Consider the following 57,671-nt stretch of genomic DNA (forward strand, 5'->3'; position numbering starts at 1 on the left):
GATGTCCGTGGCCAGAACTTCTTCTGCCCTCTGTTCAGGATCCAGTGCCACGGGTACTCTGGGCACCATGAAGCCCACCATTATCGATGCCGATACTGGACACGAACTATGGACCGCGGTCGAATGCGCTGCTTTTTCCGGCACCGCACGTGGCACTTTCACCAGCTACGCTGGCCGCAAAAAGGCTCCTGAGCCCGTCGCGAAGCTTCATGGGTTGACCCTGTGGGATTCCGAAGAAGTTCGCGCATGGCACGCCAATCGAAAGAGCCGCACCAAGCGCACCGACTCCGCCGAGTCATAGATACCTACCCATACCCAATCATTTGCTGGTTCCCGAGCTGCCTCTGTCGCACAGAGATGTCAGCTCGGGAACTTTTTGCGCTCTACGTGCGTTATTTCAAGTAATTACTAGCAATACTCGCAATTTCCTTTTTGGAGGCCTAGCCCATGGGGGCTTTAATTCTGATCGCGATCACCGTCGGCGGCGCAATTATCATCGCGTCGATGGCTCAAAACCGTTCAAACAGGGCCTTTGATGCTCGCCAGAACAATCAATTGGAAGACGCCGTCGCAGACGCCCGCCGATGGATTGAGCGACTGGGCTCACAGGTATTGAACCTGGCTGGCACCGATTCGGCTTCCACGCAGGCTCTTGCTGATGCATCCGAGCGCTACAACGCCGCTTCCTCGCAGATTTCTACTGCTCGGACCCCATCACAGGCACGAATGGCGCGCGAATCGGCACTGGAGGGTCTGCACTACATCAATGCAGCTCGCGAAATTATGGGCCTGCCCGCGGGGCCAGCCCTGCCACCGCTGGAGGGTCAGAAGGCCGCTGGTTCTGTGACCGAAATGCGGACTATTGAGCACGAAGGCCACTCGGTTAGCGCCTCTCCATACGCCACCCCGGAAACTCCGAACTACTACCCCGGCGGCCGTGTCGCCGGCCGTCCGGTTCCGGCCGGTTGGTACTCCGAGCCCTGGTGGAAGTCCGCGCTCCGCACCGGTGTCTGGACCGCTGGCTCGATGCTGCTGTTCTCTACCCTCTTCCACGGTATGGCCGGTGTTGCCTACGGCGCTGATGAATTCGCCAGCGGCATGGGCACCGGCGCTGACGACTTCGGCGGCACCGAGGACTTTGGTTCCGATGACTTCGGTGGAGATGACCTTGGCGGCGACTTCGGTGGCGATGCTGCAGATGCCGGTGACGCAGGCGACGGTGGAGGCCTCTTCGGCGGCGGCGATGGCGGCGATGGTGGCGACGGTGGCGGATTCTTCGACGGCGGATTCGACGGTTTCGATATTTAGAAGAAGCCCGGCTCCGCTATTTCGCTCAATCCGCAAAAGGATCGACAGTGCCGTCTGTCTGGGGCCGATACTCAATTTTTCTGGCGGCGAGTCTCCCAGCTTCCTCGCCAAGGATGCTGCTAATTAAAGCAACAGCCATATCCATACCTGCTGCGACTCCTGATGAGCTCCACCGATTACCGTCTTCGACCCATCGGGCTTCTTTCACCCACGTCACTTCGTTTCCGAACGAGGTGGCCCAATCAAAAGCCAACTTATTACTAGTTGCCCGCTTTCCTTCAAGTAGCCCAGCCGCAGCAAGCAGTGCCGAACCTGTGCAGACCGACGCCACTAACCGCGCGCGGAATCCGATGTGCTTAAGCCAGTCCAAAAACTCTGCATCCTCAACTAATGTTCTGGTCCCTGCTCCACCGGGCACCAGGAGAATATCGACTGCCTCGAGTTCAGCGGTGCAGCCCGTTGCGATAACCTCCGCCCCCTGAGCGCTGGTTATCGGACCGGCAATGCTGGCGACATATTCGACCTCAATCTCTGGGACATGGCCAAAAAGGCCAACCGGTCCAAATACGTCCAAGAGCTCGAACCCGGGGAACAGTACTACAGTTACTCGGCGATGCACTTCTGGATTTGTCATACGACAATTCCTACTCCGTCTACACACGAAAAAGGGTCTGGTCCCAGAGTTTTCTGGAACCAGACCCCTTTTTTTATTCCTATCAACAGATAGCGAACAGCAACCCTTTAAGCCTCCGGCAGCTCCGGGGCGACGCCAGTCTTTTCGTACTCTGCCAGAATGTCGATGCGGCGCTGGTGGCGCTCCTCCTCGCTCCACGGCTGGGAGACGAAAGCATCGACGATGGCCAGAGCCTCTTCTTCAGAGTGCATACGACCGCCGAGGCCGATCAGCTGAGCGTTGTTGTGCTCGCGAGCGAGCTTCGCGGTCTCCACCGACCAAGCCAGCGCACAGCGAGCGCCCTTGACCTTGTTAGCGGCAATCTGCTCGCCGTTGCCAGAGCCGCCGAGCACGATGCCCAGGCTGCCCGGGTCAGCGACGGTACGGGAAGCCGCCTCGATGCAGAATGCTGGATAGTCATCTGCAGGGTCGTAGGTGTGAGCGCCGCAGTCAACGACGTCGTGGCCAGCCTTCTCCAGGTGGGCCTTAATCAGGTTCTTCATCTCAAAACCGGCGTGGTCTGCACCAAGGTAAATACGCATGGCAGCAAGTTTAGCGGCTCCCGCGCATTCAACGGCGCCTGCACCCGTTTTAGGTATTGCTTGACGACGTTTCCCGCGCAGCCGAATAGGGTGAAAAGTGACTGTATTTGCGTTTCAGCACGTCTTCGAAACCGGAAATTGGGTGCTTTTTACCGTGTCTCCTGCGCCGCAAGCTCACTTCCAAGTCGATCCGGAAGCTCATGGCTCCCGTGGGAATCATCACGCACCGGTGGTGCGAACGGTTCGACATGACATCAACAAGAAGCCATTTATTGTCATTTGGGAGGTCACGCGAGCTTGTGGCCTTGTCTGCAAGCACTGTCGCGCTGATGCTCAACATGAGCCACATCCGCTTCAGCTATCGACTGCCGAAGGCAAGGTCTTGCTGGAGACCTTGGCGTCGTATAGCAAGCCCAAGCCGCTCGTGGTGCTCACTGGCGGTGACCCGTTTGAGCGCGATGATCTCGAAGAGTTGGTGCGATTCGGCACGGAGCACGGCCTGAATATGTCGTTGTCACCATCGGTGACGCCGCGATTGACGCCGGAGCGGATCAAGTCGTTGCGTGAGGCCGGAGGCAAGGCGATGTCGATGTCGCTCGATGGCGCGACTGCCCAGACCCATGACAAGTTCCGCGGTTTTTCGGGCACTTTTGAAAAGACGCTCAAGATGGCTCCGCACATCAACGAGGCCGGTTACCGGCTGCAGATTAACTCGACCCTGACCAAGGGAAATATTCATGAGGCGCCAGCGCTGCTGAAGACCGTCATGGAGATGCAGGCCAAGATGTGGTACGTCTTTTTCCTCGTTCCCACTGGTCGCGGCGCAGATTTGGGAGCATTGTCGCCGGAGGAACGCGAGGACGTTCTGCACTGGTTGTCTGATGTGTCCAACCGAATTGCCATTAAGACGACGGAGGCGCCGCAGTATCGGCGCGTCGTCATGCAGCAGGAGGAAGCGAAGGAGAAGGGCCTGCCACCTTATGAGGGCGGCGAGCTCTACCGCTACTTGGCCGAGGAAACGACAAAGCTGCTTGGCGCTGTGCCGGAAAAGCCACGCCGCCCGCGCTCCCCTATGGCCGTCAATTCCGGATCAGGTTTTGCCTTCATTGACCACATCGGCGACGTCTACCCCAATGGTTTCCTGCCGCTTCACTGCGGAAGTGTCAAAGCCACACCATTCCAAGAAATCTACGCCAACTCTCCGGTATTCAAGGCCCTTCGTGATCCGGATAATTGGCACGGCAAGTGCAGCGTCTGTGAATACCACAGCGTATGCGGTGGGTCCCGCTCGACGGCCTACGCGTTGACCGGGGATTACACGGCATCCGACCCGACCTGCATCTACATTCCGCCACGGTGGGCTGCCATGAGCGAAGAAGAACGGCAGGCCTCTACCGGGCAGAATGCCGAAGCTGGGGCCGCTCAGGTTTCTTAGCCGCATGCCCCAGCTGCTACAGCTTTCTTAGTCGAAGCGCGGGCTCTCAGTGCGGGAGCGCTTGATTTCGAAGAAGTACGGGTAGCTGGCCACGGCAACCGAGCCATCGAAAATCTTGCCGGCTTCTTCACCGCGTGGGATGCGGGTCAGTACCGGGCCAAAGAAGGCAACGTCGTTGAGCTTGACCACCGGAGTGCCGACGTCGTTGCCGACTTCCTTCATGGCCTCTGCGTGGTTTTCACGCATGAGCTCATCAAACTCGGTGGTCAGGGCCTGGGCCAGTCGCTCTTCCGGCAGACCAACCTCGGCGAGGGCTTCCTCAATCAGCTCGTCGAATGCGTGCTCCGGCTCGTCGACATGCGCATGGCGATCGATGCGGTTTTCGTTGTGAACCTTCGTGCCCAGCGCCGTGTAGAGCTTGTCGACGGCCTCCTGACCATCCTGGGAGAACACGGCGTTGAACAGGCGTGCCGGGGTCCAGTTGCACTGCATCATGAACTTGTAGTCTTCCGGCAGCTCGTCGCGGCCTTCATTGAGCACCGACAGGCTCATCGGCTTCCACTCGACCTCGATGTCACGGACCTTTTCGACTTCCTTAATCCAGCGCGACGTCACCCAGCAAAACGGGCAGGAAACGTCGAAGTAAAAAGTGACCTTGTCTCGATTGCTCATGTGAAAGTCCTCCTAAAGCATTGATTGACTTATCAACGACTATAGGGCGGAATTTTTTGGTTCGCATTCATGAATTCGAACGGGTCTACAGGTACCGGCATAGTGAAAATCGTAAACTGTTTTTGTGCCTTCAATTTTTGATAACCAAACTGATGAAACGAAGTTAAGTTCCGGCCTGCGGACCTATTTTCCTTCTTATCAACGCATAGATGTAGCGACTGGATATTTTGCACTCCGCGGATGGGCTTCATTAGACCCACTCGTTCGGGAGAGCTTCGAATCTGGGGATGTCGAAGGTCCCATCGCGCGCATTCTCGTTGGTATGGTGTTGCCCGCGCAGCACGATGAAATTATTGATCAGCTAAGGTCCGAGATTTCGCCTAGCGACGATGAATTCATGTCTTTGCGGGAGCGTGCACCACAGGTGCGCGAAACGTTGAAGGCGCATTTGCGCGCACAGCTTTCAAGCGGAATCCCGACGGCCAAAGACCGTGAAAACCTGCAGTCTTTACAAGAGCTTGTCGAGCTCGGTGCAGTAGAAATTCGTGTCTATACCCGCCAGCCGCTGCATGGTAAGACCTATTTGCTGCACCACCAGGACCCGCTTATCCCAAGTGCTGGTTTTGTTGGATCGTCGAACCTTACCGGGGCAGGTCTAAATAGGAACCTGGAACTGAATCTGCACACGACGGAAAGCACCTCTACTGAAGAGTTGACCAAGTGGTTCGAAAACCTGTGGACGGACCGCTTCACGCTTCCCATTGATGCTGACATTTTGGAAGTAATCGATGACTCGTGGGCATCCCCGCAACCGCGTTCTCCCTACGATGTTTACCTCAAGGTGTGCCACACGATGAGCCGTGATGTGCGCGCTGGCCTCACACAGTATGAGGTCTCGGACCTTATCTCGGGCACGCTGCTGGAGTATCAGACAACGGCTGTGAAAACGCTTGCTCGCCGTATCATGCAGCGGCGCGGAACGATGCTCGGTGATGTTGTCGGTCTTGGAAAAACTCTGACCGCGATTGCAGTGGCCCTAATGCTCCGTGATAACCACGGTTTTCAACCATTGGTTATCTGCCCAAAGAACCTTCAGTCAATGTGGGAATCACACTTGAAGGCTTATGATTTACCAGGCCGTGTGGTCCCGTATTCGATGGTCCATTCAGTGCTTCCGACGTTGCCTCGTTTCCGCTTTGTCATTGTCGATGAGAGCCACACTCTTCGTAACGAAGGCACCCGAACATACAACGCGGTGCAGACGTATTTGCATGAGAATGAATGCAATGTGCTTCTTCTGACAGCGACCCCGTACAACCTGAAGTACGGCGATGTGGCGAATCAGCTCGCTTTGTTCCTCGACGAGGATGAGGATCTCGGACTCACCCCCGAGTTCGCTCTCGAACGCAATCCAAATCTCTACGAGAATTTGGAAATGGCGCACTCGACTCTCGCCGCGTTCAGGAAGTCTGAGGAGCCCGAAGACTGGAAGCGTTTGATGGGTGAGCACCTTGTGCGACGTACCCGCAGCTTCGTTCTGAACACGTATGCAAAGGAAGATGACGCCGGCCGAAAGTATCTGGAGTTCAAGAACCCAGATGGTTCTGTCTCCAGCCGATTCACGTTCCCGATGCGTAAGGCGATTCCTGTAAATCACGTCTTCGATGACGAAGATGCCGCAGCGAAAATGGCAGACGCACGAACCCTTGATGCGCTCGCGGATCTGAAGTTGCCGCGTTATGACCTCACTTCTTACCTCGTTCCCGATGCGCCGCGTCTCGCCACGGGTGAGGACAAACTCTTCATTGAGGATTTCGAGGCATCTCGCGGCCAGGTCGCGGGTTTTGTTCGCACGAACTTCTACAAACGTTTGAGCTCCAGCGGACACAGTTTTGTGCTCTCCCTACAGCGGCATTTGAGGCGCAACGAGCTATTTATTTATGCGCTGCAGAACAGGTTGCCACTACCTGCGGGCACGATTGATCCAGCGACCCTTTCCGAAGATGACCTTGACTTCGACGCCTTACTTGCAGAGGTGTCTCCCCGCGGCCTGATGTTTACTGATATTGCGGATGACTACAACCGTTTGACTGAAGAATCTCCCCGCGGAATCAGGTGGGTCAATCCTTCACTGTTCGATATTCGTCTGATGCAGGATTTGTTGGCAGACTCACGCGCTATTCGCGACCTGCTGACTTGGTACGGACCGTGGGAAGTACAAGACGATTCCAAGCTTCGTGCTCTTGCCAAGCTCGCTAATGAGCGGCACCCGAGCGAAAAAATCCTTGTTTTCACCGAATACAAAGACACCGCGAAATACATCGCTGAAGGTCTTCGCGAACTCGGTGTCGGAAGTGTTGCCGTAGCTACTGGCGAGTCAGAGGATGCTACGACCCTGGCACGTCGCTTTTCGCCAAAGACTACCCCTGTGAGCGCCGACCAGAAGCCGGTTGCCCCAGCCGACGAGATTCGAGTTCTCGTGGCGACGGATGTGCTGTCTGAAGGCCAGAACTTGCAGCAGGCCCACATCATCGTCAACTTCGACTTGCCGTGGGCAATCATCAAACTGATTCAGCGCGCAGGACGCGTGGATCGTATTGGGCAGGAAGCCGACACAGTGCTGCTGTACACCATGGTGCACGGCGAGGTTGAGGAGCAGCTGAACCTCCGTCGTCGCATCCAGCAGCGTTTGGCTGCGAATGCTGCAACTTTCGGCTCTGATGAGAAGTTCTTCGGAACGGATACGGAGACACAAGCGATTTCCGATCTCTACGACGGGCGAATCGAAGATGTTTCCACCACCGAGGACGTCGATGCCAGTTCTTTGGCCTTTGAAATCTGGAAAGCCGCCACAAAGGATAATCCAGAGCTACGGCGACGCATCGAACACACCCCTGATCTAATTGACGCAACCCGTCCCGGCCTACCAGGGGACCGAGATGGTGTACTGTGCTGCGCCGCCACTGATTCGGGCATTGATTCTTTTGCATGGCAGAACGCAAACGGTGACAACAAGTTGCTGACAGGACACGAAGCTCTTGCGATTCTGAAATGCACGCCAGAAACCCCTGCCCTGCCACTTCGAGATGGTCACGATGAATCAGTGAAAGAGCTCATCACCGGAGTGATTGCTAAGAACCTCGAAACCTCGGGCAGGCTTCGCGGCGAACGTCGCATCTTGTGGAACAAGCTGGGCCAGACGACCGAAGCGCATAGCGACCCTAGCTATAGGGAGGCCCTCGATGCTTTGTACAAGTCTCCGTTGACCACGATTGCCATCAACCAACTTCGCTCGGCTCGACGGCGTCCATCCACTACAACTCTGGACTTGCTCGATTTGATGGTGAGCCTTAACGAGCAGGGAATCCTGACCACCACCGCAAGTAAGTCTGCTGATGCTATCCGCATCGTCGCGAATATGGGAGTAACTAATGTCTAGCTTTCTTTCCTTCGTAGATTCAGGCCATTTCAAGGAGCTTTTCGAAGAGCTTGGCTGGGGTCCCGTTCCTCGCGGTGTTAGTCCTATCACGGTACAGATCACAGACGGCCGAGCCTTTACTGCATGCCCTGTCGCTGACCAGGCTGGTTTGCGCGTATGGGTGGTTGAAGCTGATGAACTTCCTACGCCCAAGGAACAACGGATCATTGATGCGGAGGTGCAAAAAGCTTCGCAGCTACGACTGCTCATCTTCACTGATGGCACGCACCAGTCATGGCGGTGGCCACGTAGGGGTGCAACCGCGTCAACCAACGCGAAGCTTCTGCATCACCGTTACACGGTCGGCGATGAAGATTTAGCCGAGGATCTTGCACGTCGTTTGGAAACGATCGAACTGTCCATCGGCGAGACCATTGGGATTCTTGAGATTCAAGAACGAATGGCCAAGGCCTTCAACGACGAAGCAGTTAAGCGGTCTAAGCAGGCGTCCAGCCACATGCAGGTCATGAATCAGCAGCTGTTAGACGCAGGGTGCGACACCAGCACTGCTTCTTCGTTGCTCGTCCGCTTGCTTTTCCTCTTTTTTGGCGACGACACGAACATGTGGCCGGACAACACCTTCCAAAAGTGGGTTTTGCACCACACCACCGCTGAAACACTTCCAGAGAAGCTCATCGAGCTTTTTGAGGTCGTTTGCGACCCCGAGCTGGACCTCGCGCTTTCGAGTAAGGGGAAGTACGCGGGAACTGAGTACGCCAATTTTAGGCGTATCGACGGCATGTACATGGAACGTATTGAGCTTCCAGCTCTTTCCGAAGAATTCCGTCAGCAGGTCTTGAATGCTGGCGACTTCGATTGGGGGCGGGTAAATCCCGACATCTTTGGGGCAATGTTCCAGCAGCTGGTTGATCTGGATGATTTGCGTGACAAAGGTGAGCACTACACCAGTGAAGAAAATATCCTCAAGGTCATTGAGCCGCTGTTCCTCGATGACCTTCGGGCACGCTTCGAAGAGGCCTACGACAATCGCACTGCCCTGCTTGCTCTCCAGGATGAAATAGCTGGATTGGCCTTCCTCGACCCAGCCTGCGGATGTGGCAACTTCCTCATCCAGGCGTACAAGCAGTTGCGCGGACTTGAGTTTGAAATCATCACCCGTGCTGAGGAGCTTGAGCTCGCTGAAATCCGTGAGGCACTAGATTTTCATGCCCAGGGCAAAAAAGTCGATGGAGTGCGTGCCCTGCGGCAGCGGCTGCTAGAGATTGAAAGCGGAAACGCTATCCAGTATGCCGACCAGGCTCTCCGCAAATCGAAGATGAGCATGCGGCAGTTCTACGGTATCGAGATCAACCAGTGGCCGGCGAAGGTTGCATCCACTGCAATGCTTTTGGTGGATCACCTCTGTAACCAGGCCTTCGGCCAGTCGGTCGTGCGACTGCCTATTGAAGAAACTCCCGAGATTGTCAATGCCAATGCGCTCCGTATTGATTGGGCTGATGTTGTAGCTCCGGAGGACTGCGATTACATCATTGGCAACCCACCATTCGTGGGTTACTCGCGGCTTAACGACGAGCAGAAGCAGGACCGGACAGAAGTCTTTGGAAGGAAGGGCGGCGTCCTCGATTTCGTCGCATGCTGGCACCGCACGGCTGCAGAGTTCCTCAATGGGCACGGTGGCGACATCGCTTTTGTCTCTACTAATTCCATTTGCCAAGGCCAGCAGGTTACTCCGCTGTGGGAACCGATTTTCGACATGGGATACCGAATCAACTTCGCCCACCGATCCTTCGTGTGGAACAGCGAGTCCGAGCACGCCGCTAACGTCTACTGCGTCATCACGGCCTTCTCACAGAATGAGTGGCCTGTTAAACGGGCTTGGGATTACACAGCACGCGGAGTTGTGGAGAGCCAACCCGCTCATCTCAATGGTTATCTGGCGGATGCTACCTCTGTGTTTATTGAGCGACGTAACAAGCCACTCTCGGAAGTACCTCCGATGACGAGGGGTAATCAACCGACAGGGAAACCGCTCTCATTCGGTCCGTCAGAGCGAACAGAGATGATCAAGCGAGACCCCTCCGTCGCCTCTGTAATCAGGCCTTTCTCGATGGGTGAAGAGTTTGTGAAGGGCATAGATAGATACTGCCTCTGGATGCCCAACGGTGTTCCCGCTGAGCTTCGCGAGAATCCTGACATCACGGAAAGACTAGATTCCGTCGAAGAAGCACGAGCAGCTTCTACCAAAGCGCCTACTCGTGCGAAGGCTGCAACCCCGTGGCGATTTGATGAGGTGCGATACGAAGGGCAAGGCACCTACATCGGAATTCCGAGTGTGAGCTCCGAAAGAAGAAAATACGTACCGTTGGGTTTTGTACGCAACGGCATGATCCCTGGGAACATGCTCTATTTTGTTCCTTCTGAATCTCTCCTGGTTTTCGGAGTTTTGTCATCCCAGGCACATAACGCCTGGATGCGAACTGTGGCAGGACGTTTGAAGTCAGATTATCGCTACGCCAACACAATCGTCTACAACAACTTCGTTTTCCCGAACCCGACCCCGGAGCAGCGGGATAGTATCGAACAATCAGCACAAGGGGTTTTGGATGCCCGTGACCTGTACCCTGAAGCGTCCCTGGCGAAGCTCTACGACCCTGACAATGAAGCCAATTACCCGGAATTGGCTGATACACACAGACTTCTAGACGAAGCAGGCGAGCGGGCTTACGGCTGGGACTTCGAAGGTCTGTCATGGGATGAGAAAGAAACCCGAATCGTTTCCGAGCTCTTCGAGCTGTACGACCAGGTGGTCAGCTCTAAATAAAGGAACTTCGAGAGTACGTCACTGCCGCCGTCTCTCTTTACCAATCCGGCAGTGACGTGTGCCAAGCGTGCCCTGGTGGCAGACCGACTCGCTCTGTCTGCGCCAAGGTTCGATAATTCGGTGGGAGCAACACTGGCGCATCGTGCTCATCGATGAATATCAAATCCCACCGATTCTCATAGAGCTTGAACGTCTGCAATTTCACTCGTGCGCGTTCCACAGGGGCGTTTCGTTTTCCAGGCTCGGCCTCTGGGTCTGTGAGCCAGTTCATGTGCTCAATCCATGCAGCTGCCGCGACGTGAGACCGAGGAACGACGAAATACCGGGGTGGAATCTCAAGATTATGGGGCACCGCGACCATCACGAAGTACTCCCGCTCATGTTGGCTGGGACCTTGAGCCTTGATGCCAAGAGGCCAGTTGGCATTGTGAGGCTGGGCGCGTAGAGCTGTTTTGACCTGGACCTCGATCATTCGCCTGTTATCTGACTCGGTAAACACCGCAAGAATGTCGGTTCTTTCGAGCCCATCCCGCGTGAATGCGGGCGCCCAGCCGCGGCGGGCTAATTCTGCGGCAACGTAGTGCTCGCCGATTGTCTTCGTCTGTTTAGTGTCCACCACACCATGAGCATATCTAACTGGTCGCGCTAGATTGACGTTGTCGCTTTCGCCCCATGCACATGGGATTAGCCATGAAGAAAACCCGGGAATCTCCCAGATTCCTTGAAGCGAAAGCGTGAGTTTCGAATGCTACGAGACCAGCACAAATGCCCTCGACAAGCCTCTAGCCGTTCCAGGGCAAGCCCGTGGCCTCCAGCGAGTCAGCGGCAGCTTCCAGGTAGGCAGGCCAATCTGCGTAGTCCAGGAACTCCGGGCCCACCTCGTGGTCCATGGAGACCATCTTCCCCGAGCGCATGTCCAGACAGTAGTTGTTTCCGCCGAAGTCCATGACCAGAGGAATCCATGCCTCGTGATACCACTTGCCATCCGAGTTGGCGCTGTCCATGCCTTCGGCCTCAAAATCATCGAACTCGCCGTCGGCCTGCAGCTGGGTCCACAACTTGTAGTCGTTCAGAATCGACTTCGGCGGCGCAATCCAGCCACCGTCCCACGGCTCACCGTCCACAGACGCGTGCCGCAGCCACGAAGCTCGCACGTAGTCTGGCAGCTTTACTCCGAGGTCAGCCTCGAGCTGATCCACTTCCGCTTCTGTCGCCGGGGCCTCCAGGGCATCGTCGCCAAGCTTTGCTTCAATGCGATCCCACGCCGCGTTAACCCGTTCAACCTTGCTTGCATCATCACTGAGTTCGTACATGAAACGAAGTGTATTCACGTTCGGCTTTGCTCGCATGCCAAAGAAGCCAAAATCTCGCCCAATCGGCCGCCACTTCGACCGCCGATGCGACCGCCCCAATCGGCTAGGAACGAGCTAGGAAGTCGAGGTCATCCCGCCCACCCCGCTACTGCCCGATTCCCAATCCGGGGTCGCGGTTACACTTGTCGCATGACTTCCACGAACTTAACCAGGACCGAGGCCGCCGACCGTGCGGCCATGCTCGAGGTGTCCCACTACGACATTTCTCTCGACCTCACCACCGCACCTGTCGGCGCGCCTCACAGCGCACCGACATTCGCCTCCAAGACCACAATTTCTCTGACGGCGAAGCGCGCTGGTTCCACCTTTATTGACCTGCGTGATGCGGTTGTCAAGAGCGTGACCATCGACGGTGTCGATGCCACGGAGGCCGCTCGCTATGCCAGTGAGACCGGCATTAACCTGGACCTGACCGAAGGTGACCACACCGTCGTTATCGACGCTGACTGCCGTTACACCAACAACGGTCAGGGCATTCACCGCTTCCAGGATCCTGCCGACGGCGAAACCTACCTGTACTCGCAATTTGAAACTGCCGATGCCAAGCGCGTGTTCGCCTGCTTTGACCAGCCGGATTTGAAGGCGACGTACTCAATCCACGTCATAGCGCCAAAGGGCTGGAAGGTTATTTCCAACTCGGCGGCCAAGACTGGCACCACCACCGATGCCCACGGCAATGCGGCCGATACTTTCGACTTCTCGGTGGATGTTCCGCTGTCGACGTATCTCGTCGCAATCTGTGCAGGCCCGTGGTACGAGGTCACTGACTCGTGGACCGGCACTGTCGCACCGCACCCGGAAACCCCTGCTGAGCACCAGCCGGACGGCGAGCTGACCATTCCGCTAGGGATCTACTGCCGCCAGTCCATCGCCGAGTACCTCGATGCCGATACCCTGTTCAAGGAGACCAAGGAAGGCTTCGACTTCTACGCCAAGCACTTCGGCGAACCGTACCCGTTCGGCAAGTACGACCAGATCTTCTGCCCGGAGTACAACATGGGTGCGATGGAAAACGCCGGCTGCGTGACCATCCGCGACGAGTACGTCTTCCGCTCCAAGCCCACCCATTACCTCTACGAGCGCCGCAACGACACCATCCTGCACGAGATGGCTCACATGTGGTTCGGCGATTTGGTCACCATGCAGTGGTGGGATGATCTCTGGCTCAACGAGTCCTTCGCCACCTGGTCTGCCGCCGCCGCGCAGGTCGAGGTTTCCGATTACAGCCACGCCTGGACCACCTTCGCCAACGTCGAAAAGGCCTGGGCCTACAAGCAGGATCAGCTGCCGTCGACGCACCCGATTGCCGCCGATGCCAGTGACATTGACACCGTCGAGCAGAACTTCGACGGCATCACCTACGCCAAGGGCGCGTCCGCCCTCAAGCAGCTGGCCGCCTACGTTGGTCAGGACGCCTTCCTCGCCGGTGCTCGTCTTCACTTTTCCCGCCACCGCTTTGGCAACGCCACCTTCGCGGACCTGTTGGACGCGCTCTCTGAGGCCTCGGGGCGGGATTTGTCTGGCTGGGCCGGTCAGTGGCTGACCACCACCGGTATCACCACCCTGGCACCGGAGTTCCGTCAGTCAGCCGGTAAGTACACCTCCTTTGCGGTCACACAGGATGGTGCCGAGCCGGGTGCCGGACAACTCCGCGATCACCGAATCTCTGTGGGCATCTACAACCTGCGCGGCACCGGCGCGGATGCCGTACTCGAGCGCACAAAGCGCGTCGAAATCGACGTTCGCGGTGCACGCACCGAAGTCCCAGAGCTGGTCGACGCCCCAGTCGGCGATGTCGTGCTGGTTAATGACGACGACCTCACCTACAGCATGATTCGCCTGGACGAGGGCTCGCTTGCCACCGTCATCGACAACATTGGCGCTTTCACCGATTCGATGGCACGCACACTGTGCTGGTCCGCCACCTGGCAGATGGTTCGCGCAGGTCAAATGCGCGCTCGCGACTTCGTCAACCTCGTGCTCCGCGGCATCCCGGGCGAGGACAAGCTCTCCGTCCTGGAGCGCGTCATCGCTCAGGCAGTCAGCGCCGTCAACGTCTACGCCGATCCACAGTGGGCTGATTCCACCGGCCGCGACCTGCTGGCTCAGGGCCTGTTGGACTACGCGAAGAAGGAAACCGACGCCGACCGCGCCCTGGTTTTCGTTAACGCTTTGACCACCGTGGGCTCGTCGAATAGCGACGTCGTTGACGCACTGCGCGCCATCTACGCTGGCGACGCAGACAAGGCTGGTTTCCCAGCTGTCACAGTAGACACCGACATGCAGTGGCGCGCCCTGAAGGCGCTGGTTTCCGCCGGTCTCGAGGGCGAGGAAGCCATCGCAAAGCTTGAAAAGACCGACAACTCGGCACTAGGTGCGCAGGCCGCCATCGCCTGCCGCGCCTCTGTGCCGACGCTCGCCAACAAGGCCCGCGTCTGGGCAGAGGCTACGGTCTCCGGCGACGACGCCCCGTCGAACCTTGTCATTCGCCATCTACTGGCCGGCTTCAACGCGCCGGGCTCGGGTGAGGTGCTCGTACAGGCGCTTGACGACGATTCCCGCGCCACCATCGACGCGGAGCAATCGGCGACCTCGCTGTCGGAGCACTTCTTCGCTATTGCCAACAGTTGGTGGAAGCAGTTCTCCTCCGAGACAGCACAGACGCTGCTCGAAGGCTTCTACCCCACCTGGGAGATCAGCGAGTCGGCAATTGCGGCCGCTCAGCGCCTGCTCGACAGCGATGAGACTGCGTCGCCGGTCAAGCGCATCATCTCTGAGCAGCAGTTCCTGGTGAAGCTCGCTCTTCGCGCCCGCGAGTTCGACGCGAAGTAACAATTGTTTCGGTCGACACTTTGGCCGTTATCGTTTTCGTGGCATCAAGTCGATAGACTTGGTGCCATGACAACTTCTCAGACGCTCTTTGACTCCGTCGGCGGCGAGGATGTCTTCAATCGCATCGTCCATGGTTTTTACACGCGCATGCGTTCCGATGACCTCATCGGCCCGATGTACCCCAGCGATGACTGGGAGGGCGCCGAGGAGCGGCTACGCATGTTTCTCGTCCAGTACTGGGGCGGGCCGCACACCTACAGCGAACAGCGTGGTCATCCGCGCCTGCGCATGCGCCACATGCCGTTTTCCATCGGCGAGGCCGAACGCGACCGCTGGCTGGAGATTATGAGCGCCTCACTCGCAGACATTTCCGATGAAGAGCTCCCCCGCCCCCAGCGCGAAGCCCTGTGGAACCACATGGTGCAGGTTGCCGACATGCTCATCAACCGCTTCGACGCGTAGTAGGAATTAGGCCCCTGCCTCGCTAGTTCGCCAGCGGCAGCACGCCAAAGGACTCGAGCGTAAAGATTGAGCCAAACCGCCCATCCAGCCGGTGCCACCGTCCCTTCGCGGACACGCGCACCGGCTCTTTTTCATCCGGTTGCTCGGGGATAAAGCCCATAGCGCACAGCGCAAACACATCCCGCATGGTCACGTCCACCACGCTTTTCGACGTCTCCTGCGACTGCCCCTCCCCCGTATCAACAGTGGTTTCACCGGTACCGCCGCTGACAGTGAGAACCTTTTGGTCCAGCAGAGACGGTGGCATGCCCATCGGGCCGGACGATTCGACGGCGACCGCGCGCCCCTGCTTCTCGAGAGTCCGGAAAGCAGTGGCTGGAACATAGTCGACAACCTGCCATCCTTCCGGCACTGGCAGGAATCCCGGCCAGGAGGACGCCGACTGCGCGTGGACGCGGTACGGCAGCGCGGTGAGCGAGGCATCCTTATCCTCCGCATCGTCGGATGATTTTGCCTGCGCAAAGGCACGCACCGCGATGTCTTTAATCTCCGCGGCGGTGACGATGATGTCGTCGGGAAGCGCGTGCAGCGCAATCGTGCGCATGGCGAGCGGGCCAATCGGAGTCTTCACCCATACCTGCGACATTGCGGGCGCAGTGGCAGGCGCGGACGAGGAACTGATACCAGCGGCGGTGCCGGTGGTGGTCTTACGTGCTCGGATGCGTAGCAACGTGTTCTCGTCGAGGGCGTAGGCCTTATGGGCCAGGACACCCAGATTCTTCAGGGCATCGGGAGTGCCGAAGGTCAGCTCGGCAGCGGGATGGGAAGTGGTCACGGCGAATTACTTGTCCTGGTCTTCCTTGTTGTCTTCGATTGCGGGAGCTGCGAAACGCTCCAGTTCACGACGGGCAGACGGGGAGAGCTCGACTGCCTTCGCAGTCTTGAGATCAAACATCACCATCACGGTTTCGAGCACAGCAACGATGTGACCATGCTGGTCGGAGATTGTCTGGCGGAGTGTGAAAGAGGTGCGACCGAAGTTGATGATTTCAGTCTCAACCACAACTTCCTGGGTGTCCGGCAAAATAGCGCGGACGTAGTCAATCTCCAGGCGACGCACCACTGCAGCAGGCATCCCTGTCCCGCCGCCGAGACCGCGCATCACAAAGTCCAGACGAGCCTGCTGGGCGTATTCCAGGAAAGCGGTGTTGTTAGCGTGGCCATACTGATCGAAATCAGACCAGCGGATAGCGACGTTGGTACGAAATGGTGCTGATTCAGTCATATCCAGAACTATAGGCGTTTTCTGGAGCTACGAGCCTGCGAATACGCGAAAGTCCGGTACCTGTGCACTGGTGCGATCCAGTCCACAAGGTTCCGGACTTTGCCGTCGGCAAAAATCAGATGCGCGAGAAACAGATTAGCGGGTCAGGCGACGGTGAGTGACGCGCGACGGGCGTGCAGCCTCCTCGCCGTAACGCTCAACCTTGTTCTTCTCGTAGCCTTCGAAGTTGCCCTCGAACCAAAACCACTTGCCCTCTTCGAAGTTGCCTTCCCACGCGAGGATGTGGGTACAGGTGCGGTCCAGGAACCAGCGGTCGTGGGAAATGACCACGGCACAGCCCGGGAAGTTCTGCAGTGCGTTTTCCAGCGAAGACAGGGTTTCGACGTCGAGGTCGTTAGTCGGCTCATCCAGGAGGATCAGGTTACCACCCTGCTTGAGGGTCAGCGCGAGGTTCAGACGGTTGCGCTCACCACCGGAGAGAACTTTCGACGGCTTCTGCTGGTCCGCACCCTTGAAACCGAAGGCAGACAGGTACGCACGAGACGGCATCTCGTTCTGGCCGACCACGATGTAGTCGAGACCATCAGAAACGACCTCCCAGACGGTCTTTTCCGGATCGATGTTTTCACGACCCTGGTCAACGTAGCTCAGCTGAACGGTCTGACCGACCTTGACCTCACCGGAATCCGGCTGCTCCAGACCCACGATTGTCTTGAACAGGGTGGACTTACCCACACCGTTCGGGCCAATCACACCGACGATGCCGTTACGCGGCAGGGTGAACGACAGGTCCTTAATTAGGACGCGGCCATCAAAGCCCTTCTCTAGGTCCTTGACCTCGACAACCTGGTTACCCAGGCGCGGCGGGGTCGGAATCTGGATTTCTTCGAAGTCGAGCTTCTTGTACTGCTCGGCTTCCTCCACCATCTGCTCGTAGCGCTCCAGACGGGCCTTGTTTTTGGCCTGGCGGGCCTTCTGACCCGAGCGGACCCACGCCAGCTCGTCCTTCAGGCGCTTCTGCAGCTTGGCGTCCTTCTTACCTGCAACCTCAAGGCGCTCAGCCTTCTTCTCCAGGTAAGTCGAGTAATTGCCCTCGTACGGGTAGAGCTTGCCGCGGTCGACCTCACAGATCCAGCCAGCGACGTGATCCAGGAAGTAACGGTCGTGAGTCACGGCCAGGACGGCACCCGGGTACTTAGCCAGGTGCTGCTCGAGCCACAGCACGGACTCGGCGTCCAGGTGGTTAGTAGGCTCGTCGAGAAGCAGCAGGTCGGGCTCGGAAAGCAGCAGCTTCGCCAGTGCTACACGACGGCGCTCACCACCGGAGAGGTGAGTAACCGGCTCGTCTGCCGGCGGGCAGCGAAGCGCATCCATTGCCTGCTCGATCTTGGAATCCAGCTCCCAAGCATCAGCGGCGTCGAGCTCCTCCTGGAGCTTGCCCATTTCTTCCATGAGCTCGTCGGTGTAATTAGTGGCCATCTCCTCGGCGATGGCTTCAAAACGAGCCTTCTTCTCGAAGATGTCGCCGAGGCCCTCCTCGACGTTGCCGCGAACGGTCTTCTCCTCATTCAGCGGAGGCTCCTGCAGCAGGATGCCAACAGTGGCGCCCGGCTCCAGGAAAGCTTCACCGTTACTCGGCTGATCCAGGCCAGCCATAATCTTCAGAATCGACGACTTACCTGCGCCATTCGGACCGACCACGCCGATCTTTGCGCCCGGGTAAAACGCCATGGTGACGTTGTCGAGAATAACCTTATCGCCGTGCGCCTTACGCACGTTTTTCATCTGGTAGATGAACTCACCCATGGTGGAATTTCGTCCCCTCGTAGAAAGGAAATAAGCAATCCCTGTAGAGGTTACGCATAGTCACCAAAAGGCACAATCTACATGGGCGTACCCGCAATCCTTTCCCACCAAAATCGCTGCCAGGCTGCTAGCAAACTAGCTGCGAGATAACGCTGCCGAATCGTATGCGATCGCTCCCCTTTCTCAGCAGCGTCACCTCACATGCAGCAAGTACCCCTCCCCTTTTTCGCTCTTTCCGCGGCTCCCCCTCATTCCGCTCTACAACGATGTACTGGCTCCTGGGTTAGAACGGCGCGCTGACTCCTGCACCAGCCATCTCTTGCTGCTCAGAATTAGCTGCACCGGTGTCCCCAGCCTCACCAGCGCCACCCGTACCAGCAGTGAAGGTGCGCATGGCCCCGGCCTGAGACGCAACTGTCTCAGTAACCGAGGCTTCCGAATCCCCAGCCGATGCCTCACCAAGACCAGTTGGGGTCTCATGCGGCTTCTCAGTCATAGTCTTCACCGTTGCCAGGTGACGGCGCAGATTCGGCCCCACCGCCTTGGCAATGATCTTCTGGCGCTGATGCTTCGTACCATCATCGCCCTCCCAACGATCCGTACGAACGTGACCGTGGACAATAACGGCTTGGCCCTTCCACACCGTGTTATTCACGTTCTCGGCTAGTTTGCCCCAGCATTCAACATCAAAATATGACGTCTCCGACTGCTCCCAACCATTCTCCCCCTTCCATGACTTGCTGGATGCCACAGAAAACTTGCAGACCTTTGCCCCAGAATTGGTATTTCGATTTTCCACATGATGGACCACATTGCCCACCACGGTAATAACTGCCTCAGACATCGGGCTCCTCCCCCAAAGAAAGCGTTTACCTACTGCGGCCGAATAATCCGAAGATGTCTAATTCGTGCCGTGCCAATTACTTTTCCGGCTTCGAGAAACAAATGAAAGAGGTACATAAAAAGCCTGTGGATAAGTTCGTCAAAAAGACAACTATCCACAGGCTACGTATGAAGTTGAGGAGCGAAGTCGCAGCACTCCTCGTCGTCAAGCGAACGAAATCAGCTTAACGACGTTATTTTCCACGCCTCTTCGAGGCATCAATCGGATTGTCCATGTGCACCGGATGCTGCGCGTCAACCTCCGAGGTGTAGTAATCGCGCTCATCCTCGCCACCAACACCGACCTGCTGGCTCATGCGTGCGAGCATTTCGTTGTAAGCGGCCAACTCCTCATCGTTGTTACGGTCTGCGACGCGGTCGTAGCGGGCTGCATCCTTTTCATCGGAACGCCGCCACTGCACAAACAGCGCAACGGTGACGATATAGAGCGGAACCTCACCGGCAGCCCACGCGACGGCACCACCAACGTTCTGATCCTCCAGGAGATTGACTGCCCAAGGGAGATCCAGGCTGGCGTAGTAGGTCTCGGCAAGCACCTTCTGCGACTGCATCAGCGAAATACCGAACCAAGCGTGGAACGGCAACGAGCCCATCAGCGTGACCAGCTTGACCGACGGTTCAATCTGCTGTGGTGCAGCATCGACACCAATAATGACCCAGTAGAAAATGTAACCGGAGATCAAGAAGTGGATGTTCATGAACACGTGGCCCGCGTGCTCATCTGCCAGGAAGTCATAAATCGGTGTCATGTAGAGCAGGTAGAAACCCGCGACGAACTGCACCGTTGCTACCACCGGGTGAGTGAGGAAACGCGACACGGGGTTGTTGATGAAGACCACCAGCCACTCACGAATACCCGGCAGACCATCACGGCCGGCCGGCTTCAGCGCACGCAGCGCGAGCGTGACAGGACCGCCCAGCACCAGCATGACCGGAATACCCATGGAGTAAAGCATGTGGGCAATCATGTGAACCGAGAACAGAGCCGGCATGTATACGCCCAGCGCGCTGCACGAAGTAAACAGCAACGTGGCACAGCCGGCGAGCCACCACAGGGTGTTGGAAAGCGGCCAGGTACCGCCGCGCTTCTTCAGTAGGTAGAGCCAGTACAGGTAAATCCACGCGGCAATGATGGCGGCAGAGCCGAAGAAGATGTCAAAGCGCCACTGCGTAAACATGGCCTCCCAACCGAATGGAATCTCCAGGTTGTAGCCGAGCTTGACCTGCATCTGTGTAATGGATGGCAGGCCCTCACCACCGGCCTGCTCAGAGAAATTCGGTGGCGGCGGAGTACGGCCGAGGGCCACGGCAACGCCAATCGTCAGCGCCATGATGATGACCTCGACAATGGCCAGACGCCAGAATGGACGATTCGACTGAGCGCGCTCAATCTCCGGAATGGTGATCTTGCGGTGCACATAGCCACACAGGCCCAGCAAGATGGTGAGCACCGCCTTGACCAGCACCAAGATGCCGTAGTTATTGCTGACCAAATCAGACCAGCCAATATTGATGGCTGCGTTAATGAAGCCAGAGGCAGACATTGCAATGAATGCAACCAACGCCACGAAGGAGTAGCGCTTCACGACTTCTGGCATCCACTCACCACGACGACGCGCGTGGCCAACCAACGCCATCAAACCGCCGACCCAAAACACAGTAAAAGTCAAGTGCCAGATGTAGGAGTTGGTGCCGTAGTCATGCGCACCACCGGAGGCGTTGTGGCTCACAACAGCCAACGGCATCATCGACACCAAGCTGATGGCGAAGAACACCGGCTGCCAAATCCACTTACGAGTCAGCGATGAGCCGAGCGCCACAATGCCCGCAAAAATAGCTACCCACAGCCACGCCAAGCCCTCCTTGGTCTGCTCCAAGGACACAGCCCAGTTGCTCAGCTGAATCGTCGTTGACAGCGGCTGGCCCGACACATCGGAGAGAACCAGCGGAATCTCCATCAGCGCCATGAGACCCCAGCCGAGCATGGCCCACATACCCGTGCGGGATGCAGTGTAGCCGTCGAGGCCCAAAGTGCCGTCGGCACGCTGCTTCGTACCGAAAGCGGCGAGCATAAACGAACCGACACCGAGGCAGGCGAGCAGCTCACCGACCGCCTTGGCGAACGGGAACCCGAAGGTGGTGATTGTGCCGGGATCCGGAATACCCAACGTGGCGCGCGAATCCATGTTGAACGCCATCGAGAGCAAACCAGCTAGAACGCCGCCGATAAGCACAAAAACAACGTACCAACCAGCAGATTTACGGACTTTCTTATCCTTGCTAACAGGCGGAGAGGTCTCGGCCTTGGTCGTGGCAGTCATAGCCCTAAGCTTAGCGACCAAAGCCCCTAGAACAGAACCGGTAACACCACTGGGATGAGAACCGGTTGTGATTGGCTACATTAGAGACGCTACAATGCTCTTCTTAGCTAGCCTCCATAGCTCAGTGGACAGAGCAGTCGGCTTCTACCCGATTGGTCGAGGGTTCGAATCCTTCTGGGGGCGCTTTTATACCCCCGTCGTGAACTGGCGTTTTCCACGTTCAGGCGGGGTTTGCCCTATCTGGCGACTCCCCCTAATACAGTCAGATACAGCTCTAAACAACGCCGCATGTCGTGAAAATGTCGTGGATTTTAGGCATGAAAAACGCCCCGTTGACCAACCGTTCGGAAATCCTGAACAGCTCAAACCAGCGAAGCAACGGCTCTTGGTTAGTTCTCGATCGGTGGATTCCAGGCATTCGGCAACGCATGCAAAATCCCCACACTTGGTGCCGCAAACCGGCGCTACAACCGAGCCCGTGAACTGGCTCACGCACCCCGCTCTGGTAACCCGCATTCGACACCAGAGCAGAACATTCCGCAGCCCAGATAGCTGCCGGGCTACTCATCTCCCATACCAAGTGCGCTGCAGCGGAGGCAATCTACGGACCAGCCACTGGGGCCATAGCCCGAGAATTTGATGTCGCCACTCAGCTACTGCCAGTGTGGCGAGAATTGCTCGAGAGGACACGAACATGCGGCGGGCGATGTATCGGGGGTGTTTTACAGTAGGTTTTGAGGTCAAATTTACCCCCATCGCGCGGTCAAAGATTGAAAACCGTTCACCTTAACGCAGAATAAGGACAGCCATAAAGCACGCCAAGAAAGGAACCATGCGATGGCCGCCCACGCCGCCAAACGAGCCCTCATCATCGCAGCCTGTGCTGCAATTCCGTTTGCCGCTGCCTGCGGATCAAACAACACCCCTGCCCCATCAAGCAGCAACATGTCGACCAGCTCGACATCAACGTCCTCGCCGTCAAGCACCACGACCACTGAAACCACCACTGATTCTCCGTCTGAATCATCAAGCCCAAAGGACAGCCCCAACCCCACCCTCGAGCACACCACCGAACCTACCTCTTCACCCCGTGGAGGTGAGTCCACGTCCGCACGCCCAACCCGGTATACCGAAGCCCCAGGCCAGGCAGAACCATCTGAAATCAACAAAACCGTGGCATCCTGCGGCGACCCCGCTTTGCATGAGACCGGGACAACATTCTTCACCGACGGTTCAAGCGGTTGGACACAACAGTGCGCCTCCCAGATGATGGCGCAGCAGCCGGCGGCAACACCAGAACCAGCTCCAGCTCCCGCCGCGCCGGCTCCTGAACAGCAGGAATACTACGTAACCCCAGGCGCTTACTGTTCAGGCGGAGGAACAGGAGTCAGTAAGAACGGCACACCTATGACCTGCTCCGCCGGCCCGGACGGCCAAGCCCGCTGGCGCTCTCAATAGACAAAGGAAACGCAATGACTTTCGAAGACCGCACTACGCAAGCCGCCACAAGGAAGCCGTTCTATAAGCGCTGGTGGTTCATCTTACTGACGGTGCTAATCGTTCTCGCCCTCGTATTTTTCGGTGTGGTGTTATACGAGGCAAAGCGCATCGCCAGTAATATCGACGCCTCAGTTGATGATTGCAAGGAGCAGGTCATCAACCGCGCTAAATACCCTGGGGGCGCGAGAATCGTTGACTACGACGTGGAACATTCTCCTGTAGAAAATTCCAACCACGCTGTTCGTGTAACTGGTGAAGCTGACTTCCCAAATGGATTCGGGACACCGGTGCGGATGACGTTTGAGTGCCCAAACATCATCGTATTCGGCTCCGGCGGATACAAAGTGCTCGATGTATATGTCCACGAAAAGTAAGACCGTCTTCCTCCCCCCCCCCCTTCCCCTTATCTAGAATGACGATTCACATGAATAAGAAATTCCTCGCAGTCGCATTATTAACCACGATTCTCGTCAGCGCCTGTGGCACTGACGAATGGGCAAGCGCTGAAGACGAACGCGATGCATACGCATCTCTTCTATGCAGCCGGGCACTTAAGGATGACACGGCAGCACAGCAGGTGTTTACAGAGATCCTTACTAACAAAGATGATTACTCGCATGCAGATTACAAGGCCGCGATGAAGGAGATGCTGCATCTGGAGGGCGCCGAGGCTATCGGTGGAGAGAACCTGGAGATTGACGCTGCTGGTGACGGGTCGTGCAGTGGGTGGCTGTGGAATAAGTACCGTGAGCAGAATTGGGATGACGAGGAGATGCGGAATTTTAAGCCGTCTGATGCTCGTGAATTGGGTTTGCTTGAGTATTAACGGTAATGGGCAGGGGCACTCAATCCGATACAGCATCAGGGAGCGCCCCACTCCTACGCCCCCACAGTATCGACGGAAACAAAAAGTGCGCTCAATAAGGTGAGATTCCATTGGCAAAACGTGTCTATCTTTACGCTGACGAAACAGGAAACCTCGACTACACAGGAACACCTAACCCCCAGGGTGGCGGCGCCTCAACATACTTCGGTTTCGGCACCGCAACCTTCAGCACCGATCATCACGGCGACAATCTGCTCCAGGGACTTCATCTAAGGGCTCAGTGCGCAAAACAAAATATCAAGCTCACTAGGGGCTTCCACGCTGTCGATGATTCCGCGCGAACCCGCAATGAAATGTTTCAAGAAATCAAAAGACAAGCGCCACGGTTCGACACAACTTTTCTCTACAAATCCAACGCTTACGAATCTGTTAAGCAAGCAGGACCTATGCGTTTATACAAGATGGCGTGGTACCTGCACTTAAAGGAGATTGCACTACAGGTATCCCGACCTGAGGATGAGCTTTTCGTAATCGTGGCCGAGTTCGGAACCAAAGGAATTCGAAAGGCCGCATTCGAGGCGGTCCACGAGGTCTGCCAACAAATTAAACGAAACATCACCTTGTGTGTATGGACATCACAATCAGCCTGGGGGCTCCAAGTTGCTGATTACGGATTATGGGCAGTGCAGCGGAATCTTGAAGGCAAAAAATGCTCTTGGTACAAGCCGTGTATCGAGCCAACTCTTGCTAGTACTTTCACGCCCTGGGGAAGGCCTTAGACATGCTGAAACCGGCTATCTCACCTATCAGGGTGGGAAGTCCCCCCCTGGAGGACTTATCGCCGGTTTCAACCTCATCTTACCCACACCAGAAAAACTACGCAAAGGACACCACCTAACGCGCCCCAACATGACCGATGCAGACTCCGCCTGCGAACCCTGGCGCGTAACAGACTGAGCCCCAGTAGTGACATCACTCCGCGCACGGATCAACTACGTAGCAAACGGACACATCCCAAGAACCATCCCGCAGCCCTCGGCAAGCGTGAACAATACAGAAAGCAAAAAGGCTCAGTGACGAGGGACCGCTACCGCGCACCAGACGGCACCACCCAGCCAAATCAAGGCCTCCGCAAGAGATGAACGCGTCGCGTGTTCATGTGGAGCCGTACTGAGGTTTAGCAGTTTGGCCAGATTAAACGCTCGGATGTGCAAACCCTGCTGTCTACTTTCAGCGTTGGGACGTCCACGGTGAGGAAAGCTCATAGCTGTCTGCAAAAAGTTCTCGACGTCGCAGCCGGTGAAATGGCGCTGGCCCTGGTGTGCGCCTGCCGAGCAAACCGGAAGCAGCCAAGATGTACCTGGCCGCTGAGCGGGGCAAGAAACTAGACAAAGACTCCAAGCGCGTTGAGCCCACCTCGCTTCTGGCGACCGCCGGACTGTAGTAGGGCGAGGTGACGGTACTGCGAGTACGTGACGTTTTTTGTTCTGCGCGGTCGTATGCATATGGAGCGAAACGCCGTGACGGTTCCGTGGGAGGTCATTACCGGCACGCCGAAGATATATGAGCAGCCGATGGTGGCGGCGCCGAAGCGGATCACGCGGAGGCTAAAGCCACATTTGAAGGATAAGTTTCCGGATGCGTTTCTGTGGCCTGCGATTGATGGTGACCCGTTGCCGACACCGAGTGAGCCGGATTGGTTTTACTGAAATCTTGAGCGGGCGATGAAGGAGTAAGGAACGCGCATGTGATGCCGCATGGCCTGCGGGACTGACGAAAGGCAGCGGCGCTAACCCAAGGGTTGAACAGCGCCAGCCCGGCCACCACTCTGCCGCAATGAGCCTAGATATCTACGTAGACCTCAAGGAAGACTACCTCGATACCGTCGCATAAGGTATCGAATCTGCTTGGTTATGGCCGGGTAGGTTAAATCCGCCCGTCGCTTTCTAGTTTAGGTGTCGTGGGAATGTCGTGGGGTGGCGCCTATTCGCCCTGTTTATACTGGTAGTTGGGGTTTTCCAGGTGGGTTCGAATCCTTCTGGGGGCGCAATAATAACCCGCCTGGCCTGGTTTTATACCAGCATCAGGCGGGTTTTTACCTCTTAGTTCTTCTTGTTATCCGCAGGATCCGGGCGCAAGTAGCGGTCAACCATGTCGACGACCTCTTCGACAGATTTCTTGTCTAGCGTCGCGTCCTTGCCATCCGGGCGCCACACCAGCACCATCGTCTGAATCAGACGGTAAATGTTGCGAGCCAGCAGATATGGATCATGCTCGCGAATAGTGCCGTCTTCCTGCCCGTGACGGACACCGGGGAGAATGAACTTCTCCACAATTTCCAGCTGCGTGTCGCTCATCTCTCCAGTGAGCGCTTCTAATACGCGGTCAGGGTCTGTCTTGACCAGGCCAGGGAAAAAGTCACCTTCGATGATGCGTTGAACGACGATTCGAATACGCAGCAACATACGAGCGCGCGAATCGCCGGGGACATAACGAAGCCCCTCGAGCATGTGTAGGATTTCGCGGTTGGTCACTTCCCCCAGAAGCTCACCAATGTCGGCGTATCGACGATATACGGTCGGACGCGAAACCCCAGCCTTGCGAGCAATTTCTGCAATCGAAGTCCTACGCAAGCCCACAGTCATTACGCTTTCGCGCGCAGCGGCAATAATGACATCATCGACGGATGGTTTCTGTGCCACGGTGGTGCTTTGAGCAGCGTCGCCGACACGCCTTGTCTCATCCATGTAACTATTTCTCCCGTTGGAATCCGAACTCAGAAGTAATTTTATCAGGCAAATAGGTCGATTTAGTTCATGCCCCGTTGCCCAATTCTAAAACCTCACTTTCCAGTTAATTTCGTTTCCCCACAATTCGCTCCACAATTCGCCGCACAAACCACACGGCAAACCACACGCCCGACCACACCACGATCCACATCGCTAAGCTGGGCGTAGTCAGCACGTGCCCCACAGCCCAGTCCGGGCACAAAATGAGGCGCACTGCCGAATGATGCCGAATCTCAGCGAAAGGTGAAATCATGGCTCAGCCCGACCCCGATCTCCAGCTCTCCCCTGAGCTCGATCGCATCGTGTGGATTGACTGTGAGATGACGGGCCTCGAACCCGAGCGCCACGTCATTGTCGAAATCGCGGCTCTCGTCACCGATGCCAACCTCAACGTCCTAGGTGAAGGCGTGGACATCGTCGTGCACGCGTCCGAGACTGAATTGGCACAGATGGACGATTTCGTCACCAAGATGCATGCAAAGTCTGGCCTGGATCAGGAAATTCGCGCCAGCAAGACTAATGTCGCCGATGCCGAACAGGCTGTTTTGGACTACATCCGCCAGTGGGTTCCCGAGCCCCGCACCGCTCCGCTGGCAGGCAACTCGATTGCCTCCGATCGCAAGTTCATCCACCGCTACATGCCAGAGCTCGACCAGCACCTGCACTACCGCATGGTTGATGTCTCTTCCTTCAAGGAACTGGCCCGCCGCTGGTACCCACAGGTCCTCAAGGGCGCTCCGGAGAAGGGCCTTGCCCACCGAGCTCTTGCCGATATCAAGGAGTCGATCCGCGAGCTGGACTACTACCGCCGCGCCATGCTTCTGCCCCACCCCGGCCCCGAAGGCGACGCTATTTCCGCCGCAAGCAAGGAATCAACGGAAAAGTACGGTGAGATTCGCGGCTAGTCCGCTTTACGACGACCCCAAACCCCACCCTTTCCCAAATTTATCCGGGTTGACCTGCTGTTTTTGTTTCCAGCCCACTGTGGGCTACCATATAGTTCGCTGCAGAGATGAGCTGAGAATACAGCTCCTTTAATGCGGTAATGGTGACTGTAGTTCAGTTGGTAGAGCACCAGGTTGTGATCCTGGGTGTCGCGGGTTCGAGTCCCGTCAGTCACCCCAAATAAGACCCCGGCCAGGAATTTTTCCCGGTCGGGGTTTTTGTGTGTCCGCCCGGTGCGTCGCCGGGGTGGACCCTTTTGCTACTTACCCCCCCACAGTGCCTACCGAGTAGCTACCAAGCTTGAATCCGCGGACTGCAGCTTGCCGTCGACCATCTCCACGATTCGGTCGGCACCGTGGAGCTGCCCCAGGTCGTGGGTGATGTACAGGGTGGCCACACCCATCTTCCGCGTCACATCCATAATCAGTCGCGTCACCGCCCCTGCACTCTTCTGATCCAAAGCAGCGGTCGGTTCGTCGACTAGCAGCACTTCCGGCTCATTCATCAGTGCGCGCGCAACATTGACGCGTGCCTGCTGACCACCGGAAAGCTGGCTCACGCGACGTTCTCCCAGCCCAGCCAGTCCGACTGCCTCTAGCAGCTCACCCGCGCGCTTCTCCGCTTCATGACGGCCACCCGCGGGCCACCCGAAAACACGGCCCAGTCGCCGCATTGCGATGAGCTGCTGCTTAACCGTCAGCGCTGGCAGAAGATTCGGCTGCTGAAAGACGATACCGATGTGTTCGCGGCGAATCTTGGCAGCATCCGCGCCGCGAGCGCTCAGGTCAATGGCCGTCCTTTCCGCACTCTCGTCCGCTCCTGCACCGTTCGAGTCCTGCTTAGTGGAGTACAGCGTGACGTATCCAGAGTCGGCACTCTTCAAACAACCTGCGATGGTAAGCAGGGTCGACTTGCCGGAACCCGATGGTCCGACCAGTCCCACTACCTCGCCTGCCCGGATCTTCAGCGAGATGTCATCCAAAATGGTGCGCTTGTTGTCGCCATCCTGGACGGTCAGCGAGATGTTCTTCAGAGCGAGCGCCACGGGAGCCTGGTTGTCGATGTAGGTAGTCATTTGGTCCTCAATTCTTAAGTTGCTGGTTGTGCAGGTTGTGCATGACTAACGCGATGTGAGTGTTCTGTGGGAAGCCGCGCTAGGCCGTACTAACGAGCCACTACGCATTCGCCAGTGCGGTGGTCGGATCGACGCGGAATACCGGCACCAGTGCCAGCAGCGCACCAACTACGCCGGTCACAGCAAGAATGAGCCCCGGCACGACAGCCGTGGAAGCATCGACCACAATTGGCATGACATCGCCGCTCTGCAAAGCCCAGCCCGCCGCTGCAGTCACTGCAACACCGCCGCCGACACCGATTGCCAGCACGGCCAGGACCTGCGCTAGAGAGTCAGCCACCAGCACGGAGCGGGATGCACCGAGCGCCGAGGAAATGGCCACACCACGCAGGCGCTGGACAGTCCACACGGTGAAGAACGCGCCAACTACCAGCGCGGAAATCACGTACAGCATCGAGGTCATCGCGTTCAGCGAGGTCTGCTCGCCCTGGTAGGAAGCCGACAGGTTGTTGCGCTCGCCATCGCGCATAATGGTTCCTTCCGTAACATTCGGCAGCTGTGCCGCAGACTCGTCGACAACCATCGCCGCCGGCACCATCTGTCCCGGCGTCAGGTCTTCCATCACACCGCGCCCGGCATAAATGACCGCTTGGTGATCCAGCCACTTATCCCCCACCACGCGCGCAACGGTGGTCTCGTGCTCGCCCATCGCGCCAGACAGGGTCAGCGAGTCACCTTCCGCAATGGCGGTTTCACTGACACCGTCGGTGACGGCCACCTGGTCGTCGTTAAGCGAAAAGTCGGAGATGACGGTGACGGGCGTTTCATCGACGCGCGCACGATTGACGTAGACATCGCGGATGGTGGCGTTGTGATCGTTCGCCCATGTCTGGACGCTCTTACGCGCCGTCTCACCCATGCTTGACGACGACAACGACGTGGCCCCCTCCGAGATGACGACGGCGTCGTTTTTGCCGTAGACCTCGTCAAGTGCGGAGACGGACTGGGCTGACAGTCCGGCGGCCAAAGCCGAGAGGAATGTGACCATCACAGCAATCATGCCGACGGTGATGGTGATTAGTGCGGCACGGCCTGGAGCGGCTCGAAGTTCTTTCATTGACTGGTACATACTCATTATGGTCATGGATTCAAAGGCGGATTTAATCGCCATGGAGGTTGAACTTCGGCTCCAACTTTCGGTTGATGTTGACGGATCCAGCTTGTCAGCGGTGTTTTGGCAGGTGGAACTGTCCTAAGCTCGAGGGCGTGGATACTCCTGAGACTCTGAACCGCAGCTGGCAATTACTGCGGTTTGCCCTGGATGTTTTGGTGCTGGTGTTGCTGGCGGTATGCGTGGTTCCGGACCCGCAGTGGCGAATCATCACCTACGCGGCGTGCTTTCTAGCGGTGTACATCGCAGGTTCGGTCGGGCCGATTGGGCGGGCTCGGCATGGCGACGTGGCCAACGAGGTCGCACTGACTAAGCCGCGTGGTCTGCTGTTGGGCTGGCTTGTGATTCTGCTGCTGTGCTGGGCGGCGTTGGCGTTTGCAACGCTGGATGCCTCGTTCCTGGTTTTCCCACTGTTTTTCGTAATTCTGCAGGTAACCGGTGGCCTTACGGCCGTAATCATGGTGGCCGCAACGACGGCGACGGCTATCGGTGCCATTGCCGTCCACACTCCGCTGACTTTTGGTGGTGTCCTCGGCCCCATTTTGGGCGGAACGTTTGTACTCACCGTGGGGCTGGGGTTCCGGCTCCTGCAGAAGGAGACGATCGAAAAGACCAAGGCGCTGGAGGAGCTCTCAGCCGCCCGCGCCCACTCGGAAGCACTGTCCCGTCGTGCCGGTGAGCTGGACGAACGCGCACGTCTCGCAGCCGACATTCATGACACCGTGGCGCAGGGGCTTTCCTCCATCCAGCTGCTGCTGCATTCGGTGGAGTCTCGCATGAAAAGTGCTCCTACCCAGCATGACCAGGCCTCGGTGGATTCGCTGCAGCTCGCCCGCAAGGTCGCGGCCGACAACCTCGCCGAGACCCGTCGCATCATCGCGGCACTTCAGCCGGCTCCCCTCGAAGGCGCAGACTTATCCGGTGCGTTGGAGAAAGTCTGCTCCTCCACGGTGCTGGGCGATGCTGTCAGCTTCTGCGTCGACGGCACACCCACGCGACTGCCGGCCACCGTCGAAGCCACCATCATCAGGGTGGCCCAGGCGAGCTTGGCGAACGTCATCAAGCATGCACACGCCACCCGTTGCCGTGTCACCCTGACCTACCAGCCCGACGAGGTTCTGCTCGACTGCGTCGACAACGGCATCGGCTTCGACCCCACTGCACCAACGAACGACGACAGCGTGGGTATCGCCAACGCGCGCCGACGCGTGGAAAAGCTCGGCGGCACCTTCACCATCGAATCGGAACCGGGGCGCGGCTGCGGTGTCAGCGTCAGCATCCCGCACGAGCTCACCCCTTAAGGCCCCGCCTGGTAAGCAGGTAGGAAACGAACGTTCACATCACCCGAGGAGTTAGCCAGGTGACCAAGCCCATCGGAGTCCTCATCGCCGACGATCATCCCATCGTGCGCGCTGGTCTTCGCGCCGTCGTTGAATCGGCGCCGGATATCGTCGTGGTTGGCGAGGCTGCCAGCGGTGACGAGGCGGTCGAGAAGGTGCGTGCATTGCTTGACGACGACTCTTGCGACCGCATCGATCTGGTACTCATGGACCTTCGCTTTGGTGAGGCCCCTGGCGCTGCTACCCGCGCAGGCGGAGTTGATGCCACCGCAGCCATCCGTGCACTGGCCGGGCGCGGCGTAAAGGCTCCAGAAGTGTTGGTGGTGACCAATTATTCTTCGGACTCCGATGTACTCGGCGCTGTGACCGCTGGCGCAGTTGGTTATCTGCTGAAGGATGCCGCTCCGGAAGAACTCATCGATGGTATCCGTCGCGCCGTTCGCGGCGAGACCGTGCTGAACACACAGGTGGCCGGACGTTTGATGGGGCGGATGCGCAACCCCAATACAGCACTAACCCCGCGCGAACTTGAGGTGCTCGAGTTGGTCGCGCGGGGTATGTCGAATAGGAAAATTGCAGAACAGCTGGTGCTCACCGAAGCGACTGTGAAATCGCATCTGGTACATATTTTCACCAAGCTAGACGTCAGCTCCCGCACCGCGGCTGTTGCTCGGGCGCAGGAGCTGGGAATGTTGGGTGAATAGGAAGCGGACTGACCCGCGTGGCTTAAATGATGGCCTCACTTAGAGGACATGGGGGGTTACCAAGAGCTGGTCTCGTCGGCGTTGCCCTTCTTCCAGGTCTCCCACGGGATGTTCCAGTCGCCTAGTCCATCAACACCAGAGAGCGTCTCACCAATCGTATTCTTCACAATCACGATGTCACCGCGCTTAGTGTTGTCCAGGAACCACTTAGCGTTGGCGTCTGTGACGTTGATGCAGCCGTGAGACTGGTTGACACTGCCCTGTGCCCACGTTGACCACGGTGCACCGTGAACGTAGATACCGGAGTAAGACATCTGCGTTGCGTAGTTAACCGGCGTGACGTAGCCACCGTTTTCCAGAGACAGGCCGTAGGTACGGGAGTCCATCACCATGGTCTCGTTGCGATCACCGATGATGTACTGGCCATTCGGAGTCGGGTGAACATTCGACCCCATAGAGATTGGCATGGAGTTTACGACTTCACCGTTCTTTTTAATGACCATGGTCTTCGTCGCATCATCAGCGATAGCGATGACTTCATCACCGATGGTGAAGCTGGTTTCGGCGGACTCCGCACCGTACATGTCGTCGCCAAGATCCGTGCCGTAAATATCGGACTTCACGGTAACCTTGGTACCCGGCTTCCAGTACTCCTTTGGACGCCAGCGCACCTCGCTGCTATTCAGCCAGTAGAAAGCGCCTTCCACCTTAGGCTCTGTGGTCACCTTAATTGCTTCCTCAGCGGCCTTGCGGTCCGAAATACTCGCGCTGAACTTCACAGCAATAGTCTGACCGACACCCACGGTGGAACCATCCAACGGGGACAGGTAACCATTTACCTGAGAAGTCGGCTCGACGGTGGTGAAAGAAGTAGCCAGCTTTTCTGTGCCCGAGGTGGCGTTAATCTCATAGGTCTTTGAGTAGCCCAGGGGTTCTGCAGTGGTCCACTTAGTACCACTGGAGTCGAGCTTGCCCTTGACCTCTTTGCCCTCAGGGTTGGTCATAACAACCTTGTCCAGGCGATGTCCCTCTTTCACCTGAACCGAAACCGGGTCAACCACCGAAACATCGGTGGCGTCATCCTTCACACTGGCGACAAGACCAATGTCTGGCTTCTCCGCCTCTTGCTGCTCGGCATTATCTCCGCCGACGGTACAAGCAGCTAGCGAGACGGTGGTCGCAAATGTCACCACCGCCATCGACAGGCGCTTAAAAGATTGCCGCATGATCGTGCTTCACTCCAACAGTGCAATTATTAAGTAGTAAGTCCCGGGGACACACTGCGACACACAGCGGAGTCCTGCTACAGCCCCTGGTGCGCCCTCGAAAAAGGTTTGACTACCCTGCAGCGGCACTAGCTGCCGATAAAACGCTCGCCCTAACTAAAAAGCCTTATTGATTGCCCAATCGCAGCTTTCAACTCCTCACAGGGCGCAGCACGCAAAGTAGCCCAACGGTTCCTACAGTTAACCCTCTGAAAAATTGCTGTGCAACCCCAAAAAAACGGGGCACTTCAACCGACCTGGGAAAACAGCGCACCCTTGAAGCTGCGTTACCGAAAAGTAATCAGTTCGCTATCCAAAAGTGCCACCGGACGCTTCCGGACATTACTAAACACCGCCGAACGTCACTACGGCATCTATGCACGCTCCCGACGTTGATGACCTTGATACAGCCCCACCCCACTTTGAGGATTTTCAAACTTTTTTTGAACTTTTTTCAAACGGTTGCGCAAAACCCTTCAAAAAACATGCAAAAACATCAACTCAAAAACAGCACCTGACCAGCCGATTTTACAAACAATCAGAAACCTGGTTATATATCTCTTCGTTGCCAGCGAGGAGCTCACACAGAGAGCACCGAGCAGGAAACAGCAAGCGCCATTAGCTCAACTGGCAGAGCAGCTGACTCTTAATCAGCGGGTTCGGGGTTCGAGTCCCTGATGGCGCACAGTACAGACCGGGAAGGTAGAAATACCCTCCCGGTCTTTGTGTTGTATAACAAGCGCAGGCGCCAACTTGCACCCCACGCTTGCGCCCCACACCTGCTCAAACAAGGGTTAGATACGCAAAAGCGCACGCCCCCAGGTAACCACCCGAAGCGCGTGCGCTATATCCCGAAAAACTACTTAGCAGCAGTCTCAATCATCTCGCGAATGCGGTCGATTTCCTTGCTGCGATTGCGGTTGCGACGAATGCCCATTGCGATGCCGCCAACAACGAGTGCGGCAACGACGCCCAGTGCTGCCTGCACCTTCGGCTCATTCAGAGCATCGAGAACGCGGGTCTTTGCGTCATCCGCAACGTTCTTCGGATTCGTTCGCACGGTTAGCTCATCCAGAGTACGGGCGAGCTGGTTACGGTTACGCTCAATATCGCGCTGGATATCTTCAATGCTGCGAGCCACGTAAACTCCCTAAAAAGTTGAATATCTAAAGTGATTGTTCGCCTAAAAGACTAACACTTCCACTACAGCAACGTGGGCGAGCACGGGGAAAAACTCAACGCATTGCTTCAGAGTCGACACGCACCGCTCCAGAGTCGATACGATGAAGCCATGACTACTTCTTCCTCCAGCGACAAAGAATACGGCCAGAACAACATCCGTCTGGAAGCTGGCGACCCTGCCCCAGCGTTTACTCTTTTCAACGACGCCGAAGAGCAGGTTTCTCTGTCGGACTACGCGGGCAAGCCCGTGCTGATTTACTTCTACCCGCGGGCCAACACCCCAGGTTGCACCACTGAGGCATGCGACTTCCGCGATGAATCCGCAGCCCTGAATGATGCCGGCATTCCTGTCGTAGGTATTTCTCCGGACAAGCCGGCGAAACTCGCAAAGTTCCGTGAGGACCACGGCTTGAACTTCACCCTCCTGTCCGATCCAGACAAGGAAACCATGACCGCGTTCGGCGCTTTCGGCGAGAAGAAGAACTACGGCAAGGTTGTTCAGGGCGTCATCCGCTCGACTTTCTTGGTCGATGCCGAAGGCGAAATTGAAAAGGCCTGGTACAACGTTCGCGCCAAGGGGCACGTCCAGCGCGTACTGCGTGATTTGGGCGTGGAATCACAGGCTTCCGAAAGCTAGCTGGCCGCAAGGCCTGCTCTGGCCCCGGCCCCCAACTCTCATCTCACATCATCCCGATTAGACGGTTTCGTAGTAGTGACTCAATCCCAGGACGCACCGAACATTCTTCGTCCCCGTCGCACTCCGGCTCAGCAACGTAGCCGCGAGCGGTACGCGCGCATGCTCAGCTCGGCACGCACAGTGCTCATCGAGCACGGGTTTGAGTCTTTCACTTTCGACGAAGTCGCTCGCATCGCAGATATCCCCATTGGCACGCTCTACCAATTCTTCGCAAACAAGTATGTGATGATTTGCGAGCTCGACCGCCAGGACACTGCGGCCGTCATCGAGGAAGTCTCACGTTTCGGAGAAAGAGTCCCGACCCTGAAATGGCCGGAGTTTCTCTCGGAGTTCATCGACCACTTGGCAAAGCTCTGGCGCGAGGACGTTTCTAGAAGAGCCGTATGGCTGGCCGTTCAATCAACGCCCGCCACACGCGCGACCGCAGAAGACACGAAGTCACGCCTGGTCACCGAGATTTCAAAGGTGTTGCGCCCGCTGGTGCCGTCGTCAAGCGATGCGGAACTGAACTTCATCTCCGACCTCATGATTAACGCCACGTACGCCCTACTGAATTATGCGGTGGATCATCCGGGAAGCGATGCTGAGCGGGAAGCTCATTACGAGCTGACGGTGCAGGAAATCAAACGCATGACAATCTCTTATCTCATGAGCGTCGCAGAGGCAGCAGACTAGAGAGCACCCCTCGCCCACCTCGGCAGGGGCATTTATTGCCCTTATCAATACGCGGAGGGTAGGCTTGCCTTAGTTTACGCTTTACTCTGGTCAGCGCGGTGGGGTTCCCTGTTTTTCACCGCGCCTGCGCCGGAACTCCCAAACAGAATCAGAGGTTCACATGTCCACGACGCAGGGCGCTTTCCGACGGAGCCTGCTTCCCCGCTCTATTGTTCTAGCTTCGGCAATCGTAGTGAGTACGGGATTCCTACCCGCAGTCCCCGCATCGGCACAGTCACTGCCATCGATTGGACAGCTCGGCGGTTCGCTCCCCAGCATCGGCGACCTTCTCGGCGGTAGCACCAATCAGTCTGAGCGCCAGCTCTCCGTGACCCCCGCCACCGATCTGTCCGACGGCGCCACCGTGACCATCAAGGGAGTCGGCTACCCCGCTAACGCAAATATTTACCTGGCCCAGACAATCGAGAAGCCAAAGTCGGGCTACCCCTCGACCTACGGCGAAGCGGCCAAGGTGACGGTCGGCGCTGACGGAAGTTTTACGCAGGAGATGAAGGTCGCGACCAGCTTTGGCGATGTCGACTGCACCTCTACCCAGTGCTATGTAGCCTCCTTTACCGCGTTCCCTAATCTTTCGGACCGCAGCAATGACCAGTGGGTACCCATCACTTTCAAGGCGGGTGCTACTTCCCATGCTGCTCAATCGCAGGGAGCCAACGGCACAGCACCGAGCGGTGGCCAAAGCGCTGGTTCGGGCGCACAGTCACCGTCGCAGTCACGGAGTAACGCATCGGTGAGCCTGTCCAAGACCTCAGACTTGGACCCGAGCGGCGACACCATTCGAGTCGAAGGCAAGGGATTCAAAACCTCTGGACCGGGCATCTACGTCGGTATCGCGCAAAATGACCAGATGGATGTGACCAACGCCGATTCCTTCGGCCCGGATACCCAGTTTGTGTCTACCTCTCGCGGCAACCTGAAGTCCGACGGCAGCTTCAGCGTGGATCTTCCGGTCAGCGCGAAGTTCGGCACGGCAGATTGCATGAAGAACGCTTGCTCGGTCTACACCATTGCTGCTCACGGTTCTTCCGACCGCAGCCAGGACACAGCGACCGCGGTATCGTTTGCCGGCGGAGCTGCCAAGCAGGACGCTACCCTGCCCTCCGGCGGTGGCTCCTCACAGTCCGCAGGCAGCGCAAGCTCCGGCACCAGTAGCAGCACAGGGTCTAGTGGAACGAGTAGCACCAGCGCTTCCAGCGGCTCCAGCAGCTCCAACGGCAGCAGCTCCTCGACCGGCGCCCCGTCGGTGAGCCTGTCCACCACGGAACTGAACCCATCGGGCAGCACCGCAATTGCCGTCTCCGGCACCGGATTCAAGACCAGCGGCAACGGCATCTACGTCGCAGTGGCCGAGAAGAACAAGTTCTCCACCACCAACGCTGATGCTTTCTCCGCCGCTGAGTTTGTCCGCACCTCCCAGATGTCCTCCGACGGCAGCTTCTCTACAACGCTCAACGTCGAGGCCGTCACCTCGGCCGCCAACTGCGTCGAAAATGACTGCGCACTCTACACCTTTGCTGCTCACGGTTCCTCCGACCGCAGCCAGGACACGGCCACGGACCTCAGCGTCGGCGGCTCCGCCAAGGAACGCGAAGAAGCTGTGAAGGCCGGCGCCTCCAAGACCGGAGAGGCCAAGGCCAGCGGCGCATCCAAGGCATCTGGCAAGGCTTCCGCAAAGTCCAACGCTTCCGGTAATGGGCTCGACGAAGCTGATGTGCAGACTCAGCAGGCCGCGACCAGCTCTCCGCTCCAAACAGCCGCAGTCGCCGGAACCGGCGCAATCCTGGGCGCGCTAATCTTCGGTGCCGGCATCCTGGTCGGTCGCCGTCAAAAGTCCGTCGATTAGCACTGCGCCGGACTAGTCCAAGCGTACGACGGCGATTGCGTAGTCGCCGTCGTGCGAGATGCTTAACGACGGCCCCAGCTGCCATTCCTGATCGTGGAAATGGCGGCTCACAGCTCCGTGGAGACTGATGCTCACGCGACCGTAGGCATCCGGCTGCACCTCTATTTCCCGCCAGTCCAGCTGATCTCGCGCAATCGGCGGTTGGCTGCCGAAGAGAGTCTGCGACCAGGCCTTGATGAAGGCTTCCTTCGCAGCCCAGCGGCCCGCTAAGTGACGCGCCAGCGCGCCGCCGACTGCTCCGCGGCGCCTAGCTACCAGTAGCTCCGCAGGCGTGAAAACCGCCTGCGCGAACTGACTGCCTGGCATTTTCAGCTGCTCTTCGAAGCCCGGAATATAGACGAGGTCTACGCCAATCATGGCTGGAGGACACCATCGATCAGACGGGCGCCGTCGGAAAGCAGAACTGCTTTTTCCAAAGCAGCGGGTGAACCGAACCGACCACCGTCCGCGAGGTTTCGCTCGCGTGGACGCTCGTAGAGGGCTTCTCCACCGTAAATAGCCTCATCAATGCGACGCAGACCAGCCGCTTCGCGGTTGTGCGCCGCGGACCGCCAACGCTCCGCAGCCTCAGCGCCATCGTGCTGCACTATCGCTTGGTAGAAAGCTTCCGGATGCACGACTGCCACCAGTGCCGAGACATGTCCGAACCCGAGCGAGGTAACAAAGCCAGCCTTCAGCGGCAACGTATTGCCGAAATCGACTGCCTTCGTTGGCCATACCAGACGCGAATGCTCAGCCAATGCGGGATCGACGCAGTCCAGCGATCGATTACCTGGCACAATGCCGCTGCGCAATACCTGAGTCAGACCAATGATCTGGAACGCTGCAGCTCCACCCTTAGCGTGTCCGGTCAGCGATTTCTGAGAGACCACCAGCAGCGGGTTAGAGCGCTCACGACCGAGTTCATCTGCAATGCGTTCATGCAGTTCGGACTCATTGGGGTCGTTGGCATTGGTCGAGGTGTCGTGCTTGGACAACACCGCGACCTGATCCGCAGTGACATCGAGTGATGCAAGGGCGCGAGCCAAGCGAGACTTCTCGCCGCCCTGAGCTGCCGCTAGCGCACCCAAACCCGGCGCCGGAATGGACGTGTGCGCGCCGTCGGCGAAGGACTGGGCGTATGCGACGGCACCCAGCACGGGGAGCCCCAAGTCACGAGCGATGTCTCCGCGAGCCAACAGCACCGTGCCACCGCCTTGCGATTCCACAAAGCCTCCGCGTCGACGATCATTCGGCCTGGAGATGTACGCATGGTCGATGCCTTTGTTTTCCATGGTGGCGGAGTCAGCGGTGGCGGCCATGTCGCCGAAACCTGTGATTCCCTCTGTGGACAGGTCATCGAAGCCACCTGCGACAACAAAATCTGCCTTACCCAGGGCAATCTTGTCGACACCCTCCTCCACCGACACCGCTGCCGTCGCACAGGCTGCGACAGGGTGAATCATTTGCCCGTAGCCACCGACATACGACTGCATAACGTGGGCGGCAATAACATTTGGCAATGCCTCCTGCAGGACGTCATTGGCTCGCGGTTGCCCCAGCAGACCGTCGATGTAGAGACTGCGCAGCGACTCCATCGCACCGATGCCTGTGCCCTGTGTCGACGACACTCGCGCCGGGTTGACCGCTTCCAGCAGTTGCGCTGGGCTGAAGCCCGATGACAGGAACGCATCGACAGTACAGACAATGTTCCACAAGCTCACGCGGTCCAGATTGTCCATCATGTCTGCCGGAATACCGTAGCGTGCCGGGTCAAAGCCCTGCGGAATTTGACCGCCAACATAGCGGCTCATCGCCATTCGGCGTGGAACCTGAACTGGCGTGCCAGCGGCTCGTGTCACAAGCCACTGCCCTGTCTCGGCATCGAAGCTCGCAGTGGTGTTGTCCGGGTTGGAACTGACAAATGTCTCCGCTGCCGCGCGGTCACGCACCGCAAAGCTCAACGCACGATCCAGGTAGACCGTGGTCAGCTCAGTCATCGTATTGTCAACCAAATCGCCATCATCGGCGTAACGACGCACACCAACTCGCGCCAGCACTTCATCGCGGTAACGCGAAGCAATGTCGCTTTCTGCCAACGGTTGCCCGTCGGCATCGCGCCAGCCACCCTCATAGGAAATCAGCCCCATTGACCAGGCTAATTCCACAATTCCTGCTGCAGAAATATCATCGACTTCAGCCTCAAAACGCGTCCGGGAAGAACCGTACGGCCCAAGCTCACCGGCGCCCACAATGACCACCATGTCCTCCGGAGCCGCCGCGATATCACCAAAGGTCGGTGTTGTCTGCGGAATTGGTCGGCGTGGACTTGGCAGGCCGCTCAAAACACGGCTTGACGACGGTTCCTGCGAGCGCGCCCCGCTGGCAGTCTCGGAGTTTTGAGCTGTTGGGGCAGCCACCTGCGCAGCCTCCTGCGCCAATTGCGCAATGTTGAGGTCAACGTCACCCAATCCGCCGGTGAGATCGGCCTGAATCGGGCGGATTTGTGCCTTCTGCCGAGCCTCCGAGCTCGCCAGCTCAATGAGTTCAGCTGCCATTTCTTCGGTGGAGAAGGTGCGAACTCCCTTTGCTTCCACTGCAGCAACCAGCGGATCGTTTCCACCCATCAGATTGGTTCCTCGAACCCAACCAATCTGTGCATGAGCGAGAGTGGTGCGGGTACGCCAAGCGTCCTCCACATTCCAGCGCGCCACCATTGCATCGAGCGCAGCCTTGGCTTCACCATAGGCACCATCGCCGCCGAAGCGACCACGGTTCGGTGAACCCGGCAGCACCACATGCAAACGATGCTGCAGATTATTGTCCCCGCCAAGTGCTGACATCCCTGCGATGAGTCGTTCCACCGACCACAGAAGCAGACGCATCTGGGTCTCGGACGCAGGACCGGCGTCGGCAAGCGAGCCTGAGACCGTAGGTGCCGCGAACGGGAATAGCAGCGTAGGTGACAGTGCGGGCTTGGTCACGACCACTTCCGCACCAATCGTCGTAGTCTGTTCGGTTCCAATCCAGTCGATAAGGGAATCCAGGTCCTGGAAGCTGGACAGGTTCGCCGGTATTACCCACAGTTTCGCCTCGCCCTGCGCATGCATGCGGTAAAGCTGCTTGTAGAAGCTCAGGCGTTCATGTCCAAGGCGTGAGGTAGTGACAACAACGGTTGCTCCCTGAGACAAAAGCTGTGCAGCCACGGCAGCACCAATCGAATTTGGCGATGCACCGGTAACAACAGCGATGTCGGCATTCAACGGCAGTTCGTCCACATTCGTGATGACCTCATCCGCCAGCTGGCGGTAGATACTCGCCAACTGTGTCCGCCCTGCCGCGTCCGCCTTGGCAGCCCACCACTGTGCCTGCTCGACTGCGGTTTCATGGATACTGCCCGGCGCGGTTTCAGCCACGTCCTCATCAGCGGCTGCCCATAGGCGTGCTAGGTCATCGCGGGAGGTGGCCCAGCGGTCGTCGAGAAGCACTGCCTTGGTGGGCGTAAACGTCGGGGTGACCAGCTTCGGCCAGTCCGCGCCGAGTTCAGCGGTGACGAGATTTACTAGGTTGCTGTCGGCGTCTTCGGCATCGAAGTCAACGGCACCGGTAATCTCGTGGCCGAGTTGCTCCAGAATCGTGCGTGCAGCGGTGGCAAGAATGCCTCGCTGACCTGTCAGTTTATCTGCAAACTCAGTGAGTGCAGCCGAGTCGACCATTCCAGCACTGCTGTCGCTTGCCGACGGCTTAGCGACAGATACACCTCGCTGCGCGGCGACCGCAAGGATCGCTTCATCAATCAGCTGGTTGAGTTCAGCAGTACTGGTTGGGGCGGCCGGAGACAGATGCGCAAGATCGCCGCCGCGAAGGGATGCACCCTCGCGAGTACCGAGCATCATCTCAGCGCTGACCGCGGTTGCCCACCCCTTGCCGAGCTGCCATTCATTGGCCACATAGTCATCGATGTAATTCGCGCCTGCACCGGCGGGACCGGTAATCCGGCGAATACCGTCGGCAATGGCTTCGGAGAGAATCGGGCCGAATGCCGAATACCCACTGGCCAAGCTATCAATCTTGTCCTTTAGATCAGCCAGTTCCGCATCTGCTGCCCCTTCGATTGAACCGAGGTCGAATTCCACTCCGAGATCGAGCAGCAGTTGATTGCGGCGAGATGAGACTCCGTCGACCAGAGTCTCGATGGAGTCGGCGGCACCGAGCTGGTCGGGGCGCACCTTCGTCCATTGGCAAATAAGAACTTCCAGCGCTTGTGCCGGGCTGACGGCAATATCAGCAACTTCGGTAGCCGGGGTGGCAGCACTCGTAATTGTGGTTGCCTGTTCGGTCGCCGCGGATTGGTCGGCGGATACCGCCGACGCCGATGCTCCCGCTGCTCCTGTTTCTCCTGTTTCTCCCGCTGCTCCTACTTCTCCAGGTAGAGCCTGCGCCGTGTCCTGCTCTGGTGTCACCTCCGACTCGGGCTCAGTCTTTTCCGGCTGAATTTGGTCGCGCATAAACACTGCATCAGCATCACGTTCGAGATTGAGCACTCGAATGTCACGGCTTCGGTGGCGGGGCAACTGGCAGGTACGGGAAGCCAGGTTTGCCAGTGTGGGCGCTGTACCTACACCGACTTCAATAATGCGGCTGACACCGAGATCCTCAAGCAACAGGTCCTGCGTTTCAATCCACCTCACCGGTGAGCAGAATTGCCAGGCCAGCAGCTCGACCAGCAACATGCGGGCCAAGCGCGCCGGGTTTTCAGCGGCAGAGTCGAAATCGGCAAGGATGTTTTCCAGAATGTCTGAGTCGACGACTGCAGCCATCTGGCGGACGAACTTCTCAGTCAGTTCAAAAGAGGTCGCGGTGAGATTCGGAATATAGCGTCCCACCAGGCGTTCTGGAGCGATTTCCGCTGGCAGCAGCCGCTCCAGGTGTTTACGGAAGGAATCCACACCGTCGCGTAGGACGCTGGAGTGGAATGGCACATCAATACCCGGGATACGCACGTATCCCTTGCCGTCCGAGCTGCGGCGCTCGCACTGTTCAGCCAATGCCGCTAGCCCCGCGACGGTGCCGGCGACGGCGTACTGCTTGCCTGCCAGGTTGAGATTTACGACTTCGAGAAACTCACCGGTTTCCTGCGACAACCGATTAACAAACTCGGTGACCTCGTCCTCGCCTACGCCAATCTTGTCCGGACGCAGGGCGCACAAACCATAGTTGGACCTGCCCCGCTCATCACGTTCGACCAGTTCATGCATGGTCAAACCGCGGCGGTAGACAACCTCCAACACGGCGTCTGCGTCAAGCGCACCAGCGAACGCCGCCAGCGCGTTGTACTCACCGACAGAGTGTCCCGCAAAGTGAGCTGTTTCATCCAGCAGCCCTGCTTCACGGAGCTCCGCAACCTGTGCCAGCCCCAACGTCGCCATCGCAACCTGGGTGAACTGAGTCAGATTCAGGACACCTTCTGGGTGGAAATAGCGCACACCATCCACGACCACCTCTACCGGGTTGTCCCGGACAATAGCCAGTACGGAGAAGCCAAGCTTCTCTCGGGTCATCGCATCAGCCTGGTCCCACACGCGGCGGGCCGCTACGCTGCGAGTCCGAGCAGACAGCCCCATCCCCTGTGATTGAATCCCCTGACCGGGGAAGACATATGCGGTCGTCGGTGCGGCGATTACAGCAGTGGCAGTCAGTACCAGCTCGCCCTCTACTGTGGCCGTGACCTCGCGGACTTCACCGGCGCCTGGGCGATCATCAAAACCACGGCGTTCTACAGAGAACTTCACTTCCTGTCCAGGCAGAACCGGGCTCAGCATAGTCGCAGTGAACTCAATCACCCGATTGCCAATGCCGGCATCCGACGTGGCAACAGCCGCATGCTCGGCCATCGCCGACAGCCACATTCCATGGACAATAACCCCTGGTAGGCCAGCTAGCGCTGCTGCACGGGAATCGACGTGGATAGGATTGCGATCGCCCGTGACACAGCTAAATGGCTCCATCGCCTTAGACGCTTCCACGGTCAACGCACCGCGGAAACTCCGGGGCGTATCCGTGACCGTTGGAAATGGCACAGTATTAGTCCGCGCTGTCTCGCCGCCGTTCCGGCCCCGAATGGCAAAGCGTTCACTCAAGGTGGCGAGCAGCGTATCGCCATCACGAACCTCCGCGCGTACCACAACTAGTCGCCCTAAGTCCGTATCAATGACTTCATCGACACGCGCACTAATCCGCAACGTTGTGGTTTCCTGCGGCAGATCCCCAATCATACGAATGTGATGCTCAAGGTGAACAAGTGCGAGCATGCCCTCAACAACATCAATACCGGTCTCAGTACGCGCCTGCGCGACTGCCGCAAAAATCGCTGGCCAAGCATGCCCGACCAACGCGTCTGGCACCGTCGCCTGTGACTCATCGCCGGCAGCTGCAATAGTGACCGCATCGTAGTCAGCCATCGCCATCGGATCCCACACGGATTCCCACTCCGCGACCCCATCGACGATGTTTGCAAGCCCACCGCCAGCCGCGATTCGCGTAAGCTCCCGCATCACCGCTGCCGCATCCTCATGCTTGACGACGGGCACTGCGCCCACCGCTGCACTCTGGCACAGGCGAATTCGCAGTTGCGTATTCTCCCCCGCAGCATCGGGCAGCGGAACGGTCAGCTGTGCCCAGACGAGGTCCTCCCCGCCTTCATCATTGCTGTCATCAGCTCCGATGGTCTCCAAAATGGCACCCGTACCTGGGTGTTCCAGGCGTTGCGAACGAGAGCCATTACTTGTGTCAGATACACATACCCACTCATGCTCCGCCCCAAGTGCCAGCGCCGGGTTTGGCTGCTGTCGACCAGCCCACCAAATCACAGGTGCTGCGAGCATCCGGCTGAGGGCGTCAACAGGAGCCTCCGGCAGGTAACCGGTATCCATCAATGCCTGTGCGGTAGCTTTTTCAAACCGACCCAGAATCTCCGCTACTGGCTCATTCGCGCGGGTAATGCCCGAAACAGCCTGCGGCCCTGGGATGATGCAGACTTGATCCGCATCGTAGCGAGAGTCATGCGCCTGCCATAGGGAGTCCGATCGCCACCAGCGACGAACCTCATCATCGATAACCGGAACGAATGGCACAGGTTTGCCAGGTGTGCGGCAGAGCTCAGAGATAAAGAAGGTGACATCTGCCGGGTGGAGCTGGGTATCCAGGTTCAGCAAGCCGGATAGTCGAGAGATTTCATTCTGCGGCCGGGTGCGCAAGCTGTCGCCGTCGGCAAGCGCGTCAAACGTGCCCGCGTCGACTGCATTCAGTCGTGCCTCTACGCGATCGACGAGTGCGACAAAGCGCGTCGACCACGTCGGATCGAGGAATGTCCCTTCGGGCGCACACAATTCGAGATAGCGGTTCAGCACCTCGGCATACGTCATGGTGCTGACATCTCCGAAGTAGGGCTTCGCGGTGGCGTTGATCGCCTCGATAATCTCTGCGCGCCGTTCGGTGACCTTAGTGAGGTCACCTGCGACTTCGTCAAGCAATCTGCCTGCGCGTGCTGCGGCGTTATCAATCTCGTGGATATCAGCACCCAACTGGCTGCGCCCCGAAGCCATGCCGTCCATTGCGCTACCGGCGGGAATCCAGTTGTCCGTGCCGACGGTGTCGACCAGCATTTGTTTCACGGACTCAGAGGCGGTCGACTCCTTTGCCGCCATCGCAGCTGTGCCGATGATGACAGCGTCAACCGGCATCGGCGCCAATCCGTACCGTGTCGACCACGTGCCCATCAGATAATCACGGGCCTGTTCTGGCTTGCCGATACCGCCGCCCACAGCAAGCACCACATCTCGCCTGCGAATCTTTGCGTAGGTGTTAATTAGCAGGTCATCGAGGTCTTCCCAGGAATGGTGGCCACCAGCACGCCCACCTTCAACCTGCATGATGATTGGATACGGCGTGCCCTGCTGCGCCAAGGTATCTGCAATTTCGAGCACCGATTCAATTTGAGCGATTGTGCCCGGTTTGAAGGAGACATGCGGAATTCCGCCCTCACGCAGCTGCTTTACTAGCTCAACTGCCTCGTCCACCTCGGGGATTCCCGCGGAGATGGTGACACCATCAATCGGTCGACCCGCTGCCACCGCGCGCGGGAGCAAACGCCGGCTTCCAATGTGCAAACCCCACAGGTACGGATCCAAAAACATGGTGTTGAACTGTGCGCTGCGGCCCTCCTCGAGTAGATCGGACAGTCGTGCCACATTAGCCTCGAAGATTTCCGGCGTGACTTGGCCGCCACCGGCCAGCTCCGCCCAGAACCCCGCGTTCGCAGCAGCCGCCACGATCTCAGGGTCAACAGTTGTCGGGGTCATACCGCCGAGCAGAATTGGCGAGCGCCCGGTCAACTTAGTGAACTTCGTCTCGACACGGGGCTTGTCTCCAGTGACCAGACGCGGTGCAAACTCCAGCCACGATGTTGGGTGCTCAATGTCGCTCTCAGAAAGGACGCCCCTGCCCGCAGCTGTTGCCGCAGCAATCACCGCCACGCCGTAGCCTTCAGCGTTACGTTCTGTCAGCTTGACGACACCTGTGTTCGGCCCAAGATCCAAAATGGTGGTTGCCCCTTGGTCGATGAGCCCTCGTACCTCGGCGCTCCAGTCACTGGGGTCAACCAAGATTGCACGCGCAAGCCGGTCCGCCGTTTCCGCATCTAGCCCAATGCGCTCAGCTCGCTCCACTACCCATGCCACAGCAGGTGCCAGCGCTGGGTGATGGAATGCTCCACTAACTGGCAGAACTGTACATTCGACTTCCCGCCCCTTCGGCTGCTGCGCTGCGAGCTGCTCTGCCAGCTGGTCTAGTTCATCCTGCTTACCGACAACTACGCTGGTGGTCTGCGTATTCTTCAGACCGATGACACAGCCTTGGGGAAGGAAAGGCTCCAGCTCCTCGACCGTTAGGCCAGAGATACTCATCATCGGCGCGCGCCCAAATCCGGCTACTCGGCTTCCGCGCGCACACGCCACACCGATGAGGCGAGCGAGTGCCAGAAGCTCTGCCGCCTTCTCTGGGTGAGCGACAATCTCAGCGGCAAGAACACCTTGCGAATGACCGGTTACCGCTACCGCTTCGGTGATATTAATTCCCTGCTTTGCCAGCAACTCGACAATGCCCAACTGTGCCAAGACGATGCCCGGAACGCTGACCGCAGGGTTGGTTGTATCTCCGGTAAATGGCTCGTCTGTAACGAGTGAGATTGCCCAACCGAAGGGGTCGAAACCTGCGGGAAGCTGGCCGATGAGATCGTCGTCAAGCGGTGTGAGCAGTTCCTCAGCACGAGTGAAAACTTCCCGTAGTTTCTTTGAGTTGCCACTGGCCATAACGCTGGAGAGAGTGTCCAGCCATGGTTGCGATTGACCGGCGAAAGTGACTGCAAAAGTGCCCAGGTCTGGAGCAGTTACGACGTTGGTCTGCAAAGTGGCGAGTTTTTCGTATTTCACGTGGCTGAGGTCCTTGTCTTGTGGAGTACGAAATGAAAACATCTTTTGTTTCCAAATCCTTGCCAGGACACTATGCCATAAATCATGAGGAATCCATCATGTTTTTCTCGTGCAGTTTTGCGACGCCATCAACGTAAAAATAATTTTCAGCCCAAAAACGAGAGGCTGGACACGGCTGCGAGATCAGCGAGCACAGCACTTCGAAAGTGAAAGAACGCCGCAGGTAGGAAACAGTGTTCCCCTGTCGAGAAATCGCTTGCGCTCCACCACTCTGGCAGCATCAGCGGTGGAAAATGAAGCCGGGAAGACTGCGCCGATTTATACCTAATCGGTGATGAACATCACACTCGGAATGTGTGTCAATGAGCGTCGAGAACGCTCAATCTTTCCTCGATTAATCGCCTAGCATATCCAGAATTGCGGACTCCGCTTCCTCTAAGCGCCGCTCCGACTCTTCAAGGTCCTGCTGCGATTTACCATCGTGCTCGACCTTGCCATCGAAGATTGCGCAGGGATCATCGTTGACCACAGTGTCGTCGGGAACTATGCCACGACGCGCCATGTACTCATCCAGATGCATCGAGATGCTCATGTTGCCTCCCTGCTTCCACCTTACGATTCAAGATACGATTCGATCAGCGTCATTGTATCGACAGACTCGATTGCCCTACGCAGTGGAATGAGCGAACAAAGGTTTCCCAGAATGGCACTCACGCGCGCTGTGCGACTGCCCCGTCTTGTGTTCCCCTTCCCGATGCGAAAACTGTCGCAGGTCTACAGCTGGTCTGGCGGCCAGGGCTTTCCATCGGCGAAAAATCTGGCGGGGTGGAGAACGAAAACACCCCGTGACCTGCATAGTCACGGGGTATTTATGTGTGCGCCTGGGGAGACTTGAACTCCCACGCCCTAAGGCACTGGAACCTAAATCCAGCGCGTCTGCCAATTCCGCCACAGGCGCCCGTCGCGAATCCGTGATAGTTCCGTACAGTCCCCGTAAGCATGGACTACTTATTAGCCACCTACAGGCGCAACGAACCATCACAGCTCATTTGGACTGTACACACTTTAACGGGTTTGCCGCAGATTTCCTAATGCCCCATCCCCTGCCTTAACCAGCGAGCGCGCTAGCTTGGCAGGTCACGGACTAGCTATGGTGGTTATGTGTCCACTTCACAGCATTCCAATACCACTGACAAGCCAGCGAAGATTCCCACTCGTACCCGCGTGGTGCAACTAATCTTCTTGGCTCTTGCAGTCGGGGCCACTCTTGCACTCGCCTACTGGCAGCTCAGCAGGTGGAACACAACCAGCTCATTCCAAAACCTGGGCTACGCACTGCAGTGGCCTGCTTTCGGCCTGTTCTTTATTTGGGCCTACCGCAAGTACATGGAGTACGAACGCGAACGCCTGAGCGGCAATAGCGAGGCCGCTTTTGAGACTAAAGACGATGTCATGACGGAAATCCCGGACGAGTTCCTGCCGACCAACCCAGATGGCTCGCGAAAGGTGCAGCGTGTGGATGAGACACAATCGACGGATTCTGGCACCAACGCCTAGGCGATAACTGCTTATTCGAGAAAAGGACTTTTAGTGACCAACATCAATCCAGATCGTCAAGAGCGCGTAAGGAAGGCACTGACGTACTTCTCCGTCACCGCCTACTTCACGGGTGTAATGCTGCTCTTGCTGTGTGCCGAGATGATTTACAAGTACCTCATCCTCGACAACTCCGCCGATGCGCCGCGGTGGTTCTTCTACACCGCCCAGATTCACGGCTTCGGCTACATGGCATTCCTCATTGCCACCGTAAACCTGGGCACCAAGGCCCGCTGGGAACCAGCAAAGTGGATCATCACCGCGCTCGGCGGTGTCGTCCCGTTCCTCTCCTTCTTTGTCGAGAAGAAGCGCCGTGAGGAAGTCGAGACCGCTTTCCAGCTGAAGTAGCGGGCTCTCGGCAGCCCGAGGGTTCGCCCGAGAGCTCACCCCAGGGCTACCCCTTCGCCTCAACCTCAGCCAGAATTTTCAGCGTCGGAGTCAAGGCACGCAGTGCACGCCCCCTGTGGCTAAAAGCGTCCTTGTCTTCGGCGCTCATTTGTGCCGCAGACAAGGCCCCTTCAGTTTCATTGCCCTCACCAACTGCGGGCGCGAACACCGGATCGTAGCCGAACCCATTGTCCCCAACAGGCTCGCGCAGAATGGAGCCAGGCCAGCGGCCCTCTACAACCAGCAGCAGGTTACCGGCTTCATCGAGGACGGCTGGGAAACCGCCGTCGACAAGCGCGGACGGCACCTCCTTGACACCGGGGACGACCAACGCGCAGGCGGTACGGAAAGACGCCGTACGACGCTCATCTGGGCAGTCCCCCATCTGAGCGAGCAGCAGCTCGTAGTTAGCGACATCGTCGCCGTGAGTGCCGGACCAACGCGCCGAGAGCACACCCGGCATGCCGTTTAGCTCATCGACACTGAGCCCCGAATCGTCTGCCAAGCACGCGTAGCCGGTGTGTGTCGCGCCATCGAAAGCCTTGATGTAGGCGTTGTCCGCAAAAGTGCGACCGGTTTCGGGGCGCTCTGGGTACTCCGGGACGTCGCTAAGCGAAAGAAGTTCCACCGAATCAATACCCGCCGCACGCAGAATGCGGTCGAGCTCGACTAGTTTTTTGGGATTTCGAGTAGCGACGAGGAGCTTCACGGCAGCTCACCCGGGTACGGTGCGCGCAGCACTTCCTGCTGCAGGGCGATGAGCTCACGCAGACCCTTTTCCGCCGAGTCGAGCATGTCATTCAGCTGATCGCGGTCGAAGGTGCCTTCCTCGCCAGTGCCCTGGATTTCGACGAACTTGCCCTCTGCGGTCATCACCACGTTGAGGTCGACCTCAGCGCGGGAGTCCTCCTCGTAAGGCAGATCCAGGCAGACACGGCCGTCAATAATGCCGACCGAAACAGCTGCGACTGGTGCCTTCAGCGGGGTGCCCGGAACTGCGCCCACTGCATGCAGGTAGGTCAGGGCATCTGCCAGCGCAACGTACGCACCAGTAATGGAGGCGGTACGAGTACCGCCATCCGCCTGCAGAACATCACAGTCGATGTTGATGGTGTTCTCACCGAGTTCCTTCAAGTCGATAGCAGCTCGCAGAGAGCGACCGATCAGACGGGAAATCTCGTGAGTGCGACCCTTGACCTTGCCGCGCATCGACTCGCGGGGCATGCGCTCGTGGGTAGAGGCCGGCAGCATGGAGTACTCAGCGGTCAACCAGCCCTCTCCGGAGTCACGCTTGAATCGCGGCACCGACTGTTCAACAGAAGCGGTGCACATCACACGCGTATTGCCGAAAGTAACCAGCACAGAACCGGCCGGATTGTCGGTGAAGCCGCGAGTGATGGTCACCTTGCGCATTTCATCAACCGCGCGTCCATCTGCACGGCGAAAATCGGAATTAGCTGTAGTCATGCCAACTACCCTACCGCCCGGCGCGGAAGCAGTGCGACAGCTGTACGGAAACCGAATATTCGCTGAGACTAGCCGCCTAGCTCCATGCCCAGGTAGGCCAATTCAACGTCGCCGGCAAAGGTACTCTTCGCGGCACGTAGTGCTTCTTCACCGTCGGCGTACGGCGGAATGTGAGTCAGCACCAGCTTCTTAACCCCCGCCAACGTCGCTGCCTTTCCGGCCTCATAGCCCGTCAGGTGCATGTCCGGCGGGGTGCCCTCTTCGTTGCTGCACCAGGTGGCTTCGCAGATGAAGATATCCGCATCCCGCGCCAGCTCCACCAGTTCATCGGTCCAAGCAGTATCTCCGGTGTACGCAATGGTCAGGCCATCTGCTTCAATGCGATACCCAACAGCTGGCACCGGGTGGACCATGTTATACGGCGTGACGACGGCACCTCCGTCCGCTTCGCCCCCACCGACTAACAATGGCTCACCGGGGTTACTCACAACCTGGTCAAAGGTGTCTTCCAGGTTGGCATCTTCTTCACTTCCCAGTGCTTGGCACATGGTGCCTATCCGGTCGTGAATGTCTCCGGGGCCAACCAGGAGATTCCGGGAACTCGCCGGGGCTGTCGGATGGAAGCGACGCCAGACGAGCAGCCCTGGAATGTCTGCAGTGTGGTCTGGGTGCACATGAGTTAGTAACAAATCGCAAGCTGCAGGATCAGAGATCTTCTGCAATTCGGCGAGGACACCGGGACCCAAATCAATGACAAAGGTTCGACCGTTATCCAGCTCAATGAGGTAGCCAGATGCTGGCGCCGATGGGCCACCCATGCTGCCTGTACATCCCAGAACCTTCAATCGCATACTTCAAGCTTGCCATGTAATTGATCAAAAACGAGCAAAAAACCGATGGAGTGTCTGGGTTTAATAAGAAAGGTCACATTTGGGAATGCATAGTGACCTGGCTAATACCCGGCCCGAGGAAGCGCTTTGCCAGTGATGCAAAAACCTGCGGATCTCCAGTGGATTCAAATGTACGCACAGGGTTTGGATTACTCTCCGGGTCGGCGAGCATGTCGGTCTTTGTGAGGATGCGCAGAACATCCTTCGATGTCTCCTCCGCCGAGGACACTAGGGCGACGTCCTCCCCCATGGCCAGCTGAATCACACCAGACAGCAGCGGATAGTGGGTGCAGCCCAGCACGAGGGTGTCCACACCATCGGCCTGCAATGGCGCGAGGTAGCCCTCTGCAAGTCCCAGAATCTGGCGACCGGAGGTAATTCCTCGCTCGACAAAGTCCACGAATCGCGGGCAGTCGACCGCGGAGACATCCACGCCGGGCACTGCATCAAAGAGATCTTGGTAGGCACGGGAGCGAATTGTGGCGGCGGTACCGATTACGCCGACTTTTCCGTTCCTGGTGGTCGAGACAGCACGGCGCACAGCGGGCAGAATGACCTCGACTACTGGGACTGGGTAGCGCTCGCGGGCATCACGCAAAAATGCGGCCGAAGCAGTGTTGCAGGCAATGACAATCATCTTGCAGCCGCGTGCAACCAGTTCATCGGCAATCGCTTCAGCGTGCTGACGAACCTCGGCGATGCGCAGCGGTCCGTAAGGGCCGTTGGCAGTATCGCCGATGTACATAATCGACTCGTGCGGCAGCTGATCCATGATGGCACGCGCCACTGTCAGCCCACCGACGCCGGAGTCAAAGATGCCAATCGGCGCTGTTCGGTCGGGGAAGCCGCTATCCTGCGCCGTCAGCTGATTGACTGCCTGAGTTTCTGCTCCTACTCCCACCGCTATCTGGACTCCTCGTATCGTTGGACAAACACCGAAGCTACTATTCTAGGCCGATTCCGCCAGGAGCTGATGCCACGCACCTCGGGTTCTTAGCCACGCGCACTCTTAACCACGTGCACGACCGCGCTTAAACATCACCGCAGCCCAGATGCCCGCAAGCCCACCGAAGAGGTGCATCTGCCAACTAACAGCCGCCTGTGTTGGCAGCACTCCCCAAATAAGGCCCGAATACATCGATGCCAGAATTACGCCCAAAATAATCTGCATCACCCGACGATTCACGAAACCGCGTACGACCAAAAACGCCAGCCAGCCGTAAATCAGGCCGGACGCACCGATGTGGACGGTATTTACACCGCCGACCAGCCATGTCAGACCGCCACCAACGACCGTAATTAAGAGTGTGACCTGCCAAAATAGCCGCTTCGACGACATTGCAATCAAACCGGCAAACAACGCCCCGGGCAGAGAGTTCGCCATAATGTGCCCGTAATCTGCGTGCAGCAGCGGTGCGGTCAAAATTCCCCACAGCGTCGAGGTTTCGCGTGGGCGCACACCGAAGTTGTTCAGCGCCCCACCAAAGATGAATTCGTTGACAAGAAAGACCGTCCAGATAAGTACCAGGTACCCAATAGCCGTACTGATGGCCGCCCCGAGCCCGCCGTCGCGATCCTGTGGAACAATCTGATTATTCCGCCGCGTCTGCACGGGACCGCCCATCGGGTACTGCGCATAGTTCTGGTAATTCTGCTGTTGTCCCGTGCTCCATTGCGGATTCATTGGCGAACTTCCCTCACTACTTGTCCAGCATCTCTGACAGCGCGGCTACTTCCGCGCGTCCCGTTGCACTCATCACGGCATCGACAATAGCCATCTGCACCGCATCGGCCGCCATCGCAGCCAACAGGGCCACCAGATCCGAGCTCACGGGTTCAGCGTTTTCGCCATCCGCCGCCTCAGCCGAGCTGAGTGCAAACAGCGTGTCACCGTCCATCGGCGCATGGGCCGGCCGAATCGCTCGTGCCAGCCCATCATGACCGCACATCGCCAACCGCTTCAACTGCGCCGTTGTCACCGGCGCATTGGTTATCACTGTGCCAATCGTTGTGTTTCGCGTGCTTGCCGACGACTCCCCATCGCCAGCCGCATCGGCGAGAATTTTGGTTCTACCGACGAAAACCTGGTCCAGCTGGGCCAATGCCTCCTTGCTGGCACCGGCAGCCGCGGGCATTCCGTAAAGGCGTCCTTCCGGGTCAATGACCGCACCAAAGGAGTTGACCACCATTGCGGCAGCCACAAAGTACTTACCATCGGCGGAGGTCACACGGGCTTGTCCAAAACCACCCTTGATTGCCCCGGCCATAGCGCCGACACCGGCACCTACTGTGCCGGAGGGAGTGCCCTCCGGGACGTCGTCAAGCGCGTGCGACAACGCCTCGCGCCCGAGTTCAGCGGTGGGCAGCGTCGGCTCACCCAACAGCAAGTCGAAGATGACCGCACCGGGAACGATGGGCACGAGAATATCCGGACGAGTGGGAGTGACCTCAAAGCCAATGCCGCGGTCGCGCAGTTCACGCATAACTCCGTCGGCAGCTGCGAGGCCGTACGCGGAGCCGCCAGCCAAAACGACAGCGTGGGCGCGTTCGACCGTATTCTCCGGTGCGAGCAGGTCGGTCTCGCGGGTGCCAGGCCCGCCGCCGCGAACATCGACAGCGCCGATCGCACCGCCTGGAGCGGCGATAACGGTGACTCCGGTATCCCCCTCAGCAGCATGACCGATGGAGATGCCCTCGATGGAATCGAGACAGCCTGCGCCGATGTCGATGCTCGTGCCCAGCGCAGCACTGCTGGCTTGGTGTCGAATGTCGGTGGGGCTGATTGCGAAGATCTCAGAATTCATTGTCGACCACGGCACCTTTCACCACAGTTCATTGCAGCTAGCCTTAGGTGATTACTGCATCTTTCGGGGTTTTGCTCGGATTCGCTACTCACCCATGAGCTGATCCAGTAGTGACTCTTGGTTGTAGGACAGCCACTGGTACATCGCGTCGGTCTGCTCGATCTGCTCGATGGAGCCATTGAGGTTCTCCATGGAAACGTGCAGGTAAATACGTAGGTCATTGATACCTGCAACCCAGGCATGGGCATCGCTTTCCGAAATGGATACCTGCCCCGACTCGGCGGGCTCCAGGGCGTCGATAATCGCACGCAGAGAATGGAGCTTGCTTTCTACAATCTCCGACTCATGCAGCTGGCGCATGAGGGCGTTTTCCCCCTCCACGCTCTCCTCACCTGGCTTGGTGAAGTCCGGCAACAGTCGCGCAAGCTTCGGATCGGATGGGGCCTCGGAGTGCCCGACGGGCATGCCCGTCATTTCCGCGAGCTCATCCTTCGGCGCCGACCGGGCTCGCTCCATCAGCGAGTCCGCCACAGTAGCAGCCAGATTCAGCAGCAAATCTCGCTCCGTGCCTTCGAAAGCCGTGACGTACTTGACGCCACCGCCGAGAAGGGATCGCTTGCGCTTCCAAGGACGCATGTAAATTCTCTCCCGCTGTCGAATATCGGTTTAGTCAGCCTGCTCCATTGTTGCCCACAAGCCTGCCTTGTGGAGCTTCTTCACATCGGCCTCCACCTTGTCACGCTCACCGGAAGACACGATTGCCTTGCCTTCCGTGTGAACCGTCATCATCAGCGCGTGCGCCTTCTTTCGGTCCATGCCGAAGAGCATCTGGAACACGTAGGTGACATAACTCATCGAATTAACCTGGTCATCCCACACAATGCACTGCCAGGGTCGGTTCGATTCCGTCACGACATCGGCATCCATAGTGGGCATCGGTGTTGCTGCTGGCATGCTCATAGGCACCAGGATAGTACGGAGTGGCGCGCGCTCGCCGGAACTGACTGCCCCGGCCAGCTTCAGCCGACTAGACTATTGACCGTGATTGATAAGCATTCCTCCACCGCCCTTCTCACCGATAAGTACGAGCTGACGATGCTGCAGGCATCGCTTGCCGACGGATCTGGCGAGCGCCAGGTCGCCTTCGAGGTGTTTGGCCGTCGTCTGCCGAATGAGCGCCGCTATGGCGTTGTCGCTGGTACAGCGCGTGTGTTGGAAGCTATCCGCAACTTCCGCTTCACCGAGGAGCAGCTGGCTTCGCTGGACTTCCTCGATGACCGGACACTGGATTACCTGCGTAACTATTCCTTCAGCGGCCAAGTCGACGGCTACCGCGAAGGAGAGCTCTACTTCCCCGCCTCGCCCATTTTGACGGTGCGAGGCACTTTCGCCGAGTGCGTCATTTTGGAGACTGTTATTCTCTCCATTCTCAATGCGGACTCCGCCATCGCCTCGGCAGCAACCCGAATGGTCACGGCTGCCGGCGGGCGCCCGATTATTGAAATGGGTTCGCGTCGTACTCATGAAGAAGCAGCTGTGACTGCTGCCCGCGCCGCATACCTGGCAGGTTTTAGCGCCACCTCCAACTTGGAGGCAGCGGCACGGTACAACATCCCAGCCTCCGGTACCGCTGCGCACGCGTGGACTCTGTTGCACACCAACCCAGATGGCACGACAAACGAGGCTGCAGCCTTCAAGGCCCAGATTGACACGCTGGGAACCGACACCACTTTGTTGGTGGATACCTACGACATCACCGAGGGCGTGAATACCGCTATTGAGGTCGCGGGCCCGGAACTCGGCGGTGTACGTATTGACTCCGGTGACCTCGGAGTTCTCGCTCGCCAGGTGCGTCAGCAGCTCGACTCGCTAGGGGCACACAACACCAACATCGTAGTGTCCTCTGACCTCGATGAATTCGCCATTGCGGCGCTGAGGGCAGAGCCGGTCGATGTCTACGGCGTGGGCACCTCTGTAGTCACAGGCTCCGGCGCGCCAACTGCGGGCCTGGTCTACAAGATGGTCGAAGTTGATGGGGTGCCCGTCGCCAAGCGCTCGTTGGACAAGCGAAGCCACGGTGGCGTGAAGGCGGCGATTCGTACCTGCCGTCGTTCCGGTACCGCCGTGGAGGAAATCGCTTTCCCGCTCGGCTCGGAAATCCCCGATGTGGGCAACCTGCACTACCGCGATCTGACCATTCCGATGATGCGCAATGGCGAGGTCGTCGATGGACTACCGACTTTGGAGGAGTCCCGCGATCACTTGGTTAAAGCGCTGGTCAGCCTCCCATGGGAGGGGCTCGCACTTTCCCGTGACGAGCCGGTACTGTCCGTCCGTTTTCACGGCGTTTAGGCGGCGGGGGAACTGTGTCGGATACTCCCGAGCACGCAGATTTTGCTGATCTATCGGACGACTTTGACGACTTTGACGATGTTGACGATGCTGACGAGCTAGCTTCGCCGAGAGCCAGCGTCCATAACGCGGATAGCATCGAAGGTCTTCTCGATGCGGCAGTGAAGGGCCTCGGCGGAACGACTCGCCCGAATCAGGTCAAAATGTCCCGGGCAGTGGCCTCCGCCTTTGCGCGCGAGCGGCACCTAGCGGTACAGGCCGGTACCGGTACAGGTAAGTCGCTGGCCTACCTGGTGCCTGCCATTGTGCAAGCAATGGAGTCCGACGAGTCAGTAATTGTTTCCACGGCGACCATTGCGCTGCAACGCCAGTTGGTCGAACGCGACTTGCCGCGGCTAGTCAGTTCGCTGGAGCCACACTTGTCCCGCACGCCAACCTTCGCAATCCTCAAGGGCCGCTCGAACTACCTGTGCAAGTCCAAGGTTGGAAATGTCATCAAAGATCCTGTCATGGACGGTGACGAATCCGAGCCGACCGGTATGGGCGGCCCAACTGCTCTACTCAGCGAAGCGCAGCTCAGCCGAACCGCTGCCGAGGTCATGCGGTTACGCGAGTGGGCCAATGACACCGGCACCGGCGACCGCGACAGTCTGGACAAGGGAGTTTCCAACGAAGCCTGGCGACAGGTCTCCGTCACGGCTCGC

General features: G+C 58.0%; 50 protein-coding genes and 4 tRNA genes (1 of these 54 running past the window's edge). 26 read left to right on the plus strand and 28 right to left on the minus strand.

Going from position 1 to position 57,671, the window contains the following annotated elements; genetic code table 11:
• The first annotated feature begins 67 nt into the window (after positions 1-67).
• Both CORAM0001_RS07295 and CORAM0001_RS07300 read left to right on the plus strand, forming a co-directional pair.
• The gene (locus CORAM0001_RS07295) at positions 68-301 is read left to right on the plus strand and encodes a hypothetical protein (RefSeq protein WP_040361601.1); all 234 of its coding nucleotides are present in this window, start codon (positions 68-70) and stop codon (positions 299-301) included.
• 146 nt (positions 302-447) lie between these two features.
• Positions 448-1,308, plus strand: a complete 861-nt coding sequence (locus CORAM0001_RS07300) for a hypothetical protein (protein WP_005511136.1) — start codon at positions 448-450, stop codon at positions 1,306-1,308.
• Between the two features lie 25 nt (positions 1,309-1,333).
• Here the strand turns inward: CORAM0001_RS07300 and CORAM0001_RS07305 are convergent, their stop codons facing one another.
• Positions 1,334-1,942 carry a DJ-1/PfpI family protein gene (locus tag CORAM0001_RS07305; RefSeq protein WP_040361567.1) on the minus strand — a complete coding sequence of 203 codons (609 nt, stop codon included), beginning with the start codon at positions 1,940-1,942 and terminating at the stop codon, positions 1,334-1,336.
• A 107-nt stretch (positions 1,943-2,049) separates the two neighbouring features.
• Positions 2,050-2,523: a ribose-5-phosphate isomerase gene (locus CORAM0001_RS07310; protein ID WP_005511109.1), complete on the minus strand. Its 474-nt coding sequence runs from the start codon at positions 2,521-2,523 to the stop codon at positions 2,050-2,052.
• A 229-nt stretch (positions 2,524-2,752) separates the two neighbouring features.
• On the opposite strand from CORAM0001_RS07310, the gene CORAM0001_RS07315 reads away from it, so the two are divergent.
• On the plus strand, positions 2,753-3,958 hold the full coding sequence (locus CORAM0001_RS07315) for a TIGR04053 family radical SAM/SPASM domain-containing protein (RefSeq protein ID WP_005511108.1): 1,206 nt from the start codon (positions 2,753-2,755) through the stop codon (positions 3,956-3,958).
• A 27-nt stretch (positions 3,959-3,985) separates the two neighbouring features.
• Here the strand turns inward: CORAM0001_RS07315 and CORAM0001_RS07320 are convergent, their stop codons facing one another.
• Entirely contained in the window at positions 3,986-4,630 is a 645-nt protein-coding gene (locus tag CORAM0001_RS07320) for a mycothiol-dependent nitroreductase Rv2466c family protein (protein WP_005511183.1), read from the minus strand.
• Between the two features lie 322 nt (positions 4,631-4,952).
• Between CORAM0001_RS07320 and CORAM0001_RS07325 the strand changes: the two genes are divergently transcribed.
• Together CORAM0001_RS07325 and CORAM0001_RS07330 are read left to right on the plus strand one after the other, a co-directional pair.
• Positions 4,953-8,069, plus strand: a complete 3,117-nt coding sequence (locus tag CORAM0001_RS07325) for a helicase-related protein (RefSeq protein ID WP_005511220.1) — start codon at positions 4,953-4,955, stop codon at positions 8,067-8,069.
• Positions 8,062-10,890, plus strand: coding sequence for a class I SAM-dependent DNA methyltransferase (locus CORAM0001_RS07330; RefSeq protein ID WP_005511217.1), 2,829 nt, complete (start codon positions 8,062-8,064; stop codon positions 10,888-10,890). Before CORAM0001_RS07325 ends, CORAM0001_RS07330 begins: the two co-directional genes overlap by 8 nt.
• A gap of 37 nt (positions 10,891-10,927) precedes the next feature.
• Here CORAM0001_RS07330 and CORAM0001_RS07335 read toward each other — a convergent pair whose 3' ends face one another.
• Both CORAM0001_RS07335 and CORAM0001_RS07340 read right to left on the minus strand, forming a co-directional pair.
• Positions 10,928-11,509, minus strand: a complete 582-nt coding sequence (locus CORAM0001_RS07335; protein WP_040361572.1) for a hypothetical protein — start codon at positions 11,507-11,509, stop codon at positions 10,928-10,930.
• 163 nt (positions 11,510-11,672) lie between these two features.
• The gene (locus CORAM0001_RS07340) at positions 11,673-12,203 is read right to left on the minus strand and encodes an SMI1/KNR4 family protein (RefSeq protein WP_005511212.1); all 531 of its coding nucleotides are present in this window, start codon (positions 12,201-12,203) and stop codon (positions 11,673-11,675) included.
• A 189-nt stretch (positions 12,204-12,392) separates the two neighbouring features.
• Between CORAM0001_RS07340 and pepN the strand changes: the two genes are divergently transcribed.
• Both pepN and CORAM0001_RS07350 read left to right on the plus strand, forming a co-directional pair.
• Positions 12,393-15,095 (plus strand): aminopeptidase N, encoded by a 2,703-nt coding sequence (gene pepN / locus CORAM0001_RS07345; protein WP_040361577.1) that lies wholly within the window; start codon positions 12,393-12,395, stop codon positions 15,093-15,095.
• Positions 15,096-15,161: 66 nt separating this feature from the next.
• Entirely contained in the window at positions 15,162-15,557 is a 396-nt protein-coding gene (locus tag CORAM0001_RS07350; RefSeq protein ID WP_005511162.1) for a globin, read from the plus strand.
• 22 nt (positions 15,558-15,579) lie between these two features.
• On the opposite strand, the gene CORAM0001_RS07355 is transcribed toward CORAM0001_RS07350, so the two are convergent.
• From CORAM0001_RS07355 to CORAM0001_RS07375, 5 genes are all read right to left on the minus strand, one after another.
• Complete coding sequence (locus CORAM0001_RS07355) at positions 15,580-16,392, minus strand: DUF8185 domain-containing protein (protein ID WP_005511115.1); 813 nt, start codon at positions 16,390-16,392, stop codon at positions 15,580-15,582.
• A gap of 6 nt (positions 16,393-16,398) precedes the next feature.
• On the minus strand, positions 16,399-16,842 hold the full coding sequence (locus tag CORAM0001_RS07360) for an acyl-CoA thioesterase (protein ID WP_005511203.1): 444 nt from the start codon (positions 16,840-16,842) through the stop codon (positions 16,399-16,401).
• 135 nt (positions 16,843-16,977) lie between these two features.
• Positions 16,978-18,648 carry an energy-dependent translational throttle protein EttA gene (gene ettA / locus CORAM0001_RS07365; protein WP_005511174.1) on the minus strand — a complete coding sequence of 557 codons (1,671 nt, stop codon included), beginning with the start codon at positions 18,646-18,648 and terminating at the stop codon, positions 16,978-16,980.
• Positions 18,649-18,931: 283 nt separating this feature from the next.
• A complete protein-coding gene (locus CORAM0001_RS07370; protein ID WP_005511114.1) occupies positions 18,932-19,492 on the minus strand; it encodes a single-stranded DNA-binding protein in 561 nt (186 codons plus the stop codon).
• 232 nt (positions 19,493-19,724) lie between these two features.
• Complete coding sequence (locus CORAM0001_RS07375; protein ID WP_005511184.1) at positions 19,725-21,872, minus strand: bifunctional copper resistance protein CopD/cytochrome c oxidase assembly protein; 2,148 nt, start codon at positions 21,870-21,872, stop codon at positions 19,725-19,727.
• Positions 21,873-21,982: 110 nt separating this feature from the next.
• On the opposite strand from CORAM0001_RS07375, the gene CORAM0001_RS07380 reads away from it, so the two are divergent.
• From CORAM0001_RS07380 to CORAM0001_RS07405, 7 genes are all read left to right on the plus strand, one after another.
• A tRNA-Arg gene (locus tag CORAM0001_RS07380) sits at positions 21,983-22,055 on the plus strand.
• Between the two features lie 654 nt (positions 22,056-22,709).
• Positions 22,710-23,330, plus strand: a complete 621-nt coding sequence (locus tag CORAM0001_RS11075) for a hypothetical protein (protein ID WP_005511198.1) — start codon at positions 22,710-22,712, stop codon at positions 23,328-23,330.
• 14 nt (positions 23,331-23,344) lie between these two features.
• On the plus strand, positions 23,345-23,746 hold the full coding sequence (locus CORAM0001_RS07390; protein ID WP_005511126.1) for a hypothetical protein: 402 nt from the start codon (positions 23,345-23,347) through the stop codon (positions 23,744-23,746).
• Positions 23,747-23,796: 50 nt separating this feature from the next.
• Complete coding sequence (locus tag CORAM0001_RS07395) at positions 23,797-24,198, plus strand: hypothetical protein (RefSeq protein ID WP_040361581.1); 402 nt, start codon at positions 23,797-23,799, stop codon at positions 24,196-24,198.
• Between the two features lie 110 nt (positions 24,199-24,308).
• Entirely contained in the window at positions 24,309-24,977 is a 669-nt protein-coding gene (locus CORAM0001_RS07400) for a DUF3800 domain-containing protein (RefSeq protein ID WP_005511180.1), read from the plus strand.
• A gap of 542 nt (positions 24,978-25,519) precedes the next feature.
• Positions 25,520-25,642: a hypothetical protein gene (locus CORAM0001_RS11605; protein ID WP_005511143.1), complete on the plus strand. Its 123-nt coding sequence runs from the start codon at positions 25,520-25,522 to the stop codon at positions 25,640-25,642.
• A 28-nt stretch (positions 25,643-25,670) separates the two neighbouring features.
• Positions 25,671-25,907 carry a hypothetical protein gene (locus tag CORAM0001_RS07405; RefSeq protein ID WP_040361583.1) on the plus strand — a complete coding sequence of 79 codons (237 nt, stop codon included), beginning with the start codon at positions 25,671-25,673 and terminating at the stop codon, positions 25,905-25,907.
• A gap of 393 nt (positions 25,908-26,300) precedes the next feature.
• On the opposite strand, the gene CORAM0001_RS07410 is transcribed toward CORAM0001_RS07405, so the two are convergent.
• Both CORAM0001_RS07410 and CORAM0001_RS11285 read right to left on the minus strand, forming a co-directional pair.
• Positions 26,301-26,945 carry a TetR/AcrR family transcriptional regulator gene (locus tag CORAM0001_RS07410; RefSeq protein WP_005511129.1) on the minus strand — a complete coding sequence of 215 codons (645 nt, stop codon included), beginning with the start codon at positions 26,943-26,945 and terminating at the stop codon, positions 26,301-26,303.
• Between the two features lie 106 nt (positions 26,946-27,051).
• Complete coding sequence (locus CORAM0001_RS11285) at positions 27,052-27,240, minus strand: hypothetical protein (RefSeq protein WP_005511111.1); 189 nt, start codon at positions 27,238-27,240, stop codon at positions 27,052-27,054.
• Here CORAM0001_RS11285 and orn point away from each other — a divergent pair.
• Together orn and CORAM0001_RS07420 are read left to right on the plus strand one after the other, a co-directional pair.
• Entirely contained in the window at positions 27,239-27,892 is a 654-nt protein-coding gene (gene orn / locus CORAM0001_RS07415; RefSeq protein ID WP_005511197.1) for an oligoribonuclease, read from the plus strand. The two genes, CORAM0001_RS11285 and orn, sit on opposite strands and share 2 nt — an antisense overlap.
• Before the next feature lie 143 nt (positions 27,893-28,035).
• Positions 28,036-28,111 (plus strand) — tRNA-His (locus CORAM0001_RS07420).
• 101 nt (positions 28,112-28,212) lie between these two features.
• On the opposite strand, the gene CORAM0001_RS07425 is transcribed toward CORAM0001_RS07420, so the two are convergent.
• Positions 28,213-29,007: an ABC transporter ATP-binding protein gene (locus CORAM0001_RS07425; RefSeq protein ID WP_005511155.1), complete on the minus strand. Its 795-nt coding sequence runs from the start codon at positions 29,005-29,007 to the stop codon at positions 28,213-28,215.
• Between the two features lie 100 nt (positions 29,008-29,107).
• Positions 29,108-30,124: an FtsX-like permease family protein gene (locus tag CORAM0001_RS07430; RefSeq protein ID WP_100066814.1), complete on the minus strand. Its 1,017-nt coding sequence runs from the start codon at positions 30,122-30,124 to the stop codon at positions 29,108-29,110.
• Positions 30,125-30,273: 149 nt separating this feature from the next.
• Here CORAM0001_RS07430 and CORAM0001_RS07435 point away from each other — a divergent pair, with 149 nt between their 5' ends.
• Together CORAM0001_RS07435 and CORAM0001_RS07440 are read left to right on the plus strand one after the other, a co-directional pair.
• Entirely contained in the window at positions 30,274-31,479 is a 1,206-nt protein-coding gene (locus CORAM0001_RS07435; protein ID WP_005511177.1) for a sensor histidine kinase, read from the plus strand.
• 59 nt (positions 31,480-31,538) lie between these two features.
• Positions 31,539-32,222, plus strand: a complete 684-nt coding sequence (locus CORAM0001_RS07440) for a LuxR C-terminal-related transcriptional regulator (protein WP_005511132.1) — start codon at positions 31,539-31,541, stop codon at positions 32,220-32,222.
• Between the two features lie 56 nt (positions 32,223-32,278).
• On the opposite strand, the gene CORAM0001_RS07445 is transcribed toward CORAM0001_RS07440, so the two are convergent.
• Entirely contained in the window at positions 32,279-33,448 is a 1,170-nt protein-coding gene (locus CORAM0001_RS07445; RefSeq protein ID WP_005511182.1) for a L,D-transpeptidase, read from the minus strand.
• A 651-nt stretch (positions 33,449-34,099) separates the two neighbouring features.
• Here CORAM0001_RS07445 and CORAM0001_RS07450 point away from each other — a divergent pair.
• Positions 34,100-34,172, plus strand: a tRNA-Lys gene (locus CORAM0001_RS07450).
• Positions 34,173-34,346: 174 nt separating this feature from the next.
• Here CORAM0001_RS07450 and CORAM0001_RS07455 read toward each other — a convergent pair.
• Positions 34,347-34,628 (minus strand): DUF3618 domain-containing protein, encoded by a 282-nt coding sequence (locus CORAM0001_RS07455; RefSeq protein WP_005511166.1) that lies wholly within the window; start codon positions 34,626-34,628, stop codon positions 34,347-34,349.
• A gap of 150 nt (positions 34,629-34,778) precedes the next feature.
• On the opposite strand from CORAM0001_RS07455, the gene bcp reads away from it, so the two are divergent.
• The 3 genes from bcp (at position 34,779) to CORAM0001_RS07470 (ending at position 37,944) form a co-directional block, all read left to right on the plus strand.
• On the plus strand, positions 34,779-35,306 hold the full coding sequence (gene bcp / locus CORAM0001_RS07460; RefSeq protein WP_005511127.1) for a thioredoxin-dependent thiol peroxidase: 528 nt from the start codon (positions 34,779-34,781) through the stop codon (positions 35,304-35,306).
• Between the two features lie 75 nt (positions 35,307-35,381).
• Complete coding sequence (locus tag CORAM0001_RS07465) at positions 35,382-36,041, plus strand: TetR/AcrR family transcriptional regulator (protein WP_005511121.1); 660 nt, start codon at positions 35,382-35,384, stop codon at positions 36,039-36,041.
• A gap of 160 nt (positions 36,042-36,201) precedes the next feature.
• A complete protein-coding gene (locus CORAM0001_RS07470; RefSeq protein ID WP_081451114.1) occupies positions 36,202-37,944 on the plus strand; it encodes a neocarzinostatin apoprotein domain-containing protein in 1,743 nt (580 codons plus the stop codon).
• A gap of 12 nt (positions 37,945-37,956) precedes the next feature.
• Here CORAM0001_RS07470 and acpS read toward each other — a convergent pair whose 3' ends face one another.
• From acpS to CORAM0001_RS07490, 4 genes are all read right to left on the minus strand, one after another.
• Positions 37,957-38,361 (minus strand): holo-ACP synthase AcpS, encoded by a 405-nt coding sequence (gene acpS / locus CORAM0001_RS07475; RefSeq protein ID WP_005511123.1) that lies wholly within the window; start codon positions 38,359-38,361, stop codon positions 37,957-37,959.
• On the minus strand, positions 38,358-47,513 hold the full coding sequence (locus CORAM0001_RS07480; RefSeq protein WP_244262019.1) for a type I polyketide synthase: 9,156 nt from the start codon (positions 47,511-47,513) through the stop codon (positions 38,358-38,360). The genes acpS and CORAM0001_RS07480 overlap by 4 nt, the downstream gene beginning before the upstream one ends.
• Before the next feature lie 352 nt (positions 47,514-47,865).
• Positions 47,866-48,063, minus strand: coding sequence for a hypothetical protein (locus tag CORAM0001_RS07485; protein WP_005511106.1), 198 nt, complete (start codon positions 48,061-48,063; stop codon positions 47,866-47,868).
• Positions 48,064-48,347: 284 nt separating this feature from the next.
• Positions 48,348-48,429 (minus strand) — tRNA-Leu (locus CORAM0001_RS07490).
• Between the two features lie 203 nt (positions 48,430-48,632).
• Here CORAM0001_RS07490 and CORAM0001_RS07495 point away from each other — a divergent pair.
• Entirely contained in the window at positions 48,633-49,028 is a 396-nt protein-coding gene (locus CORAM0001_RS07495) for a hypothetical protein (RefSeq protein ID WP_005511173.1), read from the plus strand.
• A gap of 33 nt (positions 49,029-49,061) precedes the next feature.
• On the plus strand, positions 49,062-49,415 hold the full coding sequence (locus tag CORAM0001_RS07500) for a DUF3817 domain-containing protein (RefSeq protein ID WP_005511118.1): 354 nt from the start codon (positions 49,062-49,064) through the stop codon (positions 49,413-49,415).
• A gap of 46 nt (positions 49,416-49,461) precedes the next feature.
• Here the strand turns inward: CORAM0001_RS07500 and CORAM0001_RS07505 are convergent, their stop codons facing one another.
• The 8 genes from CORAM0001_RS07505 to clpS form a co-directional block, all read right to left on the minus strand.
• Positions 49,462-50,163 (minus strand): non-canonical purine NTP pyrophosphatase, encoded by a 702-nt coding sequence (locus tag CORAM0001_RS07505; protein ID WP_005511133.1) that lies wholly within the window; start codon positions 50,161-50,163, stop codon positions 49,462-49,464.
• A complete protein-coding gene (gene rph / locus CORAM0001_RS07510) occupies positions 50,160-50,921 on the minus strand; it encodes a ribonuclease PH (protein WP_005511207.1) in 762 nt (253 codons plus the stop codon). The genes CORAM0001_RS07505 and rph overlap by 4 nt, the downstream gene beginning before the upstream one ends.
• 68 nt (positions 50,922-50,989) lie before the next feature.
• Positions 50,990-51,772 (minus strand): MBL fold metallo-hydrolase, encoded by a 783-nt coding sequence (locus tag CORAM0001_RS07515; protein WP_005511110.1) that lies wholly within the window; start codon positions 51,770-51,772, stop codon positions 50,990-50,992.
• A 73-nt stretch (positions 51,773-51,845) separates the two neighbouring features.
• A complete protein-coding gene (gene murI, locus CORAM0001_RS07520; RefSeq protein WP_005511134.1) occupies positions 51,846-52,712 on the minus strand; it encodes a glutamate racemase in 867 nt (288 codons plus the stop codon).
• Between the two features lie 108 nt (positions 52,713-52,820).
• The gene (locus tag CORAM0001_RS07525) at positions 52,821-53,495 is read right to left on the minus strand and encodes a rhomboid family intramembrane serine protease (RefSeq protein WP_005511145.1); all 675 of its coding nucleotides are present in this window, start codon (positions 53,493-53,495) and stop codon (positions 52,821-52,823) included.
• A 16-nt stretch (positions 53,496-53,511) separates the two neighbouring features.
• The gene (locus CORAM0001_RS07530; protein WP_005511193.1) at positions 53,512-54,615 is read right to left on the minus strand and encodes a P1 family peptidase; all 1,104 of its coding nucleotides are present in this window, start codon (positions 54,613-54,615) and stop codon (positions 53,512-53,514) included.
• A gap of 84 nt (positions 54,616-54,699) precedes the next feature.
• Positions 54,700-55,251, minus strand: a complete 552-nt coding sequence (locus tag CORAM0001_RS07535) for a DUF2017 domain-containing protein (protein ID WP_005511188.1) — start codon at positions 55,249-55,251, stop codon at positions 54,700-54,702.
• 30 nt (positions 55,252-55,281) lie between these two features.
• Entirely contained in the window at positions 55,282-55,575 is a 294-nt protein-coding gene (gene clpS, locus CORAM0001_RS07540) for an ATP-dependent Clp protease adapter ClpS (protein ID WP_005511165.1), read from the minus strand.
• An 81-nt stretch (positions 55,576-55,656) separates the two neighbouring features.
• Between clpS and CORAM0001_RS07545 the strand changes: the two genes are divergently transcribed.
• On the plus strand, positions 55,657-56,967 hold the full coding sequence (locus CORAM0001_RS07545) for a nicotinate phosphoribosyltransferase (protein WP_005511196.1): 1,311 nt from the start codon (positions 55,657-55,659) through the stop codon (positions 56,965-56,967).
• A 137-nt stretch (positions 56,968-57,104) separates the two neighbouring features.
• On the plus strand, positions 57,105-57,671 hold the start of the coding sequence (locus CORAM0001_RS07550; protein ID WP_208854649.1) for an ATP-dependent DNA helicase. Its footprint extends 1,413 nt past the window's final position; only the first 567 of its 1,980 coding nucleotides appear in the window; its start codon is at positions 57,105-57,107; the stop codon falls past the right edge of the window.

It is taken from the genome of Corynebacterium amycolatum SK46 (assembly GCF_000173655.1).
Lineage (GTDB): Bacteria > Actinomycetota > Actinomycetes > Mycobacteriales > Mycobacteriaceae > Corynebacterium > Corynebacterium amycolatum_A.

Coding starts and splice junctions, on each gene's coding strand:
- CORAM0001_RS07305 (WP_040361567.1), bottom strand. CDS start 1,942: ATGACAAATCCAGAAGTGCATCGCCGAGTAACTGTAGTACTGTTCCCC.
- CORAM0001_RS07310 (WP_005511109.1), bottom strand. CDS start 2,523: ATGCGTATTTACCTTGGTGCAGACCACGCCGGTTTTGAGATGAAGAAC.
- CORAM0001_RS11075 (WP_005511198.1), top strand. CDS start 22,710: ATGGCCGCCCACGCCGCCAAACGAGCCCTCATCATCGCAGCCTGTGCT.
- CORAM0001_RS07535 (WP_005511188.1), bottom strand. CDS start 55,251: ATGCGTCCTTGGAAGCGCAAGCGATCCCTTCTCGGCGGTGGCGTCAAG.
- CORAM0001_RS07300 (WP_005511136.1), top strand. CDS start 448: ATGGGGGCTTTAATTCTGATCGCGATCACCGTCGGCGGCGCAATTATC.
- CORAM0001_RS07325 (WP_005511220.1), top strand. CDS start 4,953: ATGGTGTTGCCCGCGCAGCACGATGAAATTATTGATCAGCTAAGGTCC.
- orn (WP_005511197.1), top strand. CDS start 27,239: ATGGCTCAGCCCGACCCCGATCTCCAGCTCTCCCCTGAGCTCGATCGC.
- CORAM0001_RS07470 (WP_081451114.1), top strand. CDS start 36,202: ATGTCCACGACGCAGGGCGCTTTCCGACGGAGCCTGCTTCCCCGCTCT.
- acpS (WP_005511123.1), bottom strand. CDS start 38,361: ATGATTGGCGTAGACCTCGTCTATATTCCGGGCTTCGAAGAGCAGCTG.
- CORAM0001_RS07410 (WP_005511129.1), bottom strand. CDS start 26,945: ATGGATGAGACAAGGCGTGTCGGCGACGCTGCTCAAAGCACCACCGTG.
- CORAM0001_RS07350 (WP_005511162.1), top strand. CDS start 15,162: ATGACAACTTCTCAGACGCTCTTTGACTCCGTCGGCGGCGAGGATGTC.
- CORAM0001_RS07330 (WP_005511217.1), top strand. CDS start 8,062: ATGTCTAGCTTTCTTTCCTTCGTAGATTCAGGCCATTTCAAGGAGCTT.
- rph (WP_005511207.1), bottom strand. CDS start 50,921: ATGACTACAGCTAATTCCGATTTTCGCCGTGCAGATGGACGCGCGGTT.
- CORAM0001_RS07295 (WP_040361601.1), top strand. CDS start 68: ATGAAGCCCACCATTATCGATGCCGATACTGGACACGAACTATGGACC.
- CORAM0001_RS07375 (WP_005511184.1), bottom strand. CDS start 21,872: ATGACTGCCACGACCAAGGCCGAGACCTCTCCGCCTGTTAGCAAGGAT.
- CORAM0001_RS07530 (WP_005511193.1), bottom strand. CDS start 54,615: ATGAATTCTGAGATCTTCGCAATCAGCCCCACCGACATTCGACACCAA.
- CORAM0001_RS07360 (WP_005511203.1), bottom strand. CDS start 16,842: ATGACTGAATCAGCACCATTTCGTACCAACGTCGCTATCCGCTGGTCT.
- CORAM0001_RS07480 (WP_244262019.1), bottom strand. CDS start 47,513: ATGTTTTCATTTCGTACTCCACAAGACAAGGACCTCAGCCACGTGAAA.
- CORAM0001_RS07370 (WP_005511114.1), bottom strand. CDS start 19,492: ATGTCTGAGGCAGTTATTACCGTGGTGGGCAATGTGGTCCATCATGTG.
- CORAM0001_RS07395 (WP_040361581.1), top strand. CDS start 23,797: ATGAATAAGAAATTCCTCGCAGTCGCATTATTAACCACGATTCTCGTC.
- CORAM0001_RS07525 (WP_005511145.1), bottom strand. CDS start 53,495: ATGAATCCGCAATGGAGCACGGGACAACAGCAGAATTACCAGAACTAT.
- CORAM0001_RS11285 (WP_005511111.1), bottom strand. CDS start 27,240: ATGATTTCACCTTTCGCTGAGATTCGGCATCATTCGGCAGTGCGCCTC.
- CORAM0001_RS07430 (WP_100066814.1), bottom strand. CDS start 30,124: ATGAAAGAACTTCGAGCCGCTCCAGGCCGTGCCGCACTAATCACCATC.
- CORAM0001_RS07425 (WP_005511155.1), bottom strand. CDS start 29,007: ATGACTACCTACATCGACAACCAGGCTCCCGTGGCGCTCGCTCTGAAG.
- bcp (WP_005511127.1), top strand. CDS start 34,779: ATGACTACTTCTTCCTCCAGCGACAAAGAATACGGCCAGAACAACATC.
- CORAM0001_RS07515 (WP_005511110.1), bottom strand. CDS start 51,772: ATGCGATTGAAGGTTCTGGGATGTACAGGCAGCATGGGTGGCCCATCG.
- CORAM0001_RS07340 (WP_005511212.1), bottom strand. CDS start 12,203: ATGTACGAACTCAGTGATGATGCAAGCAAGGTTGAACGGGTTAACGCG.
- CORAM0001_RS07390 (WP_005511126.1), top strand. CDS start 23,345: ATGACTTTCGAAGACCGCACTACGCAAGCCGCCACAAGGAAGCCGTTC.
- pepN (WP_040361577.1), top strand. CDS start 12,393: ATGACTTCCACGAACTTAACCAGGACCGAGGCCGCCGACCGTGCGGCC.
- ettA (WP_005511174.1), bottom strand. CDS start 18,648: ATGGGTGAGTTCATCTACCAGATGAAAAACGTGCGTAAGGCGCACGGC.
- clpS (WP_005511165.1), bottom strand. CDS start 55,575: ATGAGCATGCCAGCAGCAACACCGATGCCCACTATGGATGCCGATGTC.
- CORAM0001_RS07320 (WP_005511183.1), bottom strand. CDS start 4,630: ATGAGCAATCGAGACAAGGTCACTTTTTACTTCGACGTTTCCTGCCCG.
- CORAM0001_RS07485 (WP_005511106.1), bottom strand. CDS start 48,063: ATGAGCATCTCGATGCATCTGGATGAGTACATGGCGCGTCGTGGCATA.
- CORAM0001_RS07445 (WP_005511182.1), bottom strand. CDS start 33,448: ATGCGGCAATCTTTTAAGCGCCTGTCGATGGCGGTGGTGACATTTGCG.